This is a genomic window from uncultured Eubacterium sp. (assembly GCF_937958975.1).
In the GTDB taxonomy this organism is placed as follows: domain Bacteria; phylum Bacillota; class Clostridia; order Lachnospirales; family Lachnospiraceae; genus Eubacterium_G.
Genome location: NZ_CALGRE010000024.1, coordinates 1 through 47,393 on the forward strand (window position 1 = coordinate 1; position 47,393 = coordinate 47,393).

The 47,393-nt window shown below is 37.1% G+C and carries 13 protein-coding genes and 1 other annotated feature; all 13 genes read right to left on the reverse strand.

The window, feature by feature from the left end:
* Positions 1-194 precede the first annotated feature (194 nt).
* Positions 195-427: a binding site (T-box leader), on the reverse strand.
* A gap of 49 nt (positions 428-476) precedes the next feature.
* The 13 genes from Q5O86_RS04340 to Q5O86_RS04400 all read right to left on the reverse strand — a co-directional run bounded on the left by Q5O86_RS04340 (position 477) and on the right by Q5O86_RS04400 (position 47,225).
* Entirely contained in the window at positions 477-3,170 is a 2,694-nt protein-coding gene (locus tag Q5O86_RS04340) for a hypothetical protein (protein WP_302625926.1), read from the reverse strand.
* 16 nt (positions 3,171-3,186) lie between these two features.
* Entirely contained in the window at positions 3,187-3,366 is a 180-nt protein-coding gene (locus Q5O86_RS04345; protein WP_302625927.1) for a hypothetical protein, read from the reverse strand.
* Positions 3,367-3,408: 42 nt separating this feature from the next.
* On the reverse strand, positions 3,409-13,215 hold the full coding sequence (locus Q5O86_RS04350) for a CotH kinase family protein (protein ID WP_302625928.1): 9,807 nt from the start codon (positions 13,213-13,215) through the stop codon (positions 3,409-3,411).
* A gap of 419 nt (positions 13,216-13,634) precedes the next feature.
* On the reverse strand, positions 13,635-16,397 hold the full coding sequence (locus tag Q5O86_RS04355) for a cellulase family glycosylhydrolase (protein ID WP_302625929.1): 2,763 nt from the start codon (positions 16,395-16,397) through the stop codon (positions 13,635-13,637).
* A gap of 63 nt (positions 16,398-16,460) precedes the next feature.
* On the reverse strand, positions 16,461-16,646 hold the full coding sequence (locus Q5O86_RS04360) for a hypothetical protein (protein WP_302625930.1): 186 nt from the start codon (positions 16,644-16,646) through the stop codon (positions 16,461-16,463).
* A 19-nt stretch (positions 16,647-16,665) separates the two neighbouring features.
* Positions 16,666-24,048, reverse strand: a complete 7,383-nt coding sequence (locus Q5O86_RS04365) for a discoidin domain-containing protein (RefSeq protein ID WP_302625931.1) — start codon at positions 24,046-24,048, stop codon at positions 16,666-16,668.
* Between the two features lie 317 nt (positions 24,049-24,365).
* Positions 24,366-28,991: a CotH kinase family protein gene (locus tag Q5O86_RS04370; protein ID WP_302625932.1), complete on the reverse strand. Its 4,626-nt coding sequence runs from the start codon at positions 28,989-28,991 to the stop codon at positions 24,366-24,368.
* A gap of 51 nt (positions 28,992-29,042) precedes the next feature.
* Positions 29,043-29,228 carry a hypothetical protein gene (locus Q5O86_RS04375; RefSeq protein WP_302625933.1) on the reverse strand — a complete coding sequence of 62 codons (186 nt, stop codon included), beginning with the start codon at positions 29,226-29,228 and terminating at the stop codon, positions 29,043-29,045.
* Positions 29,229-29,245: 17 nt separating this feature from the next.
* A complete protein-coding gene (locus Q5O86_RS04380) occupies positions 29,246-36,085 on the reverse strand; it encodes a carbohydrate-binding protein (protein WP_302625934.1) in 6,840 nt (2,279 codons plus the stop codon).
* Positions 36,086-36,475: 390 nt separating this feature from the next.
* Positions 36,476-39,151 (reverse strand): carbohydrate-binding protein, encoded by a 2,676-nt coding sequence (locus Q5O86_RS04385; protein ID WP_302625935.1) that lies wholly within the window; start codon positions 39,149-39,151, stop codon positions 36,476-36,478.
* A gap of 196 nt (positions 39,152-39,347) precedes the next feature.
* The gene (locus tag Q5O86_RS04390; RefSeq protein ID WP_302625936.1) at positions 39,348-42,830 is read right to left on the reverse strand and encodes a glycoside hydrolase family 76 protein; all 3,483 of its coding nucleotides are present in this window, start codon (positions 42,828-42,830) and stop codon (positions 39,348-39,350) included.
* A 91-nt stretch (positions 42,831-42,921) separates the two neighbouring features.
* Positions 42,922-46,545 carry a CotH kinase family protein gene (locus Q5O86_RS04395; RefSeq protein ID WP_302625937.1) on the reverse strand — a complete coding sequence of 1,208 codons (3,624 nt, stop codon included), beginning with the start codon at positions 46,543-46,545 and terminating at the stop codon, positions 42,922-42,924.
* 152 nt (positions 46,546-46,697) lie between these two features.
* Positions 46,698-47,225, reverse strand: coding sequence for a hypothetical protein (locus tag Q5O86_RS04400; RefSeq protein ID WP_302625938.1), 528 nt, complete (start codon positions 47,223-47,225; stop codon positions 46,698-46,700).
* Between the last annotated feature and the right edge of the window lie 168 nt (positions 47,226-47,393).

Consider the following 47,393-nt stretch of genomic DNA (forward strand, 5'->3'; position numbering starts at 1 on the left):
GGTCTATTTCGTCGCGGGCTTCGCCCTATTCACATATTTTTCGCCATGCGTACTCATAGACCTTTGGTCTATTTCGTCGCGGGCTTCGCCCTATATGAATAAAAATATATTACGAACTGTAAGCAAGCTTACGTTCGTATATATTTTTATTCATGCATGGCTCATTGCCATCACGTAAGAAAGGCTTCCGTCCTGTAAAGGACGAAAGCCTGTAAATACTTCGTTATACCACCTTTGACAGCATACTTAGGAAAATCCAATCATATGTGTTCCCTGTAACGGAGGAATCCGTCAGTGCCTACGCTTTTGCTTCGGACTGCAACTCCAGAGTGATTTTCATTTATCAGCTACTTGTATTTGACTTCCACCATCATCAAACTCTCTGTAACGTTTACTAATAAACTACTGTCTCTATCAAAGCCTTTATCTATTATCATTTATTATTCTATGATAAAGATTCTAAGTTGTCAACTCAATTATGGAATATTATTGTACGCATCCAACGTTCCCTCTGTTAAGGTAAATGTCGGATTTTGTGGTATGTACAACTGACTATCCCATCCATAAGATAACGTGGTATCTCTATAATAAGGATTTGTTGTTTCAACTTTATTGAGAACATTATTGTACAAATACTTATGTCCGGTGAAATTTGTAGCCTTACTATTTTTATATAAATAATCTGCAATCTGTGCTACTGAAATACTTGCTGTCTTTGCACCATAAATAATTTCACCATCTTCTGTTACAACAAATGCTCTGACATGTAATGTAGATGCCAATGCCATACTTCCTACCATTCCTGTCATTGTTCTAACATAATAAGTATTATTCGTATCTTCTATATTCCAGTCACTGACAATACCTTCTTCTGTTGCAATAAATCCATAGGTTCTGTTGATACCATCATAGTAATTAGCACCGGTATACACTCCTGCCTCACTTAATGTGTCCGGATTTAAAATCGTATAGGACGGATTCAACACATCATTTTTCCTGTACCCATTATGGTTAGGGTCTAACGTATAAATGGTACCCATTTTCGCAACAGTATATTCTTTTCCATCACTTCCCGTAATCACACTTCCTACATTTAGTGTTTTACATACTGTTCTAAACCCAACCTCTGTATTATCCGGGTTATTTGTTTTAATCTGAAATCCTTCTACACCGACACTATTACTTGTGACCACTGTTGGTACATCTGTAACAACAATATTTTCTACCGTTTCTCCTGTGGTAAATTCGCCATTTAACACTGCCTTCACCGTTACAGTATATGTTCCCGGCTCAAGATTTCCCAACGAATATGATGTTTCTTTTATTTTTGTTGCTATCGGTGTCTCGCTTCCATTCAGATAAACATTATATGTCTGCTCATCCTCAGCGCCTTCACATGCCCATGATAAATCAATTGTCTTAATTCCGCTTTTTGCTGTAAGTGATGAAATCTCATTCGGTTTCAACATCTCAACAACTGCTTTAGAAATTTTTACTGATGCACTATTATTAATAAATCCTAATGTATAACATAACTTCATTTCAGTTGCCGTCGCTGTGAATTTCTTTGTTATTGTTGTTGTACTATCTTTTGAAACACCGATAATTTCATAACTATCTGAATATCCATTCTCAGCCGTAGCGTTTACGACTATATTATTTCCATCCACATCTGTATCAACCTTATATGTGTAAGTATATGTTTTTCCTACTTCTAACCCTGTTATGTTTTGATATACGTTATCTAACATAGCATTGGCATATGATGGAAGGTATACTACACACGCATTATCGGCACTTAAACCAATCATACTGTCAGAAGACTGATTTGCAAATTCGTATGACCATGTGTCATCTAATGTCTGCACACCATTAATATCTACCTGACTTAATGTTGTATCATACTTGACAACCGGCTTCGCTTTTACAATAACATTTCTTATAATCCCCTCTGTTTCATATTCACCATAAACTGCACTTACCCTGATTGTATGAGAACCCGGGGTAATTTGCTCAATCACATACGAATATGTATTTGCAGGTAATACTATCGGCTCATTTTCATCAACATACACCTTATAGGTCTGTCCTGATGTCTCGTTATTAACTGTCCATGACAATCCTATCTGCTCTGCGTTATCTACGTTATATTCCAAAGTTGCAAGCTCTGCGGGCTGTATATTTTCCACTCTCACTGAATCTGACATAACTGCATCAGAATTTTCTCCATCTACACTTGCTATAGCTCTAACGGTATAATCTCCTTTGGCTACATTTGTAAACTCACATTTTCCCAGTTCACCATCTACGGTTATCTCGGTTATCGTTTCTACAACCTGACCTTCTACATTCACCAATTCAATTGTATAATTCGTGTCTGCAACATAGTCCCACTGTACCTGAACCGTATTCGCCTTTTGACTCGCTACAGCAAGAGCTGTAACTGCAGTAGGCTTTCCGTAAACTTTCGTCTGCGGTGCATTTGCCTCCTCAGAAAATACCCCATTGTAATATGCCTTCACACGAACAATATGATTTCCTGCCGGAACATTTGTCAACATTGCGCTTGTGCCATCAGCAATAGCAAATTCCTTTGTATCATCATCCAAATAAATATAATACAATGTACCTTCTTTTGCTGTATCCGCTGCATTCCACGATACCTCTATTGTGTTTGTACCACCTTTAGCAGTTACATTTGAAACCTTGTCTACTGCTCCTGTTCCACTGCCATTATAAATGTACCAGGTTCCTTTTAATGTACTATTATTATAGAACTCTACTGTTGTCTGTTCCCCGGCACACAAACCTACGCATATCCACATTTGTGCGCCCTCGAATCTTACTGTATCACCAATTGCTTTATGGTCGTTCACTGAATAATCTGTTCCGTTCACAGACACTTTTGTAACTTCAGCAGAAGCAAAGTTAATCCAAAGAGCTGTTTGTGTCATCCATCCCTGTTCCACGGTAAACACATTATAATTATCATTCAGCCAATTTCCATCTTTGCTTACAAAATAGTCCTTCCCATCAGCAGTTAACTTAGTCCATGTATCAGCAGTGGACCAATCCACTGCTGATACCTTAGTACCTGTAATTGTCATGGAGCTTACAACCATGACAACCGCACATACAAATGCAATCACTTTTTTAAATTTTATATTCATGTTTCTAAACTCCTTTCTAATAATCCAAGTCGAGGTCTGGTATATCCGGAAAAGATTCATGCGCTGTAGTATCAAATTCTACTGTCTCACCATCACCCTCATTACCGGAAAAATCAACACCATTCATAATTCTTTTATCCACATCGAATCTGACCACTGCAAACTCAGGTGTTTCATAATTTATCACTCTATTCATTATTACAATTCCTCCTCTAATCTACATTCAATAACACCCAATTTAACGCTCATAAAAGTCCTTATCAATAGTGTTATCCCATCCATACTCAACGAGTTTGTGGAAGCCTTTGTAAAATACCCCAGTCTTAGAATTAGCAATCTTTGGAGTTTCATTATATATCCACTCTGCGATGCTTCCATATTCTGTTGATTTCACATTATTTAATGCGACAAGTAACTTCGCTTCGACTTCCTCACCTGTTCTACATTTAAATGTATCATGAGGATATGCATCCTGATAGTTCTTACCACAGATTGCATAATAATATAAATCTTTATATGTACTGTTTACAAGCTTATAGTTTTCTTCATTCTTACTCTTAACCTGCAATGCACTTAACATAGATTTACCGATTTCTTCATAATGATGAGATATATCAACAACATTCAAAATATTATTGTACAAGAAGTCATGTGCGTCTTTTGTACCCATTTTCTGTTCTTCGTATAAGTTGTCTGCAATCTCATACATATTCGTTGTATAGACATTATGTCCATACACAACTGTTCCATCATCTAACACGGCATATGCTCTAAATGAATAGTTTGTTTCTAAGGAATTGAACATATAATGCAAATATTTAAATGTTAATGCAAAGTATGTATTATACCGGCTATTAGACTCTGTCGTCGTATAACCATCTAAAATTCCTCTTTCTGTCATTTCACAATTAGACACAAAATCATTTTGCGCTACACCCTCTAATGTCATATTTGACTTCAATGTATTCTCATCCATCTCGTCAGCGAATGCATATATCGTTCCCATCTTCTTTACTTCGTAAAGTTTATTATGAATTGTCATAACATTACTTGTCTTAGATACAACTCTAAACGATGGACTATGTTCTGAAACTTCTCCCGGAGCATGATTTGTATTCATCTGGAAGCCTAATACTTCAACCTCTCCCGTGTTGACTGTAATCTCCACAGGAATGTATGTTACATCTTCACCACTCTCTACTTTCAGCAGATAATATGTCTTTGCATATTCTACTGTAAATGTCTCAGCACATTTAATTATAATCTGTCCCGGATATACTTTGTCATAAATCATTTTTTCTGTAAATTCTAACGCCTCAGCATTTTCAGCATAAAGCACACTCTCACTGGCGTTCGATACTGAAATCTTAGTATTTTCACCTGTAAAATACTTATTACTTCCCAGAATTGACATATAGTAACCGTTGTACCCAATAATGTCGTATGTATTTGTTCCTGTGTACTTATCTGTAGTGGATGGACAATCAAGGAATCTTACTGTACCCTCGAGTTCTGATTCTGTTCCCATCTTAACAGGAAGCTGATACTCACCACTAATCAGTCTCCAATCGCCTGTACCTGTTATCGTAGGTTCTTCCTCTGTCGGAACTACCTTGAAATAGAAATCCTTATATGTATTTCCATTGTCACCTGCAACTCTTACTGTATAGTAATATGTCTCCCCACTGATAAACTCTCCATAAGTGGAAAACATTTTGGCTGCGTTCATCAATGTCTGTCCATTATAATAACTGTCATAAACAGTCTTTGAATTAAATGTCGTACTGTTTCCATTTTGTACATAAATCTTAGTTGTTGTACCTGTAAAATACTTATCACTACCATTTAACGCTATATAATAATCGTTATAACCAATTACACTATTAATATCTACATCTGTATAATAGTAAATTTTGGCATTTACAGTATCCAGTGACCCCTCCTTCGATATCGGAAGAATATTTTGTCCACTGATAAGTACCCATTTATCATCTCTTGGGTAATCAGGGATATCTGTCGGTATTGTCTCCTCCGGTTCTGTTTCCGGCTCTTTTACTTCATAATTGATGACTTTCTCAATTGTCTGCTCACACCATTTTGCTACTACCTTCACTTCGTGTGTGACTCCTGTCTCACCATATCCCGAGAAGCTATATGCACCTGCTGTAACATTCTCTGCCTTTAATTCTCCATCAATATATAAATCATATACATATCCATTTGCTTCCTGGCTTGTTGTGTTTATCCATGATACAGAGAGTGAACTTCCTCTGTTTGTAACAGTCATACCATTTACATCTTCAATCATAGGAATATTTCCAACAATATTCATTGGTATCGAAATGTAATCTTCCGGATGATTTACTGTATCATAATACACTTTTAACATATAGTATTCGCTGTCTCTTTCTCCACCAAGCGAACTATGGATTGGAAGCTCATACATTAACTCAGGCATTTTTATAAGTATTGTGTTTGCTCCCTGAGTTCCAAAAAGACCGTCTTCCGGTGATAACTCAATAGTTCCCGGATTCGTTCCAATATGATTCAAAGTATCTTCTGCAATCTTCTCAACAAACTTTCCGTCTTTATCCACACTGGCATATGCTATTTCCATCTTCCAGTTGGCTCCACCCTCAAGGTTTAATTTCTTAGTACCATCTGTTGTAATTGCAAGATGATTACCATTGTAAATAGAAAGATTCGACAATCCAAGGTCAGAACCATCATAGTAAATTGTTCCGTCAATATTATGATATTTATCATGATATACTACCGGAACTTTATCAGGGTCTGAATCATCACTGGCTTTTGCCTTAATCCAGTTACCTAAATCTCCAGGGATTCTTAATCCTAATGTTAAGAAAGTGCCATCTTCATTGACTAACTTAACAATATAATACTTACCTGCTGCAAAGGAACGTGTGTGTAAAATATATCCATTTCCATCATAGTTCTGAAGTACACCGTCTACCTCGCTTCTCGGCTCACCGTAATTGATATCTGCATCCATATCGGCTGTATAATTTTCAGCTGTATGAGATGAAACCTGTGCAAAATACAGTTTTGTACTTACTTTTCCATCCGTAGATAAAACCATAGGTGATTTATTATTAATACCGAATGCAATATATTGTCCACCATATCCCTGTACTTTTGTCATAATATCAATGTAATTCAAATCAGCAATCGATGTATCAAGTACCTTATATTCTAATGGTTTTCTATCACTACCATTTGCAATAATAACAAATGGATTTCCTTCCTCGTCAAGATTGATTCCTTCTGCTGTAAACAATGTCCAATCCATCTTCTCCTGAACGAATGCAGGTTCTGTTACATTTACAGTAACTTTACCAATATTATTTTCTTCATTGCTCTCTTTAATATGTCCGTTCGGTCTTGCCTGCTCATAAGCCGGGTCATCAACCTTAACTTCAAGTTCATACTGTCCAATTGCCGTAGCTCTGACATCATTTACATTAATCTCTCTTGTCTGCCCTACTACAAGTCCTGCTGCTGTATGGTCACCCTGTTTTTCAGGCACATTTAACTGTCCCTGTAATGTGACAACAACCCATGCTCCATAATGTTCCATGTCATCAGCTTCTGCCGCCATAACTTGTGCAGTACCCACATTCTTAATTGTAGATGTTAATGAAAATGCCTCATTGACGTAAGTATTTCCATTTACTTTTACATCTGTAACAATCAAATCTGCAAGTGCAACTGTCTCAGCCATAGGAACATACTCTGTACTTCCTTCATACATAGCTTTAACAATTACTTTTGTTTCATTATCAATTGGTCTTGCAAATGTAAATGTTGTGTCTGTTCCGAGATTTTCCGTATATTCCTGTCCATTAGAAATATACTCAAGCTGATAAGACTGAACCGTCATGCCTTCGCCCGGTGCCCAAGCAGATACAACCTTATCTTCAACGTTTTCAAGTGTCATTGTTCCCTTTGGAACAGATGTAACATCCAACGTCTGTATATTATTTTCTTCATTACTTTCAGAAATTCTATCTATATCATCAATCTGTGCAATCAACGTTTTGGTTCCTGCTTCTGTAGCAGTATATCCAATCTTAAGTGTTGTGCTTTCATTTACAACAAGAGGATGATTATCTAAGGTAGCAAAAGCCACTCCCTGAACTGTTACTGCAATAATCTGCTGTGCCGCATCCTTGCTTGTAGCCTGAGCAGTACCAATATTTTTTACTACCGCTACAATATTAGCATTCTCACCCACATACGAAATGCTTTCTAAATAAAGCTCTTCAAAGACGAGGTCCGCCAACGCTGTTGCTTTTGCAATCTTATACCATGAACCGTCTGAATTTTGTGCATAAACATTAACTTCTGTATTATTATCAATCGGATTCTCAAAGATATGTGACGGTACAGCATCTCCCGTATCCACGGTCTTAGTCTCACCATTTGAAATATATTCTACTCTGTACTGTACGGCATTCTCCTCTGCTTCCCATGTACCAACGACATCTTTTCCATTGTTTGTCAATGTAAGTTCATTTAACACAGAATAGAATAACCATGTTCTTGCATATTCATTATTTGTTTCATCTTCATTCTTAATTACATTATCAGCATCTGCTATCGCTTTTATTTCATATGAATTATCACTGGTATCCTCGTGTGCCTTTACAACATAATCAATCGTAGCAGTATATTCAGCGCCTGCTGCAAGTCTGTTGTCAGTACAGATTGAGTAATCATAATATGTTCCATCCACATATAAGTGGAAGCAAAGATTTCCTGTTTCCGGAACAGCATCTGTATTACCGATGTTTTTCATAGTAACTGTGACAGGAACTGTATCTCCCACTCTATATTCACCTTTTGGAATACTGATGTCGGTAATAACCAAATCCGGTGAAGTTGTCTTTGTAATCGTAGCTGTAGCTTCCTTTGTAGAAGTAATGGTTGTACCATAAACACTCTCAACCTTAACCTTATGTTCACCTACAGCATATCCTTCCAATGTCACGTTATTTATATTTCCATCTACTGTCTGTACAAGTTTGTCATCTACATATACATTATATTTATAAGCATCTGTTAATCTCTGTGGAACATCAGAGGTCCATGCAACATATATATTTCCCTCATCTGTTTCTGTATTCATACCGGTGGCATTCAGAGATGTCAATCCGTATACTTTTACAATTTCTGCATCCGATAATGTAATAGACTTATCTTCTGAGTCACCAAAATCTAATAATCCAAGTCCAAACAATAAGTCATAAGTATCATTCTCTGCTGTAAAAGCAATCGAGTAATGAAGAACTGCATTACCATCCTTGTCTTCCTCGAATGTATATTCATTTTTGTCATATGTAACTCCGGAATACTGTCCATCCTCCTGAACTTCCTCCGGATAACAGGTGATAGCAATCTTCTGTCCTATCAGAACGGAAGGTCCATAAATATCAAATGATAAGTTTTGCAGCTCTCCATTCTTTGATGCTTCATCATAAATAGCTGCTTTAATGGTCCAAGCCTGGTCTCCCTTTGCATGTTCTCCCATGTCCACAAACTTAACATCTGCCTGTCCGTCCTTATTGTATGTGATTACAGCGCTAGAACCTTTATTGATATTAGGGTCATCAGCACTTTCACATAATGTGAAATTCCACACGCTGTCTACACCTGTATTATTCCAAATTTTTGTACCATTACCAAAGATGTAATTCACATACAATGTAAATTCATTCGTTCCCATAATTCTCTTGCTGTTCATCTCATCAAGGTTGTCTTTAACTTCATCACCCTGCATAATAGCAACGACTGCTGTTGTATGTGTTCCTACTGTTGTCGCCTGACCATTGCTGTTTGTATTATTTGCAAATGCAAATGCCGGAACAGATGCTCCGGTCGCATCTGCATTTTCTATTGTCTGATAAATCTTTCCGTCTGCATAAATAGCATAAGCTACTGCTCCGTCAACCTTTGTCCAGATAATCTGTTCATCTCTCCATTTTTCCCACTGATTATCCTTAAATGTAACCGTAGTATCTATAGCTTCCGGGTCTTTATAAGTAATGGTTGCCGTGGATGTAGCAACAATTTCCCCATTCAATAAAGTATTAATCTTAACATTATATGTACCAAAGTTCGATAATTTATAGGAGGCATTCGTTGTTCCCGCAACTATAGCCTCGTTTTCTCCTACCAATACCTGATAGGTACAACCTGCCAAACTGGCATCTTCTGACGGTATCCATGAAATTGTGGCATTACCATCTCTATCTACTGCGCTTGAAATACCTGACACATTATAGTTATTTACTTTTTGATGCTTTATATATGCTGTAAATCCAATACCATTGAAATCTACAAAATCTACTTTATAAACACCATATTCCACAATATCTGTTTTCTTAATTCCAACCCACGCACCATTGTCTATAGCCTTTTCGACGTTAACACCACAGACCTTAACAGACTGAAACGGTGCAGCAACATTCTGGCAGCCAAGATATAAATCCTCGGCTCTCGTGTTAAAAGTTGAAAAATAACTAACAAATTCACTAGGAACATAATAGAAGTATTTACCCTCTGCCCCTGGGAACTCTACCCATACAGCATTTTCCGGTTCTGTCACAGGCCTAATTTTCGTTGATTCGGAAGGTTCCTCTGTTGTTGTCTCTCCATTTGGATTTACAACCTTCATTGCAAAGGTAAAATCTTTCTGTTTATTTGTATTTGTTCCAAGTAATGTAACTGTAAAAATCTTTTCCGATACACCTTCATCTAATTTGAATAAATCCTGATTGATGAAGATACAATCTGTTTTACGAAATACATTAGAATCGTCAATTCCAAATTTTTGTCCGTTAATTACAACACCTGTCACACCGTAATCACATACCCATGAAAGCGTAGCCTTACCATCTATAACAGAATTACTGTAATCACCCCATGGTGCCACATCCGCTGCACCATTATATGTACCGGCATATGTACCCGATTGTCCTGTATTAGTCGAAATACTTCCTAATACAGCATCAGAAATATAATACTCTGTTCCATAAACCGATGTAAATCTATTTGTTCTATGGTCAAAATGTACCCAATCTTTAATAGCATCAACATCTATTGTCGGCTGTTCAAATATAATTTCTTTTTCCGGGTCCGGTCCATAAATTCCCAACTCATAAATAGAATACCCATAATTTGACGTTCTTGCAGTACCATTAATTTTTACATATTTAGCCTCGACAGCATCTTTTAATGTAATTTTATCAAGTCTGGCTCCCTCTGCTATATCCTTAATTGTGGCAACTGTAGTATAATTTACGCCATCTTTAGAAACTTCTACCGTGAAATCTTTTGCACTGGCTGTTTCCCAACTAATCTGTAATTCTTTTACATGATAAACATTTCCCAAATTAACAATAATATCTTGTGGGTCTATACCATGTACCGACCCCCATTTTGTATTTGAGTCATTATCAATTGCCTTGTCAGCGCCATTATTATCATTTTCAACTGTCGATGCACTGGCTGATACGCCCTGATATCTTACATAGTTATTTAACTCACCTGATTTGTCCGGCAATGTTCCGTCTGCCGTTCCTATTACATGTGTAAATGTTTTCTCGATTGTCGTAGTTTCTTCTGTCTCACTAACCCACTCAGAAGAAAGGAATGTCTCTCTATCACGAATCCATTGTTTTAAATAACTGATTGCATTATCATAAGAAGTCCATCCCGGACCTGCTGCATAGCTATAGCTATCTCCTAAATCTTTCTGTACAGCGCTCCATCCGGCTCCGCCTTCATCTGTGGATGTATAGTTTCTATGAATGGACCCCTGTATTTCATTTATAACTGTATCTATTTTTCCACCTTCGGCATATAAAGCTTTAAACTCAGGAAGAAGTTCTTTATATCTGTTTACAACCTTCGACTTAAATGTCTTATTTGTCATAAGCTTTTCAAACCACTTCATTTCTGTTGCCTTATAATCCTGTGGACTTCTGTCTTTTTCTGAATATTCATTTCCACCATTTGCCTGAGTCCACAAATTACCACTGGAAAGGTCATAATCCCACATTGGTCCTGCGTATAACACATTATCTTTTATATAAAATCTTGTGGAACTAAAATTAATATCCTGATTTTTAAAGAATTCACTTACAATATAAAAATTAACAAAAGAATCGACATTGATAAACGAAGATATTCTATCAAAATCATTTGCTTCAAGCGCTTCTTCAAAATCATTCAATACTTTCAATGTGTTTGCCAACTTGGCAGCATTTGTTTCCAACCATTGCTGATTCTTTTCCGGATTACTTGTTCCATCGCCCTCCGGTGCATTTACAGCAAAAAATTCATTATAAAGAGTAGTCCTGGCCGTCAAATGTGCATCTGTTGCCACATCTCTTCCATTATTATCTAACTCTAATAAAATATCATTGCTCGCCGGGTTATCTGCATCAATATCAATTCTTGATGCACCCGTCTCAACAGATTCCATTAAAAGATAATTTCCCATATATCTTCCATTGAGATACAAGTCAATAAATCTGCTCTTACTGTTATATTGGATTCCCATAGTCTCTGTTCCGAAATCCATAGCAATTTTATTTCTAATTAATGATTTATCAAAGGCATTTGCAAGGAGACTCCATTTCTTTGCAGAGCCTAATCCAAATACATCTTTTGCCTTTGAAAATGATATATTAAATGCTTTCTTCTCTGCTCCCGCTGTGGAATTACCACGCACTTTAATCGTTGTCTTCGCAGCATCATCATAAATATCACTTGTATTCCCTGTTTGGTCTATCACTGTTATTGCTGCTGTCACCTTATCCTTTGTCATGCCTGTCAAAGGATTTATTGCTGTATCGTCTGTCTGAACATAAATCTGTGCAATATCATCTGCATTTCCTTTTGCAGTCGTCTTGTTGATTGTAACAGCTGACGATTTTGACGTTTCTGTCCCATCACCCAGTACAGCGGTAATCGCCAACGTATGCTCTCCCTCGCTAATCCCTGAGAGTTCATCATAATCAATATAATCTCCACTGCCACCTAATGTAATGTCGGTTGCATTACCATCCACATACACTTTATATGTTGTGGCACCGTCTACATTATCAAATTTTACAATATATTTTCCTGTAGCAGATACATAATTATTTACATATACATTAATAGGTTTCAAAGGAACATCAATATATAATATATATGTAGATATTGTTCCTTTTTCATCTAGCTGCTGTGTAATTTTAATTGTGTTAAGACCTGCTGCCAAATCACTATATTTGATAGCAGCGCCCATAGCAGAATTTCCTGTGTTATCCACCAATACCGTTCCATTCAACTCTAATTTGATACTCTTTCCGGCAGCACCAAAAATACACCATAACTGGTCATCCTGTTTTTGAATATCACCATTATGGGTGTTGAAATCGTTTGCCAACACATCGCCCTCTACTGCATATTTTGTTCCTTCACCAATTTTCGCTGTGAGGATATCATCTGTTTTCCAGACCAATTCCGTTGTATCTGTCTCTTGCGGGTCTGTTTTCTCTTCAGATGAAATTTCTTCCCCTGAAGGATTACCTTTTTTCAGAATTATTGTTACTGACCCTGTTGCTCCTGTAACTACTAATTCATGATACGCATTATCTGATAACGCTGTAACATAAAAGGTTGTCATTCCTCCCGTAAACTCAAAAACCTCATCATCTGCGAGGCTCTTCGCTACTCCGTCTATCGTTACAGTTGTATTGTCCGTATTATTATCCGAACTATATGCCAGTTTCATATAATTTCCACCATAAAACTCCGGCACATTCGAACCAATCGTATTATTTGTCACCGAATACGCATACGTTCCATTCATACCTGTAACTTCAGTGAAGCCCAGATTACTATAGTCCTCTGCCTTAACTGTTTTCGGCGTATAGTTTATACTCGTAAAAACCATTGCCACCGCCAGTAAGACCGACACTATTTTCCTAATAGTTCCTTTCATTCCATCCTCCTTTTCATTCAAATGCTTCATTTGCCTATTCTCCTTTTATTAACCAATAACAAGCATTTGATTATAATATTAGTGTAAATATTGTTTGCTTTCCTGTTTATAAACTAAAATAAAAACACCAAAACAAAATATCATACACTAATATTAGTATATTTTTATTAGATACGTCAAGATAGGTTACCGTTAACATTTGGGGTAAAAACATTTTTATTTTTTATATATTTTCTAATTGTAATACTATCATTTTTTCATTGCTTTCCTCCCCCATTTTCCCTCTGAAATCCTGTAAACTGCCTATATTTCTATATTTTTATTAAACACCTTGTAATGGCAAAAGCTACTATTTTACTATATAAAACATTTTTATTCGAAATATTTCTCAATAAATAAAAAAGGGAAGCTCCTGTTAAACAGAAACTTCCACCTTTATTTTTTATATTTTATTTATTCTCAGGGTCATATAAGTTCTCATTCCATCCATAATCTACCTTTAAAGTCTGATAATATGGATTACTGCTATCAACCCTATGTAGAATGGTGTCATACAAATATGCATGCCCATTATAATTTGTCGACAAGACATTTTTATATACATAAGATGCCACTTCCGGAATAGACATAGATGCGGTGTCCGTTCCATAAATAATTGTGCCATCTTCTGCCACTACAAATGCTCTCGCATGAAATGAGTTTGTCATAACTTTGAGCGAACCATCACTGCCATAATATGAGTTGTTTCTCATCGTTCTGACATACTCTGTATATCCATCTTTATTGCTGAGAATACCGTCATCTGTTGCCAGATATCCCAATGTATAATCATAACCATTATACTGTTTCGCACCCGAATATTCATATCCTTTTCCTTCAACAGGCTCTGTATTCAAAATAGAATAAGAACTGTCAAATACATCCTTTTCAGGAATGCCCGTAGCATTTGGGTCTATCGTATATATTGTACCAATATTTTTTACCTTATAAGTTTTACCAGCTATCGTGAGCGTCTCACCTACACTTGGTGCCTGACATATCGTCCGAAAAGCTACTTTCTCATTTCCCTCTTCATCAAAAACGACTTCTCCCTGCGCATTATAGTATCTCGTACCATTTGTTTTAATCTGAAAACCTTTGATACTAATTCTATCACTTGTGAGCACAGAAGCTGTCGATACAACTTCTACTTCTTTCGATAATTTCTCCGGTGAAACATCCGTACCTCTAACAGCCTGAACCGTAACGGTATGTTTTCCGGCAGATACATTAGTTAATGCAGCCATAGCTGTCGGACAAAGGAATGTAAAATCTCTCACATTTGCTACATTGCTGCTATCACTATCATATCTCAAAAACTTCAAATAAATCGTATGCTTTCCGGCAACTAAAGGTTCAAATAAATCAATTGTTTTTGTCACATAGTCATTCCACGTTGCTCCACTCTTTGGTGGCTGAATTGTTATCGCACCAATCGGAGAACCGTCCATATTTCCATCATAAATATAAATCAATCCACCTTTATTTTGTTCACATGAATAATTGATTGTAAGTGATGTGGCAGGTGTCGGTAATGAAATATCATTATACTCTACCCAGTCTCCATTATGAGTACCGCCAATGTTAGCCGGGTCATTTACAATTCCCTGCTGATTACTATACTTTAATGCCTCTTTGCTTACACTATTTGTCTGAATTGCAGATTGTGCTACTGTCATTGCCGGTACCGTAGCATTGTCCACATAAATATGATACTGTGTACTGCTATCCATATTTGCTTTCGGATACCATGTGACATCAATACTGTTTAACATGCCGGTTGCCTTAACATCAGATACTTCCTTAACCACTGCCGTCTTTAATCCATCAATTGTTCCAGGCATATACTGCTTGATTTTGTCTGCTACTCCTGCATTTTTTGTACTCTCATCAGCTCTTGACCACTTGTTTAATATCGTATCATATGAGTCATTTTCCACATCTGCCCAATAATTGTTCGTATCATTGTCAGAGCCATTCCCCGGCGTATTATAAAGCCCCCAGTTTCCGTACTCTGCTGTACACTTATAGTTCCATGTAGTCCAATTTAAATTATTATCATTTAATAATTTAATTCCATCGCCCCAAGTATCACTATTGCTCATATAATTAAACTCACCGATGTAACTTGGAACATTATACCCTGCAGAATCTATGGCATTTATTTTATTTTGCATTGCCGCTATCTGCTTTTCCTTATTGTCATAATCTGCATACAAATACTGATGATATTCATACATGACATTTTGCCAGTTCTTATCACCGGGATTTGGCAATGTATCCGGGTCCCATACAGCTTCCATAATTATAACATGTTCCTTATCAACAGTTCTGATTCTCTTATATGCTTTATCATAAACATCCCATAAACTATTCAGTCTGTCCTGCTTATTTCCATCCACATCTGTAGCGTTCATATAATCCGCCATAGGCTCATTCAACAAATCATATCCTGCCACTACCGGATTTCCTTTATAGTGCTCTGCTATTTTGGACCACATGTCCAGATATTTTGCCTGATTTGTACCGGCATCACTTCCAAAAAATAATTTGGAATTATCCTTTTTCTGCTGATTTGTTTCTCCACCATGCATTCCTGAATTATGGCTTCCGTTCTGGGAACCATATGTACCATGCATATCTATAATGACATAGATACCATATCTGCCTGCCTGCTCTATAAACCAATCCATACGTTCAAAGGCATTGTTATACCAGTTACCATTTTCATCTACCAGATTTCGATACCAAATAGGAAGACGGATACAATTGATTCCCAGCTTCGCACAATTTTCAAAATCTTTATACGTCCAGTAGTTCTTCTCATAAGTATCAATTAATGTTCGTGTCTTTTCCTTTCCAAATCTATTTGTCAAGGTATTTAAGATATCCTGCTGGCACCTTATATTCCCACTTTTATTATCGTCAGTAGTCCCTTTCGTTGCACAAAGCCATATCTCCTGTAACATATATCCGCCGGCATTTACTCCCCGCAAATAAACAGTATCTCCACTAGTATTCTTTAATTGCTTTCCATCCGCTTTAAGGAAATTGACATATTTGACCTCTGTCGTTGAAGCAGCCTTCACATGCATTGTTTTGCCGAATGGAATACTCGTCAGGGACAGGGCTGCCACAAGCAGCCACACCCCAATCTTCTTTATTTTACTCATAGATTATTCTCCTATAATTCAATCAGAAACAATTATGTTTCCTCTGTAAATATGCACACTGTCTTATTCAAACAAATCACCTAATTCTCCTCCCGGAACATCTGTAGGTGATTCCCATTCTCTGTCTACAATATCACCCGGACCGTCCGGTGATGCCGTAGTTTCAGGCAATGTCATCATCATAATATTTCTATTCACCTCAAACCTTGTAACTACAATTTCCGGTGACACATATCTATTATCAGTCATTTCTTCTCCTCTTTACATATTACTTCCTAATATAAATTCCATTGTTCCACTCATATTGTACTTTTCGATAATAGCCTTTATAAGCGCCCACTTTTTCTGTCTCATAATAAATCCAGTCATTGAGATTTGTATATTTTGTTCCCCTCTTCTGATTTAATACACTCACTAAATCAGACTGTTCCTGTTCTGATAAACTGATTGGAACAAACTCTTCACGCTCCTGATATTTTCCTTTATAGGCTTTCTGACAATATACAAAGTCGTTCATATCTTTATAAACCTTGTTGAGAACATCGTAATACTGACTGCTCGTGCTTGTTACATTCAATACCTTCATCATTGCCTTGGCAATACTTTGTCTGTTATAATGCATCGTCACCAGATTCAAAACATTATCGTACAGGAACTGATGTCCTTTTGATGTGCTCATCTTCTGATTTTTGTACAGGTTTCCGGCTATTTCATACATATTTACGGTATATATCTTTTGTCCGTATTCAATCGTGCCATCTGCCATTTCCGCGTAAGCTCTGACTGTCACATTTTCCTCTAATGTATCAAACATATAATTTAAACATTTAAAGGTCAATCCATAGTATTTCCAGTGTTCTGCTGAAAACTCTGCACCATCCTTTGTCGTCCACTCCTGATATACTCCATCCGGTGTCTCTTCATGAACTTTAACGTTTGCATTTTTTTCCGCTCCATCAAAGGTCATAAGCGTTTCCAGTGTATCTCTGTTGCTGTCTGCTGCCTCGCCCTTGATAGCATAGATGACACCAAACTTCTTTACTTTCTTTGTCTTGATGGTTTTTCTACTCACTCTGCACACTACTCTGAAGGATGGACTAAACTCTGACACACCGCCTGCCTCTTTATTTCCGTTCATCTGGAAGCCCTGAACTTCCACATCACCTAAATCATTATATTCATTGTTACATACAAGTTGTGTATCCCTATCCACTTCATTTAAAGTGACAGTCCTTCCATCGATATCATCTCCGCTAACTACCTTCCATGAAGTTACATAGTAATCATCACTATATATATCCGTGTCTATTCCTGTTTTCTTACTGTAATCTGCCTCAGTTACCGTAACCTTGCACCCGTTATAGACAAACAGCTCAACACTCTCTTTATCTTTTAATGAAAATGCATATTTTCCTGTAGCTGTTTTCTTTAACGCTGCTGTAGAAATCTCAGCGGCATCCATAGGACTTCCATCCTTCTCAATAGACAGAGTAAAATCAAATTCTTTATCCGCTTCCGCCATATTACCCAATACATTTTTGCGTACCGTTATTTTTCTTACAGGTTTATAAACATTAACAAACTCAATATGATTGCCAGCTGACGAATTATATGTAAACTCTGCTGTGTAAGAAAGATTTTCTTTTCCAATCTTATCAATTCCAACAATTTCATTGACACCGTTCTTATCAACATTGTTCAAATAATACGGCAAATAATCATTTTTCACAATGACCTCTTCCACCGTATATTTCTGTCCATTTATCAATCCGTTACCATCAAAAGTTACTGTTTTAAAGAAACTATCCTCATCCTCAACGTTTACTTTGTCAATTTTAGTAAATGAATCATGAGGCATCGATGCTGTATCAATAACTTTTCCGGTTTCATCTTTTAAATATACAAACACGCTGTAATCATCCGGTATTTCACTTAGCCCCACTACTTTTACAGTAGCAACAACAACACCACTCTTGTAATAAAGCTTTAACACATTGTGGTTATATGCAATTGTCATTTTTCTATCTGAATCATCTACATAAAAATTCTTACTATTTGCATCATTTTCACCACTGATGAGCGCTTGAGAGAGTGTGTAATTCTGTACTGCGCCAGGATTAGGAATGTCAACTCTGTCATAAGGATTCTCAAGGCTCGTCACTGTTAAATTATCCTGCTTTACACCATCAATATAATATTCAATTGTGTATGCCTGTCTTTGGGCAAATGTAACATTGTCCAGTAAACTACCTACAGTCTCATTTGGTGTATCTCCTTCATTTCTTCTCGCACCACCCGCTGATACAAAGAAGAAACGTGTCAGATAATTCTTATCTCCGGATGGTACATTGTAGATACCATTATGCTCGTTCCATTCACCGGCATTCTCTTTACTTGTAACTTTCCATATCGTAGCAAAGACTCCCTCGGATAACTCTACTGTTACACCTTTACTTCCTTCCTGATTTGTTGCAATATTCTGAACTTCCTGCTTGCTGATTAATTCTTTTATCTGCTCGGCAGTTGTATAATTTTGCGCTTCTTTTGAGGACATTGCCACTACATACATGCTATTCTGGCACCAACGTCCCGCATAATCCAAATCCCAATAACACTGTGAATTTGGTGTCGTAAGAATATCCTGATATAATGCACCAACATTTTCGCAGTTCAATTCCGCAAACTGGTCTCCATGCTCATTATTCTTATACATTTCGTCCGGTGTAACCGAAAACTGTGAAACCTGACCGTCTTTCTCATTGGTCTTAAGCTTTCTTCCATTAACAATCTCTATATCATGCCCTATTCTATTTGCATTCACTCCATTGGTCCATCCAGGCGCTGTGGTTTTCCACATCAATCCTTCGTATCCATTTGGATATTGCTGCTCATCTCCGTTAGCATTAAATGGAAATAATTTTCCATCCTCATCTGTAGAAAACATCGCCGGATATTCAAAATCTCCATTTTGAACATCATTATAATATTTTACTTTGTGTGGTTGTGACCAGTTTTCATCTCCTGCTTTTCTCACTCTATAATACTGACCACCACCTAAATCCTCTGCAACATGGACAATGTCATTCACAACTCCGTTTTTACTACTGCTCAATATTTCCAAATCATATCTCTTTGTGGAAACATTCGTCCAATTCTTTCCGTCACTGCTTCTCTGCCATTCATAGGTGCATCCATCTTCCGGATTTTTAACATTTAGACTACCATTATCACCAATTGTGTCTTCTATGATAATATTAGATTTTAGAACCTTAACTTTAAATACGATTGTCCGCTTCGGCTTTGCACCTTCTGTTCCTAAATCTGATTTTTCGTATATCTGACATCCTATTTCTGAAATAACATAATCCTTATCTTCAAAATCAATGTTTTTAGGAAGAACATACTTTACTGTTGCCTGCTGCTGAGTACCATATTTCGTGACATTCTCGTCATGTTCTGTTGCCCCCCATAAAGATTCTCCCTGATTTTGTGAGGACCAACATATCTGGTGTTTCGAATAATCTATTTTAAACTCCCATGGGTTGATATAGAAAAACAGCTCTTTGTCCGGTTCATATACTACTTCAAAAGTATCACCATGACCAATCACATCATCCTGAACAAGACTACTGTCAATCATTCCATTCTTTTCTGTGTCCTGCAATCCGGAAACAGGATAGATTCCGTATCTCTCTGCACTCTGTGCTTTCCAGTAATCTGTTTTGTCCAGTTCTTTTCCCCAAATTTCAAACTCATAAATCGATAATCCCCAATTATCATCCCTGATTTTAGCATCTGTATATAATCTTACATACTGCGTTTTAACATTATCCATGTGAATACTGTAACCCAATTCAAGATTGGCATAGTAATTAGCATTCTGAATCTCTGCAGCATCCCCCGGCTCCGTCCACTCTTGAATCGTTTTATAATCTTTCCAATCCTGTCCATTATCCGATATCTGTATTCTAAACGACTTCGGATATGCACGCTCAAATTTTAAATCAATGCTATCAATTGAGCACTGTTTTCCAAGGTTTACCTCATACCATGGATGACTGTCAGTTTTTGGTACTGCCCATCTTGTATCGTCTTTTCCATCGATTGCATTATTCGGGTCAGATGTACTTCCTGTTGCTTCTGTTCCACTCACTTTAACTTCTTTACTCAACGATAAGTCTGACAACTCACCCTTTAATTTCTTTCCATATACCTTAAGTTCTCTGATAGACATAGCATTATGATATGCCATTTTAATACAACGGATTTTTACATATCTGGCTTTTCCTAAACATACTCCATCAGACACATATGAAACATGAGATTCTTCTTTATCCTTGAATCCTCTTACAGTTCTCGCAACCGTCCAATTTTTCTTGTCTCTCGAAACCAATATCTGGAAATCATCGGGATAAGCATTCTCAAATACTAAATTTACCTTTTCTATTTCATACTGGTCTTCTAAATCTACAATAAAATATGCTTTGTCTCCATTTTCACTACTTGCCCATCTTGTGTCTTCATCTTCGTCCACTGCATTCACTGCATCAAATCCATTCTGTGCACCCGAAGCCTCTACCGGTTTACCAAAAGCAAGATTATCAGCGTCAGTAATTCTTTCTAATGCAAAGTAATCAACATTTACCTGCTGCCATGCATCGCTTTCTGCGTAAGGAATATTTGCCGCACCTGTTATATCAATTACATTGACGCCACGATTTAACTCAATCTCTTTGGAGATTGTTTTTACTGTGGTCCATCCGTTTGTTGTCGGCGCTGCAATACTCTTCCAGTCGGTATCATTACGACTATTAATTCTAAAATCAATATTCGTATCCTTGGCGCTTCCTGAGGCATATGCCACCACGAGTTTGTACCTTCCTGGATGTTTTACATTCACATAGGATGTAAGATATGCACGTCCATTATCAGGCCATGCATTCATACCACCGACAGCCTTTCCGTTTGAGAAATTTCCATCCGACTGAATCGTATATTCACTGCCGGCATCTCCCTGTGTATAAGCATGTGCATTTTCTGCCTCGTGCCTGTCTCCTTTATCTTTCACCTCTTCCGGTGTATACTCAAACGTAAAATAATCAATATTTCCTACATAAGATTTGTCTTTTGGCACAAAATATAACATAATTTCATGGTTTCCATATGCAATCGGCGTATCTAATGTTACCTTTACATCCTTGTAAGAACCCCAATCACTTGCTGCAATATCCTGAAAAGATACCTTTGCCACCGGATTTCCACTTCTGTTATTATCATCTACCCATACTTCCACATATCCGTCACAACTATCACTCTTTGCGCTTGCATGGAAATTAAGTTTTGTCGTATTCCTGTCAAAATACACATTATATAATGCAAAACTATCTTTTGTAGTATGCCCTAAGTATGTATTATCATATGCCTTAACTCCGTCTTCCCCTTTTGCATCTCTTCCATCAAAAGCTTCCGCCTCAATCCTATTTCCGGTAAGAGTTGTGTTGAGTTCTTCAGTGTATGCATTTTTAACATTATCCTTATACTCTAATGTAAAGCAGTCTATATTAAGCCATTCATCCCATACATTCTTACCATCTGTTCTTCCTGTACCGGTACCGTCAGCCCACTTCCATACTGCTCCGGAAATATCTATTTTATTAATTCCCTGTTTCAGTTGTACCTGAACAGTCGTACTTTTTACTCCATCCCAATTACTAGAATCTACATCATTAATATTTTGTGTACTCCAATTTGCCGCATTATTGATTTTATACTGTAATAATGTAGTCATTGTTCCTGAATATTGTATTGTAAGATTATAATATCCTGCATAATCTGCCTTAACATAAGTTGTAAGATAGGAACGGTCATGTTCTATCCATGTATTCATGGCACCTACAGCTTTTCCCTGAGAAAATTTATCACTCTGTTGATTTTTGTTTGGTGCACTACCCGCCGTACCTCTCACATACGCATGGGCATTTTCTGCCTCATGTCTTACAGACGCTGTTTCCGGTCTGTATTCAAACTGAAAATAGTCTAAATTACAAACATGTCCTTTTCCTTCATCTGTGACAAATTTAAGATAAACTTTATGATTTCCGGAAGGAATTTCAACATCTGCCGAAATATCTCTATACTCTGTCCAAGAACCAGTGTCCCCGACATGAACAGCAGCGACCGGTGTCCCTGACATGGAACTGTCATCTATATATATCTGTATATTTCCGGCTGAACCACTTCCGGCATATCTAAAGTAAACTTTAGAAGTCTTTCTATCAAAATTTATATTATATTGTGTCCATTTTCCATTGGAGAGACCTCCAAGATTTTTACCACTAACAGGACCATTGGTCTCAACACTTATTCCACTTTCTCTGCTATCCGTGTCTTCTGCTTCTATTTTATTTCCAATCGTATCCTTATTTCCTGCTTTATATTCCGGAAATGCTTTTTTACTATATGCCTTTTCCTGTTCTTTTCCATAGATGCCTACTTCAAACAATGACATACCACTAAACTGCCCGCCGCTATAATCACTGCCTTTATAACAGCGCTGCACTGCCTGAACCCTGATATATCTCGCATTTACAGAATTGAAATCAATCTTATCTACTCTTGCTCCATTGGAAGCTCCTGTATTATATAAAGACATCCCATTTACTGTTGTAATCAGACTATAACTATTTCCATCTTCTGACTTATAAATATTATATATCGTTGCATTTGCCTGCTCCCAGCTTAAATACACTTTTTCAACACGATATACTGAACCTAAATCTACCGTAAAATATGTAGCATCTCCTCCGCCATGTGACCATCTTGTAGATGAATTATTATCAATGGCATGATTGATAGGAGTATTATTGTCAGCTCCACTGGCAGACGCTGATACTCCGTTAAATCTTACATAATTATAAGATTCATTATCCAAAATATCATCAAAAGAAACTCCACTATTATTTTCCTGTTTCGTGAAACTTCCTGTGTTTTCAAAAGCTCTTTCCTGAGAAGCTTTTACGTCACTTCCAAAGATACCTACTTCCCAGATAGAAACACCATATCTACGCTCCGATGCATTGTCACTTTTCGGTATAAAGACATTTCCCACATCAGTTATTTTAATATATCTCGCCATAACAGAATTGCTTAAAGCAATCTTGTCGACTCTGTTCTTTGGATTGGCAGTATCATAACCATTTATTGTAACACTTGTAACTTCCTCATATTTTTTTCCATCATTAGATATTTCTAATTTATAGTTTAATGAGCTTGCAACTTCCCAGCTAATATGAATCTGAGATATAGAATATGAGTGTCGCAAATCCACCTGCACCCAATGACCATTTTGATTACTCTCATTTGCCCATCGATTCGCATCCCCAGAAACGCTTCCGTCTATAATACCTGAAGCAGGCTTATTACTATTAGCGCCGTCTGCTGTGGCATCTGCTCCGTATTTCACATAATTATACATGTCACCATCTTTATCACCGAATGCTGTCTTTGTATCGTTCTGTATCGTGACAGAAGCACTCTTTGTAGCTGTAGCTGATGTATCAGCTTTCGCTACTGTAGGTGTGAATGAAATACTTGTCAAAATCATTGATATCGCTAACAATTCTGACAACAATGTCTTCATTTTTCCCTTCATAGTTTCCTCCTTATTAAATTAAATTATATTAAATGTAATGTGAGCGTTAACAAATTTTGTCAAAAATAAAAGCATCTCCAAATGCTCACAATCTATAATATTATATATCACAAATATACTATTTTGTACACTTAAATGGGTGTCCATTTTTTGGGATTAGTTTACTTTTTTTAGTTTACTAGTAAAAAACTTTATATGAACCAAAATATTAAAAATGAAAAACTGCCACCCTGATAATTTCAAATCATCTGAGTGACAGTTCATTTCTTTTATAATATTTTCAGCTGATATCCTTCGCTTCTATTTATAACTCTTACCTAATTAATACCCCACTGTTTGCACATCCACTGATTTCTTTCTGACAACCAGTTTACTAGATAATTGATATGTTGTTCGTATGTATAATTAATATACGGTGAAAGTGTATTATATCCATATGGATAATACTTATATTCAGCTGAATCCGGTGTATTGATGTTCCAACCAGCACCACCTAAGCTTGTATCGGAATAATTTCTATCCTTAGACTTGCCCATATAAGCTAAATTCTTATTTATCCAGCTGTCTCCTAAACCATTTGCCTGATAAATATTCTGAATCGTTTCCTGTGCTGCTGTAAACTTAGCAATCACCTTATTCTTAAATGTATTATTTCTCATCAGCCAGCCAAACCATGTATTTATAGTCTGTCCTCTGAAATCAGTTGTTGTTCTACACTCTTCCACAGAAGAATTTCCTGTTGAAAGGTCAAAATCCCATAACGAACCCGCATGAATAATCGGTTTGCCATCAGCATTTTTCTGTATATAGAACTTAACTGAACTATATCCAAAGTCTACTGTCTTAAACAATTCATTTACAATATACATACTTACAAATGAATCAACGTCAATCAAGTTAAATACTTCATCGGAACTTGTATTTTGTAATGCTGTTTCAAATGTTTTAAGAGTTGTCTTATAGTTTGTATATGTAGCAGAATCTTCTGCAATATCCTCAACTGCGAATCTTACTCCCAAGTCCGTAATATTATACAAAACATCTGCCTCAACTTTTTCCACCTCTAATTCAAACAACATATCTGTATCATTTGTTTCGTCATACTGTATTCCACTTCTGCCATTCTCTGCCGGCTCACTGATTAAATAGGAACCTTTTAGCTTTCCATTAATATATAAATCTGCAAAACGCTCCTCCGGTGCAGCCACACCACCTAAATATTTTCCAAGGTCCATTGCCAATTTATTTCTAAGTAATGTCTTATCAAAAGCATTTGCCAACAGACACCATTTCTTTCCTTCACTCGCATCCGCAAATAATTTATGCTTATTTTTGAAGGAAATATTATATGCCGGTTTATCAGCCAATGCTGTTGAGTTACCTCTTAACTTAATTGTACCTGCGTCAGTTACAGAATTTACACCCGACTCTCCGCTGATAATTGTAATATTTGCAGGAAGTTTATTCTCCTTTGTAATCTTTGGATTGTCATCATCTGTGTACACATAAATTCTCGTAATGTCTTTCGGGTCCTTACTCGTATCATACTTGTCTTCGATACTTTCATCAATCATCCATCCTGCATTACCCATAGAAGCTCTATCACATGTCTGACCATCTCCGGCATCGCCGAATGTAATCTTAACTGTAGAAGCACCTGTAGGTACAGGAACTTTTATGTACTCTAACTGACCATATGATAATACCTTTGTTGTGTATGCCTCAGCTCCGTCGAATGATACTTCACATCGAATAGTTGCGCCATTCTTATAATCCGAATTTGTGGCAACACTGTCATCGATACCTACAATACCTACAAAGTATGCTGCATTGTAAGGCACTTCATATTCAAAATATCCTACTGCATTGGTAGAAATACCATAATCAAATTTCAATCCCGCAACGCTTATTCTGTCTCCTCTTGTGTTGGTATTAACACTTGCCGGGTCTTCATGCCATCCTGTAGTTGCCTTCAAATAATTATCTTCTAAGTAAATATCCGGTTTGAGGTTCATATATTTTTCACCGCCCGGTGTATAAAGATTATCATTCCATCCATACGCTACTGTTTTATTTGAGTAATACGGATTTGCCTTCGAAGTAAAATAAGGATTATCTGCCATTGCAAAATTATCAACATTAACAAAGTTATCAAATAAATACTCATGTCCTCTGATATTTGTTGCCATGCTCTTATTATACATATAGGCAGCTACTCTTGCTACAGATGTATTTACTGACTTCCGTCCGTAAATAATCGTACCACCTGTTGTTACTACAAACGCTCTGACATGTATTTTATTTGCCATAGGGAACTGTTTCATAAGTCCCTCTATCGTCTGCACATATGTCGAATTAACATTGTCTTTTGCTACAATACCTTTGTCAGTAGCTGTAAACATATATCCAAATGTATCAACACTCGGTACATATTTTCCTGTCTCTTCATCATAACGCAATAATGTGCATGTAGAATCAAATGTCACACCGGCAGGAAGATTTTTATCTCCTTCTATTGTATATATCGTACCAATCTGTGCTACTGTATATGAAACATTATTTACTCTAACTGTTCCACCAATATTCGGTGCCTGACATACTGTTCTGAAACCAAACTGTGTATCGCCTGTATATGCCTCATCCCAGTTTGTTTTCATCTGGAAGCCTTGTACAGATACATCATTACTTGTAAGTAAATTAGAATGTGTACCGGAAATCTGCTGCTCGTCATTGTAAACCTTAAGACTTACATCTTTAAATTTGACATTTGCCGCATCACTTGCAGTTCCATTTACATATCCCATCATAATTCCATACAATACATTTGCTGTCGTTGATGTCGCCTGGAACTGTATCTCTACTACCTGCTCACCGCCCGCTGAAACTTCTACTAATTCCTCAGCAAATACTGTCCAGTCACCACCGGCATTACCATCACTCTGAATCAATAATTGGAATGACTTATCTACGTCAGAGGTAACTGTAAATCTCGCAACATACCACTTTCCTTCATACAACTGAATATTTTTCTGTACTAACTGTGTTGCCCAGTTATCACCTGCTGTATATGCCGGAACCTGAACGTCTAATGTTCCGTCACCATTATTTTTGTATGATGTAGGTCCAAACTCATCCCAATGTGACACATTTCCCTCTTCAAATGCTGTATCCTTTAATAACTCTGTTCCATCTATGATTTCAGGAATTGTAATAGGTTCAGGAGTAGTTGTCTCCGCTTGGGCATCCACCTTAAAATACATAGTTAATGTCTCTGTATTATTATTATTAACAACTGTCAGGGTATGATATCCCACTGTTAAATTATTTTTAGGAATTCTTACATATGCACCGTCACTAGGTGTCATAGCTACACCATCCAATGTAACTGACTGAAATACTGCGGACAGTTTCATTGGGACATACAATTCACTTGTTTCCATAAGCGGTGTATCGACTCTGCCATCCGCACCATTTGTAACATAATAGAATACCTGTGATGAATTGGTTACAGATTTCCATGCTGTAACATCTTCCGGTCTCTCTACTTCAGAAGATGAAGATGTTGTCTCACCAGAACTTTCCGCTGTTACTTTAATACTATTAAAATTAATTATCGTACCATTTGGCATAGCTGATAATTCAAATACGATTTCATCCGATTCCTTTGTTGCTGTAAAAGTATGAGTATGACTGACAGTTCCTGCCTTTTCTGCCACATCTTCCTGGTCAGCAGCCCCTGTTCCATCTATTTTATATCTCATTGTTCCGGCATTTGTAGTCGTATAATTAACCGTATATGTATACTTTTGTCCTGCCGTCAATCCCTTAATAATATAGTGTGCCTGTAAACTCCAACTATCCAGTCCACCACCGGTGTTAACAATTTTAAGAGAAAGGTCACTGTCAGATGTACCACCTTTGTATTTCATGATACCACTGCCCCAAACCTGTTGGTCTACACTATTTGAAGAATACAGTCTCCATGTTCCATCTCCAACATAGAACGTTTCATTTGCTGCCGGTATTGTATAATATCCATCGTCATCTGATGATGAAGAAGTTGTTACAACCGGTGTCTCAACCGTTCCGGAACCCTCCTGCTTAATCGTAATAGTAGAAGTTCCGTTTACATGTGTAATGGCTACTGTATTTTCACCTTCTGACAGAGCAGAAAGATATAATATTAAGCCCGCACCATCCGCAGCATAATTATTTGTTGCCTGACCATTTACTGTAACAGCAGTAATAGGTGCGGCAGGAAGTACAATATGAATACCCATTGATGCTGCCCAGCCCGGTTTCTGAATGTTACCTACGCTGCTTACTGTCTTATTTGCATCATCATAAGAATATGTATTTGTGCCATTATATTCTCCCTTATCTATCTTCACCCATTTTTCATCCACTGTACCACCACCTGTATGGGCTTTAACAGTCAGACTTTTCATGTCTAAAGTAGTTCCGACCGGCATTCCGTCAGGAAATATCATAATATTTCCATTGGCAGGATTTGTCCCTGCTGTAAAAGTTCCTGATATTGTATTATCACCCTCACTTATAGCTATACCTTTTGTTGTAACAATACCCGGAGTCTGTGTGAACAATGTTCCGGCTTTCGTAGAATTTATCACCATCGTATAGTCATATTGTGTTCCAGCTGTGAGTGCAACATCAGTAATATCATATCCGAACTGAAGTCCCCATTCTCCATTAGCAGTTGTGGTTATGGTTATTGCCATATCGCTAAAGCTTGCACCGGAACCTGTATATTGAGCTGTGTGTCCCCATGTTGTTCCGGCATACAAATGCCATTTTCCCACATGCGTCCAGTCTACAGATATATCCGTTGCCGCTTTCGCTGTATTTGGTTGTATCGACAAAGTCGATACAACCAACGCTATTGTTAACACAATAGCGACTATTTTTTTAATTATCCTTTCCATAGCATTCTCACTTTCCTATATACATATATTTATGTAATTCTAAAGTTTCTATTAAAACTCCAAATCTAAATCCGGATTGTCATAAGTCTCGCTTTCACGACCTATCCCGGAATTCCATCCATCTCCCGGTTTCTGATTTTCTGATTCCATTTCTACTGTTGTCATTACACTTCTATTTACGTCAAATCTAGTAACCATGATTTCAGGTGTCTCATATGTTTTACTCATTTTATTCATTACCTCCTATCTCCTGATTACTCGTCTTCATCAAAATCTGTTACTATGCCGCTGTTCCAATCGTATGGAGCCATTCTATAGAAACCACTATAATATGCTTCTGTTGAATTTTTCACATGCGTTCTATCTACTTCTGTATATATCCATTCAGATATTGTCTCATAATTTGTCTTTGTAGATGCGTTTAACTTCTCAAGTAATTCTGTATAATATGCTTCTGAAGTAGAATCTTTATCTACGATATAATTCTTTAAGACAAAATCCTTATTCGGAACTGCTGTTCCTCTGTCACTATAATCATATCCACTTAAGCAATGAATATAGTCATACATATTCTTGTAACAAGCATTTACCAGATTGTAATTATGGTCTTTTTTCGTAATATTTAACTTCAGCATCATTGCCTGAGCAATCTGCAATCTGTTTTTATCCATTGTAACGACATTTAAAATATTGTTATATAAGAAATTGTGCTGTGCCTTTGTACTCATCTTCTGATTTTCGTACAGGTTCTGTGCTATTTCAAACATGTTAATTGTATAAATATCATTTCCGTATTCATACTTATAATATTTACCATCTTCTATGTAATCATAATCTGTAGCTGTTCCCTCAACGATAGCATACGCACGGTATGTCAAATCCTGTGTCAACATGCCATACATATATGATGTACCATAGAATGTTAATGCATAATAATTCCAATGTGTATATGGATGTTCATCATCTTCTTTTGTTGTCCACTCGCCATAATATCCACCGGTTGTCTCTTCATGATAGTAAATATTATCTGCTATCTTACCGTCGACTCCATCCTTGTCAGCGGAAGCTGTTCCGCCATTTCCAAGGTCTACTGACTCATTGCCGGTAACCGTATTTTTGATAACAAGCTTTGATACAGCTTGTGAACCTGTTCCAACTGCTGCTGTTGTACCGAAGATTACACCTGCTTTAACTACCTTTCTTCTCTTAATTGTATTCTTACTTACACGACATACAACTCTAAAAGAAGGACTAAATTCAGCCGGCGCGCCTGCTGCTGTATTTGTATTCATCTGGTAACCCTGAACCTCAACGTCACCTAAATCTTCACTGTTGTTTACACATGTAATATCAACATCCGCTTTAATAGCATTTGTAGTTACTACCGGATTTGCAGTGTCATCTACATCTGCTCCATTATTTACAGTTGTGTCAACACCATCTACTGTATATGTAGTTGAGTACCATTTTTCTTTCTGTTCGGTAACCGTTACAGTACATCCGTCATACACAATAAATGAAATACTCTCGCTGTCTTTTAATGTAAATTCATATTTACCTGTCTGACTATTTGTTACTGACGCATTATCACACAAAATAGCATTTACACTTGTTGTACCTGTTGCAATGCCGACAGTAAATCTAAAGTCTTTTGTTTTCTTCTCTTTCTCACCCATATTACCTGTAACCTTCTTTGTAAGTGTTACTTTATGAGTAGGTGCATATGTATTTACAAACAATTCTGAGTTATCGGCATTTGCACGATATATAAAGTTTGTATCACTGTATGATGCTGTACCCTTTGACAAATCAGATACAGATACATTATTTTCAGTAGAACCTGCCATTACCTTTGTAAGATAAGCACTTGTTCCAATCATTGTTGCAACATTTTCTTCTGTAACAGTGTATGAAGAACCCGAATTAAAACCTAAGTCAGATGCCTTAAAGGACACTGTTGCGAAAAATCTGTCTGGCGTTGAACCGTCTGCCTCATCAATTGGTGTAAAATCACTCTTATTAAATGTATGCGTATACTTTTCTGTATTTCCGTCTTTGACTGACATCTTAACTACATAATTATCAGGAAGGTTTGTGATTCCCTCCACTCTCTTTGTGAGTGTAATAATACCACTCTCATAGTAAAGCTTTAATGTATCATGGTCATAAGCGACTGTCAGGAATCTGTCATTATTGTCTACATAATAAGCCTGCGGTTCCGTAATCGGATTACCGTTGTTATCATAAACAATATTGCCCTCACTATCTCTCTTGTATTTCATGATATTAGTTTCTCTCAATGTATACTCGCTCAAATCAACTTCAGGAATTGTAGTAGGAATATCTACCCTGTCATATGGGTCAACAACGCCTGTAGTCGTATGCTTTAATTCACCATTAACATAATATTCGATTGTATATGCTTTTCTCTGCTCGAATGTAACATTGTCAAGTAAGTTACCGATGGTTCGGTCCATTCCTCCTCCAACATCTGTACCATCAATAGATATAAAGAAGAATCTTGTCAGATAGTTTTCATCTGATACAGGAACCGTATACTTACCACTGTTGTGCTTCCACTGTCCGGCTGTTGTTGTACTTGTAACTTTCCAAACTGTCGCTTTGCTTCCATCCTCTAATGTAATTTCTACACCATTCTCATATTCATTTGAAATAGAAGCAACACCTTTTGCATTCGCTTCAGCAACAATTTTATCTAGCTGTGTATCCTGTGTATAGTTTAATGCGTTCTTTGTAGACATGGCAACAACTAACATGGAGTTTGTTGCTCCACCACTTACTCGTCTTGCTGCATGGTCTAAATCCCAGTAACACTCTGCACCAGGCGTTGTTAAAATATCCTGATACAAGGCACCCTGCTCCTCACAGTTCAACTCTGCAAACTGATTTCCGTGAGAATTGTCTCCATACATATCCAGCTGTGAAACGGAGAAACCACCCTGCTGATTTGCTTCCCTGTCTGTTTTCAGGTTTGCACCATTTACAATTTCGATATCATTGGCTGTCTTCTTACCATTGTGCTCATTATACCATCCTGGTCCTGTAGTCTTCCAAAACAGTCCATCCCAACCATTCGGATACTGCTGTTCGTCACCATTTGCATTCAATGGGAATCTCTTGCCCATGCTCTCGCCTGTCTCTTCATCATAAGAAAACATTGCCGGGTATTCAAAGTCACCGTTCTGTACATTATTATAATACTGTACATGATATGGCTGTGACCACACGCCACCATCTTCTTTAACCCGATAGTAATAACCACCGCCCTGGTCATATGCAACATTCACTGTCGCACCGTTATTACTGATAACCGTCAGGTCGTATTTCTTTTCTGCAACTGTTTCCCAAGTTTTTCCGTCTTTACTCTTTTGCCAAGTATATTTCTTTGCTGAACTATAATCTTTTACCTGAAGAGTACCATTTTTAGCAAGATTATCTTCAACATAAATATTATGTGCATCATATATCTTTAAATTGAACTTCGTAGAAAATACCGGTGATACACCACTCTTCGGTACTCCGTTATCAAGGTCAGAATTATTATAAATTCTACAACCAATCTGTGTAGTTATAAAATCTTTTCCACCAAAATCAAGATTTTCCGCAAGCTGATAATATACTGTAGCCTGCTGTTTTGTTACATATCTTGCAATATTCTCATCATGATTATCAGCGCCCCACAGTGAGTAACCGCTGTTACCATTTGACCAGAATACAGACTGTGTATCATAATCTACATTGATTCTCCAAGGATTTACATAGAAGTATAAATCTCTGTCATCAGAATCATATACTACCTCGTATGTATCACCTGACACTAAGATATCACCTGATACCAATGTCGAATCAATTTTACCTTTTTTATAGTCTTTATCATCAACAGAACCAGGATAAATTGTATCCTGAAGTTTTGTTACAGGATATACACCCATTGCATTCGGGTCAAAACTGGTCCAGTAATCTAATTTGCTATTGTCCTTCGCCCAAACTTCAAATTCATAGATAGAAAGACCCCATTTTGTATTTGCACTTTTATCAATATAAAGCTTAACATATTGTGCGTCCACCGGGCTAAAATGGAAACTGTAACCTAAAATATCAGTATCTACCAGACTAGTGGTCGAACCCGGTTCTGTCCATCCTGTCGCTTTCTTAACTTCTTTCCATGTCTTTCCATCCTTCGATGTTGAAATAGTAAATCCTTCTGCGTAAGCCTTTGCAAATTTCAAATCTATGCTATGTAATTCATAAACCTTTCCAAGATTTACGGTATATTCAGGATAGGCTACCGTCTCACCAATCGTCCATCTTGTAGTATCTTTTCCGTCAATTGCATCTGATGCAGGATAATCTGTTTTCTCACCATTTGCTGTTACTTCTTTATTGACTGCCACATCTGACAAATATCCCGGAACTTTTGTTCCATATACTTTTAAATCATAAATAGATAACTTATTATGATATGTCTGTAATGCATTTACTTTAATCTTTACAAATCTTGCCTTGCCAAGACATATATCATCAGATGTATATGTCAAAGGCCCCTCATTATCATGTTTTTCGCCATTTAAGAAATTTGTTACTGTTCTTGTAGTAACCCATGTCTTGCCATCTCTGGAAAACTGAATTTCAAAATCTTTAGCATATGCCGCCTCAAACAGTACGTCAACTCTCTCTATCTCATATAAACTTTGAAGGTCAACATAAATCCAACCATTTTTGCCTGTAGCATTACTTGCCCATCTGGTTGTCTCATCGCCATCTACTGCGTTATTTGCAACTAATTCATCGTTCTGTGTACTATCAACATACACAGGTTTCCCTTTTGCAAGATTGTCATTGTCCAATCTGAAATAATCCAAATTAACCCACTGTTCTCCTACATTGCCATTCTCTACCTGACAGGCACCGGTAATATCTATGATATTAATTCCTTTTTTCAGAGTAACAAAGGCTTTCACTTCTTTTACATTGTCCCACCATGTTGTACTCGCTGCCGCTATCTGTTTCCACTCACCGTTTACATCACTATTGATTCTATAACCAATATTTGTATTCTCTCCACTTGTAGAATAACCAATAACCAGACTGTAAACTCCATCTGACGGAACATCTACATATGATGTCAGATACTTTAAACCGTCCTTCGGCAATGCATTCAATCTGCCAACAGCTTCATTGCCTGAAAAATTCTTAGAATTTTCTATTGAATAATCACTCGAATATGCATGTACATTTTCTGCCTCATGCTTGCCACTCGCTTCTTCCGGTGTATAATTGAATGAGAAATAGTCAATATTTGACACAAATTTCATTCCTTCATTCGGAACAAACTGTAAATATACTTTATGATTTCCAGCCGGAATCTCTGCATCAATCGTAACATCTTTGTAGGAACTATAAACCCATCCATCAGCTGTACTCTCTGTTTCCAACACTGCCACAGGACTTCCTGACATTTCATCTAAATATACATTAACCTTTCCTGCTGCTGTTTTATTTCCCCAGTATCTGAAATTCATTCCTGAAGTTTTTCTGTCAAAATAAATATCATATTCAGCCCAGCTGTCCTTTAACGTATGTCCAAGATATGCCTCATTGCTGCAATCTGCCTGCTGATTATAACGGACAACTCCTCCACTATCGCTGCCACCTTTGCCATCACAAACTGTATAATCTTCTGCCTCGATTAATTTTCCTGTTAATGCTGTATCTCTTGTATTAAAAGCTTCTTTTGAATAATTTGCCACATCAGTTGCTGTCAACTCAAAATAATCCACATTAATCCATTGCCAAGGCTGACCGTCATAAAACCACTTGTTTGCAGCGCCAGTAATATCTATCGTATTGATACCTGCTTTCAGCGTAACAGTTGTTTCAATACTTCCCACACTGTTCCAGCCTCCAGTATGCGGAGCCGTGATTTCTTTCCAACCCTCATTGGATGAATTATTAATTCTATAATTGATATATGCTGTTTCATTTTTATCAGTCGCATTTGCATAAGCAATTTTTAATTTATACTCACCGGCACGATTTACTCTTACATATGTAGTAAAATATGCACGTCCATCATTTGGCCATGTATTAATATTTCCAATTGCCTTTCCATTAGAAAATGTATCGCTGTTCTCAACGCTATATGTACCCAAAAGTCCACCTAATGTAAAAGAATGAGCATTTTCTGCTTCATGTCTTGCAGATACATTTTCGTACGATGATTCAAACGAAAAATAATCAAGGTTACATGTGTAGCTTTTTGACGTCACATTCTTAAGATATACTTTATGTTTTCCTTTTGGAATATTAACATCAATTGTAGCATCAACATAATCCTGCCATGTACCCGTGCCATCGGTATCCAACTTTCCTACCGGAGTTCCGGATATTTCATCTACATATACTTCCAATGTTCCACCTGCTCCGTTTTGGCATGAATATGTAATATTCATTTTGGAAGCATTTCTTGCAAAGTCCAAATTGTATTCTAACCATGTACCATTCAGACTTCCACCGACATTTGCTCCGCCACTTCTTTTATCATCCTTATCCACAGATGTTCCATTTTTGCTATCGGAAACTTCTGCTTCAATTCTATTGCCTTTTGCTTTAACTCCGCTATAGACTTCTCTAAGTGTACTTACACCAACAGCTTCTTCTGCTTCCAGAGCGGTCGCATAAGCTATACCGTCATTTTTCGTCATATAAAGATGCTGTGTATTACATATATAAGCATTGCTTCTTTCTGTCTCATTATTATCCCCATGATTAAAGAATATAATATTAAACTGTGAATCTTTTTTGCTCACGTCCCTAGGAACATCAACCTTCCACCAGTTTCCCTCTACATTCGTCGCCTTTGAATCTCCCCACGCACCGATTAAGGCATTGTTTGAAGAATCGTAAGCATACGCTCTGAGGTCAGTCCAACCTTCTGTATTCAGAAAATAGACTGTAGTCGTATCGTCTGCTGCCATTACTTTCGTCAAATCTGTCGGATATAACGATGTTATAACCATACAGCAGCAAAGGACATAAACTAAAAATGTTTTTATCCTTCCTATTCCTTTCATTCTTATTCCTCCTTTTTTTGCGTATTAGTTTCATTTTCTGGCATTCCTTCCCCCCATATAGGTCAATTCGCCAGTTACGCATTCTTTTATATTATACTACTTTCAAACGCTTTCATAAATCTTTTGTCAGGTTTTCATTTTATATTAAGGTGTCTTTTTTTTATACTAAAAACATTTTTATATTTGTTATCGTTAACATTATGCTATATTTTTACAATTTCATAAGCGGCATCGGCTCCTTTTTGCCGTAGCGAAGCGTGGGAGACTTTCCTCTTCCTGCAGAGCATTTTTATTATATAGGAAATCCGAAAGAATTTCCTATATAATAAAAAAACATTGTGTTCATCTAGCTTCACCACTTCCAGATAAACACAATGTTCTTACTATATATTATTCAGGTTTTACAATTGCATCTCCCCATTCATAATCGACTGTCTTATAATTACTGTCTACCACTGTAAGTATGTCATTATATAAATACTGATGCGCACTATAAGTATTCATTTTTTTATTTTTATACAGATAATCTGCCACATTATAAACTGAATACTCTTTTATCTTACTATATACATAACTTCCATCTGCCAGAATTGCATACGCTCTTACTTTATATTCTGCCGAATATTCTGCAGATGTAAACGAACCAAATAAAGTCGTTCTTACAAAATATGTTGCTGTTTTTGAATTTCCGAGTACATAATCACAGGTTCCAATTGGTGTTGAATCTAAAGCGATTACATAATTACTTTCTGAATTTACTTTCATATCATCATCCGATATATTAAAATTCTGTCCATCCGCTTTATTCACTCCATAAATAAGTCCCCAGCCCTTTACTGCTTTACCATCAATAGTAGGCTCAACGGAACCAATAACTCTGCTCCCTTTTCGTGTCGCACTCATCTGATATCCTTCAACTTTTATGCTATCACTAACTTTGATTACATTTGGCTCAACATATTCTTCATCGCTAAATGCGAAATAATCAATGTTTGCCACATATCCTTTTGTTGTTTCAAACTTAAGGTATATTGTATGTGTTCCTGCACTAATCTCATTGTCAAGATTTGCTGTCTCTGTAATATATGTACTCCAATCTGTACCTGTTTCACTTGTCTGCATGGTACCTACCGGTGTGCCATCCATACTATCTACATATATCTGAATGTTTCCACCGCGCGTCTGTTCACAGGAATAATTAACTTCTATCGATTTCGCAGGCTTTTCAAATACCACATTGTCATATTTAACCCATTTGCCATTTAAAGTAGCACCAATGTTCTTTGGGTTCCCATTGCTGTCTTTATCAATAACAATGCCATCTTTATCTGAAAAATCTTCCGCTTCAATTCTGGACAATCCGTTATAAGTCTTTTTCTCTGTTGTCACTTCTTCCTGTGCCTTAATAAATGTAAAATAATCACAATTCTGTGCATATCCTGACATGGAGCTGTTTTTAAATTCCAGATAAATATCATGTGTTCCTGATTTTATCTTTGTTGTCAAATCCCCTGTTACTGTAGAATAAGTCGACCAGTCTGATGAGTTATGAGGCGTACTAATCTGTCCGACCGGTGTTCCATTCATATTGTCCACATATACATTTACATAACTGTCAAGGGATGGATTACAGTAATTTATCTGAATTCCTGATGCGTCTCCATCAAATACTACGCCACTATACTTCGTCCATGCTCCTGCAATCAATCCACCAATGTTTGCACCACCACTTCTAGCATCTTCTTCATCGACGCTTACCTTTATGTCTGTACAGCATTCGATATAATCCTCTGCCTCGATCCTCTCAAATGCCTTTAAGTTCATGTCAGAAGAAGCGTTCACTGGTTCAATGATAAACCTCTGTGCATTTGATTTATTCCATTTATAAAGCTGGATGTTTGCTCCCGCATTGTGAGAAGACGATGCCAGGTCTGCCACCATGTTTCCATTTCCACATACCGGGAATAAATCATACTCATTTCCTCTTTCAAAAACGACCCATTTCTGATTATTATTTCCACCATTATCTACAGAATACTGCTGAATATTTGTACCATTAGATGTGCCTCCATCTGCCACATCTAAACCTTTTCCTGATTTTACGTTAATGATATTGTACTTACCATCTCCAAGATACTTAAACTCCCACTGCTGTGATTCTGCACCAGTGTAATTTTCCTGCTGTACATTGGCACCATCTTGCGTTGACCCGTCCTTTACACTGAGAGCCATTCCGCTTTCTGCAGATATAATCTTGTATTTCTCTCCGGCTGTGATTCCAAAAGTCTCACCCTTCTGTGTCGAAAGCGTTATCTTATCGATGTTCGGATCTGAAGCATATGCATTCCATAACTGATCCGATGTCATTCCTGTCAGCTGCACCCACATATCTGGCGTATAGCTCCCATCATGCATTGTTTTATTTAACATATATATCGCTTCGGAATTTTTATTATAGCTAATCCATGTCAGAAATCTCGCATTGGATGCATATCTTGTTAAAATCGTCTGGCTTGAATTATATTCTCCAAGACCCCAGCCCTGCAGATTGTTGTATAGTCCATAAACCGAACGTGCATAGTCCGCGATTCCCTCACAGATAGCTCCCTCAAAACTCTCAGAATTGTAGTTCATGTATCCTCCCTGAACCACATGGAACAGTTCATGGGTGGCACAATCTATATCGTTCGGATTAGATTTCAGCCAATTTACGGAAAAATTAATTCCTGCCCAGCCCATATCTCCTCCGGTATAGGCAGCTCCATCATAGGCAGGATCAAACTTCATTGTCACCGCCCTCGGTCTTGTCGGGTTGTATCTTGCCCTCATTTTAGGATACTGGGTGAAATATACCTCTTTTATCTTCTCCAAAGTCCCGCTTCCGATTCTGTTATTGCTGTCCGTAGATTGTATGATTGTGAGGCTAAACCCATTTTTCACGATTGTCTCACTTGTAAAATCGTCTGCTTTTACATGTTTCATTCCCAACGGTGACACGAATACTGTTGATGCGATCATACACACCGACAATGCTGTCGCCAAAAATTTTCTTACTATTTTTCTCATAATTTGCACCAAGCCTTTCAAGCACAAGCTTGCTTATATTTGAAAGGCGCAAATCAAAGGTTGAAAGAGTGATTTGCTATCTTTTCCCTTTCTTTATTATTTCTTTCAACCTTTAGCATCAATCAGAAGTGAAAACACTTCTGGTTGATGCTAAACACAAAATTTAAAACAATTTCCTCTTCTCGCAATTCATTTGCTATTCCATCATATCTGGTTTTGCAATAGAACTTCCCCAATTGTAATCTACTTCTTTGAAACTACTATCTACAACCTTAAGAATATTATTGTATAAATACTGATGATCATCATAAGTATTCATTTTCTTTTCTTTATAAAGAGTGCTTGCAACACTAAATACAGAATATTCTTTCACATTACTGTAAACATAACTTCCATCATCTAATATTGCATAAGCTCTTACTTTATACTCTGCCGAATATTCTGCCGCAGTAAATGAACCAAACAATGTAGTTCTCACAAAATAAGTTGCTGTTTCGGAGGTTCCAAGCACGTAGTCACATGTTCCATTCGATGTAGAATCCAGTGACATAACATAATTGCTCTCTGAATTTACCTTCATGTCATCATCCGATATATTGAAGCTTTGTTCATTCACCTTGTTCACACCATAGACAAGTCCCCATCCTTTTACTTCTTTTCCATTAATTGTTGACTCTACAGAGCCGACAACTCTGCTTCCCTTTAATGTCGTACTAATCTGGTAACCTTCTATCTTGATGCGGTCACTTACTTTAATAGCATCCGGGTCTTCTGTTGTTGGTTCTACATATTCCTCGTTACTAAATACAAAGTAATCAATATTTCCAACAAACGTTTTTCCTGCATCCGGTGTAAACTTTAAGTATATACTATGTGTTCCTTCTGATATGTTTGTATTCAATGAAAACTGTTTTTCAACATATGTATTCCAGTCATTAGCAGCTGTAGCTGTCAAATAAAATTCTCCGACCGGACTTCCATCCATATTATCTAAATATAGCGAAACCTTTCCGGTAGCATTGCTGCCATTAACAGCATATTTTAATTTAATACTTCTCGCCATTTTATTAAATTTGACATAATCATATCTTGCCCATTCCCCATTATTGGTATTTCCAAGATATGTATCATAATTGATAGTACCCTCATATGCATCAGGAGTTTCTCCCTCAATATTTGAGAAAGCATCTCTAAATGCACTCTCAGTCAGAACTGCTCCGTCCGGTACGAGCCATTCTCCATTCATTGTCTCAAAATGGAATGTCTCCCATGCTCCACCTATACTATCTGAGACTGAAAGCACTTTCTTATCTCCATTCGGGTCAACCGCTAAATACTTTCCGTTTGCTACAGATTTGATTGCTACCTGTTTGCTGTCAGAATCATCTCTGGCAAATCTTTCAATAATAAATTTCTCACCATTGTTTATGGCATTTGTATTCGCAGTAAGATACGCACCCTCACTTACCATGCAGATATATTTTCCCGAAATATATGACTTGAAGGAAACTGTTCCATCATTATTCTTAATAACCATGAACTGTTCCCACTCATCTCTATTGCTGCTGGATGCTACGATTGTAGTATCATTACTGCCATCTTTACACTGCGCATACTGGTTTGAGGAATCAGACTTTAAGAACAAATATCCCTGATTATCATTTGTTGCTTTCGTAAACTTAAAGTAATCAAAGTTACATACATATGATGTGTCTGCCTTAAACACAACGTAAACATTCTGTACACCTGTAATTCTTGCAGTATCAATTGTAACTTCCTTCCAATTCTGCCATGTACCTGTATTTTCGATAGAGGCTTTTGCAATCATAGGTCCGCTTGTACTTCCAAGCCTAAATTCAACGGTACCATTTACACCTTCTTTTTCTGTTGGCCTTGAATACTTAAATGTTAATTTTGATGCGCCTGTACTTCCAAAATCAATATTATAGTATGCTGCATAATTACCATTTTTCACACCGCCGAGACTTCTTCCACCGCTTGTTCCACTGGAATTTTCTGAGATAAGTCCCTTACAATAATTCAAATCTTCTGCTTCAATATTAGAATAAGCATCTCTTTCTAACTTATCGGCATATGTCGGAACATTCGCCATAAGTGAAATTGCATTATACGCTGCAAAAGAATCCCAGTCAGCATTCTCTGCCGCTTTCTTTTGCCAGGAACACTGCATAATTCCCTGACTGTTTCTGTTCATCCATGCAACTTTTGTATTGTCCTTAAAGAATGACAAGTATTCACCCTTATTGAAATCAACAATAAACTTTCTCATATATCTCATCAGAATACCTCTCATACCCGAAAGGTCTCCTGAGTTTGTATTTTCCTCTTTTAAGATATTTCCATTACACAGATATCTGTAAACGGCCTTAACCGCATTGCATGCATCATCATAATATTGCTGTGTTCCATATTTTTCATAGAGCATTGTCGCTGCACCTATAAAAGTACCTTGATTATATGTAGAACACCAGGAGTTTGATGCTGTATCCCAAACATGTCCGGCGTCATCTCCCTCAGATATATACATTTTGCTATTGCGCCATGAGTCGAAAACGCCTTTGGCTTTCTGATAATAACTCTCGTCACCAGTCGCAATCGCAAGATAGCATGCCCCAACTGTAGCCGGTCCGTTAATACAGGAGTTTGTTCCTTCTCCTCTACCATTTTCATGAGACCATCTGATAAGTCCATCTGTTCTTCCTGCTGTACCTCTTGCATACATAAAATCCCAGTTTTTCTTAGCAATATCTAAATATCTCTGTTCCCCAAATAAAAGATATGCTCTTACCGAATCGAGAACTGCCCACGCGATATCGTCATTAAAATCATTGTTTGTCCAGTAATCACCATTTCTGGCAATAAAATCATTGTAAGTTCCTTCAAACAATTCTTTATAAATACCTTTTCCCGTATTCTCATATCCGTCAAGCATTGCCTCCATAACTTCTGCAATTCCCCAGAAGCCACCACCGAGACTATTGTATCCCGTTGTACTGTTTTTCACAAAATATTTATTCTTAAAAGCTTCCAATGCCTGATTTGCCATGGATTCTGTAAATGTAGCATCATCCGCATTACTTTTCTGTATTCTCCAAATCTGGCGTGGTTCATATTCTACCGCTTTTGCCTTTGTCCAGAGCCTTACCTGAGCGCCATCTTTATCTCTCTTATCCGAATCACTGATAACCTCAGCATACTCCTCCTCACCATTATCATTTTTAACCGCCGAGACAATATAGTAACATCCGGCATAAGTTCCTGATGTGATTGGCACTAATTTCCATCTGTAATTATCAGAATTGTCATTGCCATTCAAATCCATATTATCTCCATTATTTTTTCCAGTAATCTTAATGCTTTTGCCGGAGACAATATTCGTTATATTATAATAGTTCCCTGTCTCCTTTAACGTCCATCTTGCAAGATTACTCATTGCATCTGTGTTCCATACGACACAGTTCGCATAAAATGTTGAAAGGTCTGTCTGCGTGATAGCTTTCCCATTATATGCGGAAACAATGGTATATGTACCACCGTTTTCAATTCCTGATGCCGCCGCTTTAACATCTACATTATTTCCCATTCCTCCTATAGGAAGTAATGTTATTGTGAGCGTTAACACCAAAAGTAATGAAAATAGTTTTTTCCACTTTTTCATCCTATCTCCTCCTTTTATTATATTATTTTTAAAGGAGCCAAATCCCTTTGGGGACTCAGCTCCTCATTGGTACAATTAGTGTGCTGTATCATTATTTCACGATTATACTACTCCAATTATAATCGCCCTCTTTATAACTGCTATTAACATATTTCAATATTTTATTATATAAGTAATCATATGTACTCTTATTTGTCACACGCTGATTCTGATAGATATAATCTGCTACATCATATATCGTATATGAATCTACATCACTATATACAATACTTCCATCTGCCAGTTTCGCATATGCTCTCACATAATATTTTGCTGTAAATGCAGCTGCCGAAACATTGTCTGAACCATCCCCTGCATCGCAACTCATTGTCATTACATAATAAGATGCTGTTTTTGAATCTCCTAAAACATCTGAAATTTTACCCGCATCTGTTGCCGCAAAATTCTTAACATATTGACTTGATGAATCATATACAATATCAGATTCCGTGATAGGATTATTTCCATATGCAAGTCCATATACAAGTCCCTTCTCTGTCACTTCCTGTCCGTTAACAGTCGGCTCTACCTGATAAACAACTCGCATTCCCATGTTTCCATCAATTCCATTTAATGTAGATGTCATCTGATAACCTGTTAACGCAACGTCACTGCTTGTTGGCTGAACTTTTCCGGCTTCATCGTAATCAATTCCCCACTGTGAACATAACCACTGGTTTCTCTCTTTCAACCAATTTTCTAAATAATCAATATGCTGTTCATATGTGTAATTGATATATGGTGATAATGTATTATAACCATATGGATAATAATTATATTCTGCTGAATCAGGCTGAGATTCGCTCCATCCTGCTCCACCTTCGCTTATCGGTGAATAGTTTCTGTCCTTTGATTTGCCCATATACGCCAGGTTCTTATCAATCTGGCTGATACCCAAATCATTTTCCTTGTAAATATTCTGAATCTTTGGCTGCATAGCCTTATACTTAGCAATTACTTTATTCTTAAAGGTATTGTTTCGCATCAAATGACCAAACCAAGTATTCACTTCCTGACCTCTAAATGTGTCTGTTCTTCTACAATCTTCTACAGACGAATTTCCGGATGAAAGGTCAAAATCCCACAATGGTCCTGCATGTATAATAGGGGTTCCATTTGCATCTTTCTTGATATAGAATTTTACGGAACTATAACCAAAGTCTACTGTTCTAAATAATTCATTTACAATATACATATCTACAAATGAATCTACATCAATATAATCAAACACCTTGTCTGATGTCGTCTGTTTTAAAGCATTTTCAAATGTAGAAAGTGTATTTACCCAATTATTGTATTTTGTAGTATTAGAAGCGTCAAAATCTTCTGTCGCAAATCTTGCACCCAATTCTGTGGTATGATACACTACCTCGTCTTCAACTCTGTCAGCTTCCCATTCAAACAGCATTTCCTGGTCATCTTCTTCATTATAGTCAACTCCTGACCTGCCATTCTCCGCCGGCTCACTGATAAGGAATGTACCCATTAATTTTCCATTCAAATACAAATCTGCATAGTGTTCCTCCGGAGTAGCAACACCACCAAGTTCCTTTCCAAGGTCCATTGCCAATTTGTTTCTCATCAAAGTCTTATCAAATGCGTTTGCTAAAAGACACCATTTTTTTCCTTTTGCCGCTCCGGCAAATACTTCTTTCTTAGAGTTAAATGAGATATTGTATGCAGGCTTATCTGCGAGAGATGTTGAATTTCCTCTTAATTTTATTGTTCCTGCATCACTTACTGAATTAATGGCATCTTCTCCACTAATAATTGTAATTGTTGCCGGTGTCTTAACCGGTTTTGTTATTGTAGGGTTGTCCTCATCTGTTACTACATAGATTCTTGTAATATCAGATGGGTCTTTACTCATGTCATGAGTCTCTTTTTCTGTTGGTGCCTCTGTTGTTGGAGGTTCTGTTGGATTTTCCACATCCCCTGAACCATTCTTTTTAACATCAACACTTCCAAGCAATGTTCCATCCTGTGTATAATATCTCACTGTCGATGTTCCGGAAAGAGCTGACAAATAAACGACTGCTCCCGCTCCGCTTATAGCTACTGCTTCTGTTCCAACACGGCTTCCGTTAATTGTTACATATCCAATTGCCGTGTTTGTTGTCATATATATTCCATCTGCATTTGCAAATCCCGGATGTTGTACATTTACAATACTCATATTGTTTGCATTTGCGTATGAATATGTATTATTTGAATTGTCTACTACAACCCAGTTATTGTCGCCTGTACTCTGAGCCGGGGTTGTCTGTTCTGTTTTCTTTGATGTTGTCTCGTCGACACTCTGAGTAATGTCTGTCAATGTTACATTCTTAAAGTTCAATGTAGTACCCGCTGTGACCTTGCCTAAATCAAACATAAACTGCACTGTACTATTTCCCGGTGTATATGTTCCTGAATAAACATTATCTCCTGCTGCAAGAGTCTTTGTTTCAAAAGTATGGTCTCCCACTTCATCTTTCATAAGCACCGCTGCTCCTGCCTGACTGGAGTTTACTGTTACATTATACTTATATGTATGACCCGGTGTAACATTTATTGGCTGCGTATGTGCATTAAGCCCCCAGTCCTGCTGATTACTTGCCGTAACTTTCAATGAAAAATCATTCAGACTGGAACCGCCTTTATATCTTGCCGCTGCTCCTGCCCAGGAAGCACCAACATAATAATTCCACTGTCCCACATTAATGTTAGAATCCGTTCCACATGCTGTATATCCGTCCTGAACCTGCGTAGGCTGCGTGATATTTTCCGATTTTTTATTAATTCTAAAATTAGAATCTGTTCCCTGATAGATTCGAACATAATCTACATACATTGTCGCATTAGAAAAACTATTGCTTACAGTCTGATACTGTGTAAATGGGGTATTTGGTCCACCAATTGCAAGATTTAAAAGAATATAATGTTCTCTCTGAAATTCTTCCATTGCTGCGCTGTTAATATACATTGTTTCATAACATGTATCATCAACATACCATTTCATCATGTCCTCATACCATTCCACTGAATATCTGTGCCACTGGTCAATACTTCCGATATTTCCGAACTGTCCGTTTGTCTCACTTCCAGCCCAAACATGATTATAACCATCCCATAATCCTGTACCAGGATTCCAGTGGAGTGTACCGATAACCACACCTTCTGTGTTTCTATGTTCCATGATGTCAATCTCACCGCAGTTCGGCCAGTTGCCCTGTTCACCCATCATCCAGAATGCCGGCCATACACCTGACTGACTTCCATTCTCAACTTTCATTTTACATTCGATTTTTCCGTACTTAGCAAACTGTTTTCCTTTTGTGGTAAGTCTTCCGGATGTAATCTGTCCATTCTCTCTCTGTGCTTTAATTGCAAGACATCTTCCATCACTGGACTGTGAATCCCATGACATATCTGCAATATAAACATTATTTCTACTTGTTGTATAGTTCTGTATTTCATTATTTCCCCATCCGCCATTACCGGTATCATAGTTCCATATAGAAGTGTCTACACCACTTCCTACACTCTGATTGAAGTCTTCGCTCCAAACCAATTTCCATGAACCGCTTCCTTGTCCTGACGTTACAGCCGCATTCACGTTCTGCGCCGGTGAAAATTGTAGTCCGGCAACTACTATGGCAATAGCTGTAATCATCGATATTACTTTCTTAAACATAACCCGTCTCCTTATAAATTTTTATTCAAACCTTGTCTATAATAGATTACCATACCTACATTTATTTCACAATGAAAGTTGAAAATTCCGAACCCTATACTAAAAAAATCGCACCTGCCATAGTGCGATTTTTTTCTCTTTTTTTCGATACTCTATTTTTTTATGTTTATTTTTTTAGCTTTTGACCATTTTCCTTTATATGCTTTTTTACCAACATACTTTACCGCTTTGGCTCTTACATATAACTTCTTTTTTCCTTTAAGCTTTTTACTCTTAATTGTAAATTTTACTTTCTTTACAGTCTTCTTTACCAGTACCTTTTTAAAGTTCTTTGATTTGGAAATCTGTACCTGATATTTCTTTGCTCCCTTAATTTTCTTCAGGGAAACTTTTACCTTATTGGAGGATTTTGACTTCTTTGCCGACTTTACTTTTGTTTTTCCAACCTTCACAGATGTCTGTTTTGAAGGTGTCTGCGGTTTCTTAGTTGTCTCATCCTTATGTATCGGTAAATCATGACTTCCATCAGGCGTAGTAAATAAATCTGCCCAAGGATTTGTTATAATGTCGCCATCGATTTCCTTTCCCGTCGTATCTGTGCTAAAAGAAATCATTCCTACGGTTCCCAATGTCAATGCTGCCAGCACGGCATACATTGCTATCTTTTTATATATCTTCATTTTTCCTCCTGACGTTAAACGAAAATTATTTCTTAATTTTAATCTTTTTAGCCCTAGACCATTTTCCTTTGTATGACTTTCCTCCTACAACCTTAACAGCCTTAACTCTCACATATAACTTTTTCTTATTCTTAATCTTCTTGCTCTTAATTGTAAATTTAGCCTTCT

What these genes read in the sequence shown, in the direction of transcription:
- Q5O86_RS04360 (WP_302625930.1), bottom strand. Translation starts at nt 16,646, where the DNA reads ATGACTGATAATAGATATGTGTCACCGGAAATTGTAGTTACAAGGTTT.
- Q5O86_RS04400 (WP_302625938.1), bottom strand. Translation starts at nt 47,225, where the DNA reads ATGAAGATATATAAAAAGATAGCAATGTATGCCGTGCTGGCAGCATTG.
- Q5O86_RS04355 (WP_302625929.1), bottom strand. Translation starts at nt 16,397, where the DNA reads ATGAGTAAAATAAAGAAGATTGGGGTGTGGCTGCTTGTGGCAGCCCTG.
- Q5O86_RS04370 (WP_302625932.1), bottom strand. Translation starts at nt 28,991, where the DNA reads ATGGAAAGGATAATTAAAAAAATAGTCGCTATTGTGTTAACAATAGCG.
- Q5O86_RS04385 (WP_302625935.1), bottom strand. Translation starts at nt 39,151, where the DNA reads ATGAGAAAAATAGTAAGAAAATTTTTGGCGACAGCATTGTCGGTGTGT.
- Q5O86_RS04340 (WP_302625926.1), bottom strand. Translation starts at nt 3,170, where the DNA reads ATGAATATAAAATTTAAAAAAGTGATTGCATTTGTATGTGCGGTTGTC.
- Q5O86_RS04375 (WP_302625933.1), bottom strand. Translation starts at nt 29,228, where the DNA reads ATGAATAAAATGAGTAAAACATATGAGACACCTGAAATCATGGTTACT.
- Q5O86_RS04390 (WP_302625936.1), bottom strand. Translation starts at nt 42,830, where the DNA reads ATGAAAAAGTGGAAAAAACTATTTTCATTACTTTTGGTGTTAACGCTC.
- Q5O86_RS04350 (WP_302625928.1), bottom strand. Translation starts at nt 13,215, where the DNA reads ATGAAGCATTTGAATGAAAAGGAGGATGGAATGAAAGGAACTATTAGG.
- Q5O86_RS04380 (WP_302625934.1), bottom strand. Translation starts at nt 36,085, where the DNA reads ATGAAAGGAATAGGAAGGATAAAAACATTTTTAGTTTATGTCCTTTGC.
- Q5O86_RS04345 (WP_302625927.1), bottom strand. Translation starts at nt 3,366, where the DNA reads ATGAATAGAGTGATAAATTATGAAACACCTGAGTTTGCAGTGGTCAGA.
- Q5O86_RS04395 (WP_302625937.1), bottom strand. Translation starts at nt 46,545, where the DNA reads ATGTTTAAGAAAGTAATATCGATGATTACAGCTATTGCCATAGTAGTT.
- Q5O86_RS04365 (WP_302625931.1), bottom strand. Translation starts at nt 24,048, where the DNA reads ATGAAGGGAAAAATGAAGACATTGTTGTCAGAATTGTTAGCGATATCA.